General features: G+C 68.7%; 47 protein-coding genes and 3 tRNA genes. 36 read left to right on the top strand and 14 right to left on the bottom strand.

Going from position 1 to position 44489, the window contains the following annotated elements:
- Positions 1–278 precede the first annotated feature (278 nt).
- The 3 genes from AB7P10_RS18990 (at position 279) to argP (ending at position 2641) form a co-directional block, all read left to right on the top strand.
- Positions 279–764 (top strand): MarR family winged helix-turn-helix transcriptional regulator, encoded by a 486-nt coding sequence (locus AB7P10_RS18990; protein WP_428295406.1) that lies wholly within the window; start codon positions 279–281, stop codon positions 762–764.
- 76 nt (positions 765–840) lie between these two features.
- The gene (locus tag AB7P10_RS18985; protein ID WP_428295405.1) at positions 841–1641 is read left to right on the top strand and encodes a helix-turn-helix transcriptional regulator; all 801 of its coding nucleotides are present in this window, start codon (positions 841–843) and stop codon (positions 1639–1641) included.
- 91 nt (positions 1642–1732) lie between these two features.
- On the top strand, positions 1733–2641 hold the full coding sequence (gene argP, locus AB7P10_RS18980; protein ID WP_428295404.1) for an HTH-type transcriptional regulator ArgP: 909 nt from the start codon (positions 1733–1735) through the stop codon (positions 2639–2641).
- Positions 2642–2660: 19 nt separating this feature from the next.
- Here argP and AB7P10_RS18975 read toward each other — a convergent pair whose 3' ends face one another.
- The gene (locus AB7P10_RS18975; RefSeq protein ID WP_428295403.1) at positions 2661–3041 is read right to left on the bottom strand and encodes a tautomerase family protein; all 381 of its coding nucleotides are present in this window, start codon (positions 3039–3041) and stop codon (positions 2661–2663) included.
- A gap of 13 nt (positions 3042–3054) precedes the next feature.
- Positions 3055–3267, bottom strand: coding sequence for a hypothetical protein (locus AB7P10_RS18970; RefSeq protein WP_428295402.1), 213 nt, complete (start codon positions 3265–3267; stop codon positions 3055–3057).
- A 114-nt stretch (positions 3268–3381) separates the two neighbouring features.
- Here AB7P10_RS18970 and AB7P10_RS18965 point away from each other — a divergent pair, with 114 nt between their 5' ends.
- From AB7P10_RS18965 to AB7P10_RS18910, 12 genes are all read left to right on the top strand, one after another.
- The gene (locus tag AB7P10_RS18965; RefSeq protein ID WP_428295401.1) at positions 3382–4290 is read left to right on the top strand and encodes a LysR family transcriptional regulator; all 909 of its coding nucleotides are present in this window, start codon (positions 3382–3384) and stop codon (positions 4288–4290) included.
- 12 nt (positions 4291–4302) lie between these two features.
- Positions 4303–5976 (top strand): arginine--tRNA ligase, encoded by a 1674-nt coding sequence (gene argS / locus AB7P10_RS18960; RefSeq protein ID WP_428295400.1) that lies wholly within the window; start codon positions 4303–4305, stop codon positions 5974–5976.
- A 14-nt stretch (positions 5977–5990) separates the two neighbouring features.
- Positions 5991–6638: an SPOR domain-containing protein gene (locus tag AB7P10_RS18955; protein WP_428295399.1), complete on the top strand. Its 648-nt coding sequence runs from the start codon at positions 5991–5993 to the stop codon at positions 6636–6638.
- A 90-nt stretch (positions 6639–6728) separates the two neighbouring features.
- Positions 6729–7379, top strand: coding sequence for a thiol:disulfide interchange protein DsbA/DsbL (locus AB7P10_RS18950; protein WP_428295398.1), 651 nt, complete (start codon positions 6729–6731; stop codon positions 7377–7379).
- 106 nt (positions 7380–7485) lie between these two features.
- Entirely contained in the window at positions 7486–8124 is a 639-nt protein-coding gene (gene lptA, locus AB7P10_RS18945; protein WP_428295397.1) for a lipopolysaccharide transport periplasmic protein LptA, read from the top strand.
- A 5-nt stretch (positions 8125–8129) separates the two neighbouring features.
- The gene (gene lptB / locus AB7P10_RS18940) at positions 8130–8921 is read left to right on the top strand and encodes an LPS export ABC transporter ATP-binding protein (RefSeq protein ID WP_428295396.1); all 792 of its coding nucleotides are present in this window, start codon (positions 8130–8132) and stop codon (positions 8919–8921) included.
- Positions 8922–8925: 4 nt separating this feature from the next.
- Positions 8926–10554: an RNA polymerase factor sigma-54 gene (locus tag AB7P10_RS18935; protein ID WP_428295395.1), complete on the top strand. Its 1629-nt coding sequence runs from the start codon at positions 8926–8928 to the stop codon at positions 10552–10554.
- On the top strand, positions 10551–11918 hold the full coding sequence (locus tag AB7P10_RS18930; protein ID WP_428295394.1) for a THUMP domain-containing class I SAM-dependent RNA methyltransferase: 1368 nt from the start codon (positions 10551–10553) through the stop codon (positions 11916–11918). The genes AB7P10_RS18935 and AB7P10_RS18930 overlap by 4 nt, the downstream gene beginning before the upstream one ends.
- A 49-nt stretch (positions 11919–11967) precedes the next feature.
- Entirely contained in the window at positions 11968–12381 is a 414-nt protein-coding gene (locus tag AB7P10_RS18925) for a PIN domain-containing protein (protein WP_428295393.1), read from the top strand.
- Complete coding sequence (locus tag AB7P10_RS18920; RefSeq protein WP_428295392.1) at positions 12374–13495, top strand: toxin-antitoxin system YwqK family antitoxin; 1122 nt, start codon at positions 12374–12376, stop codon at positions 13493–13495. Before AB7P10_RS18925 ends, AB7P10_RS18920 begins: the two co-directional genes overlap by 8 nt.
- A 38-nt stretch (positions 13496–13533) precedes the next feature.
- Complete coding sequence (locus AB7P10_RS18915) at positions 13534–13923, top strand: DUF488 domain-containing protein (RefSeq protein WP_428295391.1); 390 nt, start codon at positions 13534–13536, stop codon at positions 13921–13923.
- Entirely contained in the window at positions 13920–14384 is a 465-nt protein-coding gene (locus AB7P10_RS18910; RefSeq protein ID WP_428295390.1) for a DUF1772 domain-containing protein, read from the top strand. Before AB7P10_RS18915 ends, AB7P10_RS18910 begins: the two co-directional genes overlap by 4 nt.
- 43 nt (positions 14385–14427) lie before the next feature.
- Here the strand turns inward: AB7P10_RS18910 and AB7P10_RS18905 are convergent, their stop codons facing one another.
- Entirely contained in the window at positions 14428–16047 is a 1620-nt protein-coding gene (locus AB7P10_RS18905) for an FMN-binding glutamate synthase family protein (RefSeq protein ID WP_428295389.1), read from the bottom strand.
- 67 nt (positions 16048–16114) lie between these two features.
- Between AB7P10_RS18905 and AB7P10_RS18900 the strand changes: the two genes are divergently transcribed.
- The 6 genes from AB7P10_RS18900 (at position 16115) to AB7P10_RS18875 (ending at position 22091) form a co-directional block, all read left to right on the top strand.
- Positions 16115–16921: a UPF0149 family protein gene (locus AB7P10_RS18900; RefSeq protein ID WP_428295388.1), complete on the top strand. Its 807-nt coding sequence runs from the start codon at positions 16115–16117 to the stop codon at positions 16919–16921.
- Positions 16922–17543: 622 nt separating this feature from the next.
- Positions 17544–17969, top strand: coding sequence for a hypothetical protein (locus tag AB7P10_RS18895; RefSeq protein ID WP_428295387.1), 426 nt, complete (start codon positions 17544–17546; stop codon positions 17967–17969).
- Positions 17970–18087: 118 nt separating this feature from the next.
- On the top strand, positions 18088–18609 hold the full coding sequence (locus AB7P10_RS18890) for a GNAT family N-acetyltransferase (protein ID WP_428295386.1): 522 nt from the start codon (positions 18088–18090) through the stop codon (positions 18607–18609).
- 61 nt (positions 18610–18670) lie between these two features.
- Positions 18671–19243 (top strand): TetR/AcrR family transcriptional regulator, encoded by a 573-nt coding sequence (locus AB7P10_RS18885; RefSeq protein WP_428295385.1) that lies wholly within the window; start codon positions 18671–18673, stop codon positions 19241–19243.
- Between the two features lie 95 nt (positions 19244–19338).
- Positions 19339–19800, top strand: coding sequence for a (2Fe-2S)-binding protein (locus AB7P10_RS18880; protein WP_428295384.1), 462 nt, complete (start codon positions 19339–19341; stop codon positions 19798–19800).
- An 11-nt stretch (positions 19801–19811) separates the two neighbouring features.
- Positions 19812–22091 carry a molybdopterin cofactor-binding domain-containing protein gene (locus tag AB7P10_RS18875; RefSeq protein ID WP_428295383.1) on the top strand — a complete coding sequence of 760 codons (2280 nt, stop codon included), beginning with the start codon at positions 19812–19814 and terminating at the stop codon, positions 22089–22091.
- Positions 22092–22095: 4 nt separating this feature from the next.
- Here AB7P10_RS18875 and AB7P10_RS18870 read toward each other — a convergent pair whose 3' ends face one another.
- On the bottom strand, positions 22096–22767 hold the full coding sequence (locus AB7P10_RS18870; RefSeq protein WP_428295382.1) for a glutathione S-transferase family protein: 672 nt from the start codon (positions 22765–22767) through the stop codon (positions 22096–22098).
- A gap of 66 nt (positions 22768–22833) precedes the next feature.
- Positions 22834–23724, bottom strand: coding sequence for a LysR family transcriptional regulator (locus AB7P10_RS18865; RefSeq protein WP_428295381.1), 891 nt, complete (start codon positions 23722–23724; stop codon positions 22834–22836).
- A gap of 103 nt (positions 23725–23827) precedes the next feature.
- On the opposite strand from AB7P10_RS18865, the gene AB7P10_RS18860 reads away from it, so the two are divergent.
- A complete protein-coding gene (locus AB7P10_RS18860; RefSeq protein ID WP_428295380.1) occupies positions 23828–25009 on the top strand; it encodes an Acg family FMN-binding oxidoreductase in 1182 nt (393 codons plus the stop codon).
- On the opposite strand, the gene AB7P10_RS18855 is transcribed toward AB7P10_RS18860, so the two are convergent.
- From AB7P10_RS18855 to AB7P10_RS18840, 4 genes are all read right to left on the bottom strand, one after another.
- Positions 25010–26161 carry a DNA alkylation repair protein gene (locus tag AB7P10_RS18855; RefSeq protein ID WP_428295379.1) on the bottom strand — a complete coding sequence of 384 codons (1152 nt, stop codon included), beginning with the start codon at positions 26159–26161 and terminating at the stop codon, positions 25010–25012. It lies immediately after the preceding gene.
- A 59-nt stretch (positions 26162–26220) separates the two neighbouring features.
- Positions 26221–27408: a Fic family protein gene (locus tag AB7P10_RS18850; RefSeq protein WP_428295378.1), complete on the bottom strand. Its 1188-nt coding sequence runs from the start codon at positions 27406–27408 to the stop codon at positions 26221–26223.
- Between the two features lie 121 nt (positions 27409–27529).
- The gene (locus AB7P10_RS18845; RefSeq protein ID WP_428295377.1) at positions 27530–28009 is read right to left on the bottom strand and encodes a CinA family protein; all 480 of its coding nucleotides are present in this window, start codon (positions 28007–28009) and stop codon (positions 27530–27532) included.
- 3 nt (positions 28010–28012) lie between these two features.
- Positions 28013–28546 carry a phosphatidylglycerophosphatase A family protein gene (locus AB7P10_RS18840; RefSeq protein ID WP_428295376.1) on the bottom strand — a complete coding sequence of 178 codons (534 nt, stop codon included), beginning with the start codon at positions 28544–28546 and terminating at the stop codon, positions 28013–28015.
- Positions 28547–28640: 94 nt separating this feature from the next.
- Between AB7P10_RS18840 and AB7P10_RS18835 the strand changes: the two genes are divergently transcribed.
- Positions 28641–30188 carry a hypothetical protein gene (locus AB7P10_RS18835; RefSeq protein WP_428295375.1) on the top strand — a complete coding sequence of 516 codons (1548 nt, stop codon included), beginning with the start codon at positions 28641–28643 and terminating at the stop codon, positions 30186–30188.
- Here AB7P10_RS18835 and thiL read toward each other — a convergent pair.
- The 3 genes from thiL to apaG are packed head-to-tail and all read right to left on the bottom strand — an operon-like array spanning position 30185 to position 33654.
- Positions 30185–31177, bottom strand: coding sequence for a thiamine-phosphate kinase (thiL, locus tag AB7P10_RS18830; RefSeq protein WP_428295374.1), 993 nt, complete (start codon positions 31175–31177; stop codon positions 30185–30187). The genes AB7P10_RS18835 and thiL overlap by 4 nt on opposite strands.
- Positions 31170–33233 carry a site-specific recombinase gene (locus AB7P10_RS18825; RefSeq protein WP_428295373.1) on the bottom strand — a complete coding sequence of 688 codons (2064 nt, stop codon included), beginning with the start codon at positions 33231–33233 and terminating at the stop codon, positions 31170–31172. The genes thiL and AB7P10_RS18825 overlap by 8 nt, the downstream gene beginning before the upstream one ends.
- 25 nt (positions 33234–33258) lie before the next feature.
- Positions 33259–33654, bottom strand: a complete 396-nt coding sequence (gene apaG, locus AB7P10_RS18820; protein WP_428295372.1) for a Co2+/Mg2+ efflux protein ApaG — start codon at positions 33652–33654, stop codon at positions 33259–33261.
- 96 nt (positions 33655–33750) lie between these two features.
- Here apaG and rpe point away from each other — a divergent pair, with 96 nt between their 5' ends.
- Together rpe and gph are read left to right on the top strand one after the other, a co-directional pair.
- Entirely contained in the window at positions 33751–34440 is a 690-nt protein-coding gene (rpe, locus tag AB7P10_RS18815) for a ribulose-phosphate 3-epimerase (protein WP_428295371.1), read from the top strand.
- Between the two features lie 122 nt (positions 34441–34562).
- Complete coding sequence (gph, locus tag AB7P10_RS18810; RefSeq protein ID WP_428295407.1) at positions 34563–35204, top strand: phosphoglycolate phosphatase; 642 nt, start codon at positions 34563–34565, stop codon at positions 35202–35204.
- Here the strand turns inward: gph and AB7P10_RS18805 are convergent.
- Together AB7P10_RS18805 and AB7P10_RS18800 are read right to left on the bottom strand one after the other, a co-directional pair.
- On the bottom strand, positions 35198–36334 hold the full coding sequence (locus AB7P10_RS18805; RefSeq protein WP_428295370.1) for an ABC transporter substrate-binding protein: 1137 nt from the start codon (positions 36332–36334) through the stop codon (positions 35198–35200). The genes gph and AB7P10_RS18805 overlap by 7 nt on opposite strands.
- 91 nt (positions 36335–36425) lie before the next feature.
- Positions 36426–37037, bottom strand: coding sequence for a chalcone isomerase family protein (locus AB7P10_RS18800; protein WP_428295369.1), 612 nt, complete (start codon positions 37035–37037; stop codon positions 36426–36428).
- A gap of 425 nt (positions 37038–37462) precedes the next feature.
- Between AB7P10_RS18800 and trpE the strand changes: the two genes are divergently transcribed.
- The 11 genes from trpE to AB7P10_RS18745 all read left to right on the top strand — a co-directional run.
- The gene (trpE, locus tag AB7P10_RS18795; protein WP_428295368.1) at positions 37463–38962 is read left to right on the top strand and encodes an anthranilate synthase component I; all 1500 of its coding nucleotides are present in this window, start codon (positions 37463–37465) and stop codon (positions 38960–38962) included.
- Positions 38959–39549, top strand: coding sequence for an anthranilate synthase component II (locus AB7P10_RS18790; protein ID WP_428295367.1), 591 nt, complete (start codon positions 38959–38961; stop codon positions 39547–39549). The genes trpE and AB7P10_RS18790 overlap by 4 nt, the downstream gene beginning before the upstream one ends.
- Positions 39546–40613: a low-specificity L-threonine aldolase gene (ltaE, locus tag AB7P10_RS18785; RefSeq protein ID WP_428295366.1), complete on the top strand. Its 1068-nt coding sequence runs from the start codon at positions 39546–39548 to the stop codon at positions 40611–40613. Before AB7P10_RS18790 ends, ltaE begins: the two co-directional genes overlap by 4 nt.
- Before the next feature lie 13 nt (positions 40614–40626).
- On the top strand, positions 40627–41265 hold the full coding sequence (locus AB7P10_RS18780) for a LysE family translocator (RefSeq protein ID WP_428295365.1): 639 nt from the start codon (positions 40627–40629) through the stop codon (positions 41263–41265).
- A gap of 21 nt (positions 41266–41286) precedes the next feature.
- The gene (trpD, locus tag AB7P10_RS18775; RefSeq protein ID WP_428295364.1) at positions 41287–42336 is read left to right on the top strand and encodes an anthranilate phosphoribosyltransferase; all 1050 of its coding nucleotides are present in this window, start codon (positions 41287–41289) and stop codon (positions 42334–42336) included.
- Between the two features lie 14 nt (positions 42337–42350).
- The gene (trpC, locus tag AB7P10_RS18770; protein WP_428295363.1) at positions 42351–43151 is read left to right on the top strand and encodes an indole-3-glycerol phosphate synthase TrpC; all 801 of its coding nucleotides are present in this window, start codon (positions 42351–42353) and stop codon (positions 43149–43151) included.
- Between the two features lies 1 nt (position 43152).
- Positions 43153–43878, top strand: a complete 726-nt coding sequence (locus tag AB7P10_RS18765; protein ID WP_428295362.1) for a uracil-DNA glycosylase — start codon at positions 43153–43155, stop codon at positions 43876–43878.
- Positions 43879–43948: 70 nt separating this feature from the next.
- Positions 43949–44034, top strand: a tRNA-Tyr gene (locus tag AB7P10_RS18760).
- Positions 44035–44109: 75 nt separating this feature from the next.
- A tRNA-Gly gene (locus tag AB7P10_RS18755) sits at positions 44110–44183 on the top strand.
- Between the two features lie 55 nt (positions 44184–44238).
- Positions 44239–44313, top strand: a tRNA-Thr gene (locus tag AB7P10_RS18750).
- Positions 44314–44366: 53 nt separating this feature from the next.
- The coding region (locus tag AB7P10_RS18745) for a GTP-binding protein (protein WP_428295181.1) at positions 44367–44489 on the top strand (123 nt) is incomplete at its 3' end.

Genomic DNA, 44489 nt, shown 5'->3' with positions numbered 1-44489 from the left:
AGCAGCTGGCCGCGCGCTTCGAATCGTGGCGCGCCTTCACCGGCAACACCCAAAGTCCGTCCTTAGGATTCTGAACACCGATACCTCTACCGACTTTGCACGCTATTTCCGCCAACGTGACAACGCCGTTGCCACGTACCAGCGGGCGGGAGCCATTCAGACCGGGTCCTTTGCACTCGATACACCCGCCGACGCAGAGGCTTGAAAGCGCTAGAGATCCAGCGTGCCGAAGAAACAACTGCTTGCATAATGCAGTTATTTCCTGAGAGCCACGCTTCATGCCGACACCACAGCGCGCCAAAGCCCTTCAACTGGAGCGCAGCCTGCTCTACCACTGCGCGGGGATCACCAACCGCGTGGGCGGCAGCGTGCACGCGCTGTGCCGCGAGCGCTACGGCATGTCGCCGGCGGCCTGGCGCGTGATGGCGCATGTCGGCGAGCTCCAGCCGATCACGGCGAAGGAAATCGGACTGCGGGCGGCCATGGACAGTGTGAACCTCTCGCGGGCGCTGGGGCAGCTCGATGGGCTGGGCTTCGTCCAGCGTCACATCGACACGACGGACCGCCGCCGCATCATCCTCCAGCTGAGCCCGGCGGGGCAGGCGGTGTACGACACCGTGGCACCGCTCACCGTGAAGGCCGAACAGACCCTGCTGGCCGAACTGAACGCGCAGGAACGCGCCACGCTGCGCGAGCTCATACGCCGCGTCTGGGAGCGTTCGCGCGAGCTCTTTGACAGCGACGAAAGCGAAACTACCTACTGATCGTAATAGTTGCAGTTTGCAGCTAAATGGCGATAATGAACCGCCAGGCGATGGTGCATCGCCTGGTGGAGGTGGTGTGGCTTCGGAACTTTCGGGACTGCTGCGAACGGTGCGGCTCAACGCAGGTTGTTCGCAACTTGAACTTGCGCTGCGGCTGGATGTGTCGCAGCGGCATGTCAATTTCATCGAGCGCGACCGCGCGCGTCCGAGCCGGGCATTGCTGCTGGCCTGGCTGCGGGAAATGGGTGGCGGCACGTCGCTGGCCAACGCGGCCCTGCTCAACGCGGGCTATGCGCCGCTGCGTCCCTCCCCCCGCCTACCCGCCAGTCCGACGCGCTGCGACGAAGTGGCGCTGCGCACGATTGCACTGCACTACCCGAACCCGGGCCACGTCTTCAACGCCGACTGGCACATCGTGCAGGCCAACCCGGCCGGCCGATGGTTGTGCGATGTCGTGATGCCGGGCGTCTGGGCGGGCGAACGGCTCGACATGCTGGCCGCACTGGCCGATCCGCGCGGCTGGCTGTCCTGTGCGCGGTCCCCCAAAAGGATCGCTGCCGCCCTGCTGGGCCAATTGCGCGCGGAGCAATGGGTCCGGCCAGGCTTGCGGCCGCGTGTCGATGCACTGGAGGCGGTGCTGGTGGCGCGCTATGGCTGCCTGGTGCCGCCCGCGCAGCGCGATGCCATGGCGACCAGTTTCGACGTCACGCTGGACACGCGACTGGGCGCTCTGAGCTTTTGCGCTGTCCAGACGGTATGCGGCTTGCCACATGACGCATCGGGCGCCCGGCTGCGTGCGGAGTTGTGGTATCCCACGGACATGCGCACGGCCAGCCTGATGCGCCAACAGGCCGAGCGCGCGGATCAGACGGCGTGAACATCGGGCGCCTCGCACCCGCGTCCGCCCGTGTCGGCGGCTTAAACTGAACCCATTCAAACCCCATGGGGTCAAGTTTTCCTCAAGCACCATGCTCGACGCCCGCCAACTCGAAGCCCTCAACGCCGTCATCGAACACGGCGGCTTCGGCCCGGCCGCCAAGGCCCTCTCCCTCACGCTGGCTGCCGTGTCGCTGCGCATCAAGTCGCTCGAGGACACGCTGGGCCAGCGCCTGCTGGTGCGCGGCAAGCAGGTGCGTGCCACGCCCGCCGGCCAGGCGCTGCTGGGTCACGTGAAGCAGGTGCGCTCGATGGAGGCCGACCTGCTGGCCGGCCTGCAGGGCGGTGGCGCGGGCAAGGCGGGTGCGCGCTGGCAGAGCCTGTCGGTGGCGATCAACGCCGACTCGGTGGCCGGCTGGTTCCTGCCCGGTGTGGCGGCCATGGTGCAGCGCCACCGCCTGCTGCTCGACATCATGATCGACGACCAGGACCACACGCACGCCGCGCTCAAGAGTGGCGACGTGATGGGCTGCGTGACCGCGCTGGCCACGGCCATGCGCGGCTGCGTGGCCGAGCCGCTGGGGGTGATGCGCTACCGCTGCGTGGCGGCACCGGCCGTGGCGCAGCGCTGCCGCACGCCCGGCGGCGCGGTCTCACCGCACCGGCTGCTGGCCCAGCCCGCGATCATCTTCAACCGCAAGGACGCCTTGCAGGACAGCTTTCTCGAACAACACTTCGGTCTGCGCCAGCCGAACTACCCGCGCCACTTCGCGCCCGCCGTGGAGGCGTTCGAGACCGCGATCGAGCTCGGCCTGGGCTGGGGCATGGTGCCCGAGCAGCACCTGCGGGCGCGCCCTGGCCTGCAGGAGATCCTGCCCGGGGCGACGGTGGACGTGATGCTGTACTGGCAGCACTGGGCGCACGAGTCGCTCTCGGCGCAGCGGCTCACGGCGGCGGTGAAGGCCGCGGCCCGCGAAAGGCTGAGGCCGGTACCGGGCTAGCGGCGAAGGCGTCAGGCGCTCAGACGTGGGGCTGGCGCCCGCCGCCGAACGACCAGTTCTCCCACGCCGTTTCCTGGAACACCACCATCACGTGCTCGGGGTTCAGGCCCAGGCGCGAGAGCGCGGCCATGAGCCGCTCCAGCAGCGCGCGCTTGACCCGCACGCTGCGGCCCACCGACCAGAGGATCTCGATCAGCAGGAAGTCCTGCGTGCGGGGTGCCGTGAGGTCGGGGTAGTGGGGGTCGATGTGCGCGTCGGCTTCCTCGAGCGTGAAGACGCGCTGGAAGCGGTCGGTCTCGGGCACGCCGGCCGCCACCAGCGCGGCGTGCACCGCGTCGAGGACCGAGGTCTTGAAGGCCGGTGGCCGGGGCTGTCGCAGGGTGAGGGTGACCAGGGGCATGTCGGGGCTCCTTTCAGGCGTGGGCGCTTCGCTGCCGGTGCATCTGCAGGCGGGCCTGCAGGCGTTGCGTGCTGCGCGCCAGGCGGGCGCGGGCGTCCAGGCACACGCGGGCCAGCGCGGCATCGGCGCCCCGCCAGACGTCGTCGGTGCTTTCCTGGCGCAGGTGTTCGGCGTGGCGCCGGTTGCCAGCGAAGTCGTGCGGATCGGGGCATGCGGTGGGGGTCATGGCGGGCTCCTGGGTTGCGGTAGGTGCCGAATGTAGTGATATGACCAGGTGCCGGAAACGGCTTGAAACGTCAAAAGGCTTTGCATTTTTTGCAAAGCAAGCACAATGCCGGCCATGAAACTCGATCTGGACGACGCGGCCCTGTTCCTGCGCGTGGCCGAACTGGGCTCGCTCTCGGCTGCCGCGCGCGAACGCCACGCGCCGGTGAGCCAGGTTTCGCGCGCGCTGGTGCGGCTGGAAGAGCGCTGCGGCGCGCGCCTGATGCACCGCAGCACCCACGGCCTGAGCCTGACCGACGAGGGCGACACCTTCGCCGCCCACGCGCGCCGGCTGCTGGACACGCGCGACGAGCTCGCCGCCGCGTTCCAGCACAAGCGCGCCGGCCCCAGCGGCTGGGTGCGCGTGAGCGTGAGCCCGGTGCTGGCGCAGACCGCCATCGTGCCCAGCCTGCCGTCGCTGTACGAGGCCTATCCCCACCTGCAGGTGGACGTGCTGGCCGACGACCGCATCAGCGACATGGCGCGCGACGGTGTGGACATCGCCATCCGCACCGGCGCGATCACCGGCGACAACCTGGTGGCGCGCCAGATCGCCGAGCACGGCCGCCGCCTGTGCGCCGCGCCCGCCTACCTGGCGCGCTTCGGCACGCCGCAACACCCCGACGAACTGGCCGCACACCGCCTCATCGCCAACAGCGCCAGCCCCGTGCTCAACCGCTGGCCCTGGAGCGAGCGCGCCGGCCAGCGCAAGGGGGAGGCCTACCTGGTGCAAGGCCACACGCGCAGCGACAACTCGGTCGTCCTGCTGGAACTGGCCCTGCGCGGCGTGGGCATTGCGCGCGTCAACGACCTGCTGTCGCAGCCGCACATCGCCCGGGGCGACCTCGTGCCCGTGCTCGACGACTGGTTCGACCGCAGCCGCATCCCCATCTACGCCGTGATGCTGCAGGAGCGCCACCGCCTGCCCAAGCTGCGCGCCTGCATCGAGCACTGGGCGCGCTGGCTGGCAGGGCCCGCCGCCTAAAATCCCGTCCCTATGCTCAAGATCAAACAGGAACTGCTCGACGGCCTGGCCGTCGCGCTTGAAGGCCTTTCCCCGGGCGCCGGCGCCAAGGCGGCGTTCGAATCGCCCAAGGTGGCGGCCCATGGCGACTTCGCCAGCACCGCCGCCATGCAGCTGGCCAAACCCCTCAAGCTCAACCCGCGCCAGCTCGGCGAAAACCTGCGCGCGGCGCTGCTGGCGCAGCCGGTTTACCAGCGCTGGGTGTCCGACATCGACCTGGCCGGTCCGGGCTTTCTCAACATCCGTCTCAAACCCGAGGCCAAGCAGCAGATCGTGCGCGAGGTGCTGCAGGCCGCCGATGGCTTCGGCACGCAGCCGGCCAACGGTCAGCGCCTCATGGTGGAGTTCGTCTCGGCCAATCCCACCGGCCCGCTGCACGTGGGCCATGGCCGCCAGGCCGCGCTGGGCGACGCGATCTGCAATCTCTACGCCACCCAGGGCTGGGACGTGCACCGCGAGTTCTATTACAACGACGCGGGCGTGCAGATCGGCACCCTGGCCACCTCGACGCAGCTGCGCGCGCAAGGCGTGAAGCCGGGCGACGCGGGCTGGCCCGAAGCGGCCTACAACGGCGACTACATCCAGGACATCGCCGACGATTTCCTGGCGAAGAAGACCGTGCAGGCCGACGACCGCGCGTTCAGCGCCAGCGGCGACGTCAACGACCTCGATGGCATCCGCCAGTTCGCCGTGGCCTACCTGCGCCACGAGCAGGATCTGGACCTGCAGGCCTTCGCGGTGAAGTTCGACCACTACTACCTCGAATCCAGCCTGTACACCAGCGGGCGCGTGGCCGCCACGGTGCAGAAACTGGTCGACGCCGGCAAGACCTACGAACAGGACGGGGCGCTCTGGCTCAAGTCGACGGACTACGGCGACGACAAGGACCGCGTGATGCGCAAGTCCGACGGCTCCTTCACCTACTTCGTGCCCGACGTGGCCTACCACATCGCCAAGTGGGAGCGCGGCTTCAGCAAGGTCATCAACATCCAGGGCACGGACCACCACGGCACCATCGCGCGCGTGCGCGCCGGGCTGCAGGCCGCTGGCGTGGGCATCCCCGCCGGCTACCCCGACTACGTGCTGCACACCATGGTGCGCGTGGTGCGCGGCGGCCAGGAGGTCAAGATCAGCAAGCGCGCCGGCAGCTACGTCACGCTGCGCGACCTGATCGAATGGACCAGCAAGGACGCGGTGCGCTTCTTCCTGCTCAGCCGCAAGCCCGACACCGAATACACCTTCGACGTCGACCTGGCGGTGCAGAAGAACAACGACAACCCGGTGTACTACGTGCAGTACGCGCACGCGCGCATCTGCTCGGTGCTGGCCTCGTGGGGCGGCGACGTGGCCACGCTGGCCGACGCCGACCTCGCCGCGCTCGACAGCGCGCCGGCCCAGGCCCTGATGCTGCTGCTGGCGAAGTACCCCGCGATGCTGGGTGACGCCGCGCGCGACTTCGCGCCGCACGACGTCACCTTCTACCTGCGCGAACTGGCGGCCAGTTACCACAGTTACTACGACGCCGAGCGCATCCTGGTGGACGATGAAACGGTGAAAAAGGCGCGCCTGGCGCTGGTCGCCGCGACCGCGCAGGTGTTGCACAATGGCCTGGCAGTGCTGGGCGTCAGTGCCCCGCAGAAGATGTGATGGTGAAACCAGCAATGAAAAAGAAACCGGCTTCGTCCCGAAGCACTTTCGGCGGCACCCTCGTGGGCTTCGTCATCGGCGTGCTCGTCGGCCTGGGCGTGGCACTCGCCGTGGCGGTGTACGTCACGCGCGTGCCGATCCCGTTCGTGGACCGCAACCTCTCGCGCAACGCCGACCAGGACGCCCTGGAGGCCGAGCGCAACAAGGGCTGGAACCCGAACCGCTCGCTCAGCGGCGCGCCCGCCGCCCCCGCGACGCCAGCCGCGCCCGCCGCGCAGACGCCCGGGGCCATCGTCGTGCCACCGGATGCCAGCGCTTCCCGGCCCGCCGCCGATCCGCTGGGCGACCTGGTGCAGTCGCGCCTGGCGCAGCAGCCCGCTGCGGCGGCACCGGCCGCTGCCGCTGCTCCCGCGCCCGGCGCCGACCCGTTCACCTATTTCGTGCAGGCCGGTGCGTTTCGCACGCCGCAGGATGCCGAGACCCAGCGCGCCAAGCTGGCCATGCTGGGCATCGATGCCCAGGTCACCGAGCGCGAGCAGAGTGGCCGCACGGTGTTCCGCGTGCGCGTGGGCCCGTTCAACCAGAAGGCCCTGGCCGACCTGACGCAGGAACAGCTGCAGGTCAATGGCGTGGACGCGGCGCTGGTGCGCGTGCAGAAATAACCCCCCTGCGTCGCCTACGCCGCCCCCGGGCGAGGGAACTTTTGCCCCTGCCCATGGCCCCAACCGGGCCATCCACAGGAGTCTCATTCCATGCAACGTCGCGTTTTTTCCCGGTCCCTGCTGGCCGCCGGCACCACCGCCATTGCCGCCACCAGCGGCCTGACCCTGACGCCTGCGCTTGCCCAGCGCGTGGGCCCCAAGGAAGGCGTGGACTTCGTGCGGCTGCCCAAGCCCGCACCGGTGGAGAGCCCGGCAGGCCAGATCGAGGTGGTGGAGTTCTTTGCCTACTCCTGCATCCACTGCTTCAACTTTGAACCGGCGTTCGAGCAGTGGATCCAGCAGAAGCCGTCCCATGTCACCGTGCGGCGCATGCCGGTGGCCTTCAGCCCGGCCTTTGTGCCCATGCAGCGCCTGTACTTCGCGCTGGAGTCCATGAACCTGGTCGACCGGCTGCACGCCAAGGTGTTCCAAGCCATCCATGTGGACCGCCTCCCGCTGACCACGCCGCCGGCGATCGTCGACTGGGTGGCGAAGCAGGGCGTGGACCGCGCGGCCTTCACCGAGGCCTACAACAGCGGGCCGACCGGTGACAAGGCCCAGAGCGCCGTGCAGTTGCAGGACGCTTACGGGGTGGAAGGCACGCCGGCGCTGGGCATCGCCGGGCGCTACTACCTCCCGGGCCAGGGCCCTCGCACCCTGGTGGTGGCCAACGCCCTGATCGCGGAGCTGCGCAAGGGCTGATACAGCTTGCCGTCTGCTGACGCCCAGGCCCGCCGCGTGCGGGCCTCGTCGTTCATGGGCCTGGGTGGCCGCTACAATGAATGCAAGTTTCGTGCCCTCACATTCCATGCCTGCCACCCCCTTTTTCCGCCGCGCGCTGCCCCAGGCCTTCTGCCTGAGCGCCGTCCTGTGGTGCACCGGCGCCGCCCTGGCGGAACAAGCCGACCGCAACCAGCCGCTCAATGCCGAAGCCGACGCCCTGCGCTACGACGACGCGCGCCAGACCAGCGTCTTCACTGGCAATGTGGTCATCACCAAGGGCAGCATCCTGATCCGGGGCGCCCAGGTCGAGGTGCGGCAGGACGCGCAGGGCAACCAGTTCGGCATCGTCAACGGCAGCCCGGGCTTCTTCCGCCAGAAGCGCGAGGGCGTCGATGAATTCATCGAAGGCACGGCCCAGCGCATCGAATACGACAGCAAGGCCGACACCGTGCGCTTCATCGGAAAAGCCGTGCTCAAGCGCTTCAAGGGCACCGAGCTCAACGACGAGACCACTGGCAACGTGATCGTCTACAACAACACCACCGACGTGTTCACCGTCGACGGCGGTGGCGCCGCCGGCGGTACGCCGCTCAACCCCTCGGGCCGGGTGCGCGCCATGCTCACGCCAGTGCCCAAGGAAGGGGAGGCGGCGGCCGCACCCGTGGCTCCACCGCCGCCGGCCGCGCTCAAGCCCAGTTCACAGCTGCAAGAGGGTCGCCAGTGACGGCCATGCCCTCCCGCCCGGCGACCGGCCCTGACGGTCGCCCCGCCAACCCTGCCGTCAGCCGCCTGGAGGCGCGTGGCCTGCAGAAGGCCTACGGCAGTCGCAAGGTGGTCAAGGACGTCTCGCTCGCCGTGTTCAAGGGGGAGGTGGTGGGCCTGCTCGGCCCCAATGGCGCGGGCAAGACCACCTCCTTCTACATGCTCGTGGGACTCCTGCGGTCGGACGCCGGCCAGATCCTGCTCGACGAGCAGTCCATCGAGCGGCTGCCGATCCACCGCCGCGCGCGCCTCGGCCTGGGCTACCTGCCGCAGGAAGCGTCGATCTTCCGCAAGCTCAGCGTGGCCGACAACGTGCGCGCCGTGCTGGAACTGCAGGTGGACGAGCAAGGCCGGTCTCTGAGCGCGGCCACCATCGAGAACCGGCTCGACGCCCTGCTGCAGGACTTGCATGTGGACCACCTGCGCGACTCGCCCGCGCCCGCGCTCTCGGGCGGCGAACGCCGCCGCGTGGAGATCGCGCGCGCCCTGGCCACCGACCCGCGCTTCATCCTGCTCGACGAGCCCTTCGCCGGCATCGACCCGATCGCCGTGATCGAGATCCAGCGCATCATCGGCTTCCTCAAATCCCGTGGCATCGGCGTGCTCATCACCGACCACAACGTGCGCGAGACCCTGGGCATCTGCGACCGCGCCTACATCATCAACGACGGCCACGTGCTCACCAGCGGCACGCCGGCCGAGATCGTGGAAAACGCCGACGTGCGCCGGGTCTACCTCGGCGAACATTTCCGGATGTGAGGCCGTGAAACAAGGCCTGTCACTGCGCGTCTCGCAGCACCTGGCGCTCACGCCCCAGTTGCAGCAATCCATTCGCCTGCTGCAGCTCTCCACGCTGGAGATGGCGCAGGAGGTCGAGCAGATGCTCGACGAGAACCCGTTCCTCGAACGGGCCGAGGAAATGGCCGAGCGAGAGACCTTCGGTCTGGATCAGACCGACGTGCCGGTGAGCGCGGGCGAGCAGATCGCCGACGTTTCCGCGCCCGAAGTCGCCAGCCCCGCGCCGTCTTCCCCCGAAACCAGCAGCGCCAGCGCCGACGCGGGCGAGGCCGACAGCCTGGAAGGCAAGCTCGACGGCGCCGCGCCCGTGGAGGAAAGCTGGGAGGGCGACGGCACGGTGGAGATCGCCCCCGACGACAGCGAATGGGGCGGCGACGCGCCCGCGCGCAACAGCGGCACCAGCGACGGCGACGACACGGCCACCGCGGCCGACCTGGCGCGCGCGCCAGTCAGCCTGCAGGACCACCTGCACGAACAGGCGCGCTGTCTGCGCCTGTCCGACGAAGACCGTGCCGCGCTGTACTTCCTGATCGAATCCCTCAACGACGATGGTTATCTGGAAGAGTCCCTGGCCGAGCTTGCCGACGCCTGGTTGCAACTCTCGGGCACGCCCCAGCTCGTGGGCGATCCGCTGAACAGTCTGGAGGAACGCGAGGCGCTGACACAGCGCCTGGGCGTGGCCCTGCAGCTGCTGCAGCACATGGAGCCCTCGGGCGTGGGCGCGCGCGACCTCGCTGAATGCCTGCGCTTGCAAATCCTCGAACTGCGCAACACGGCCGAGGCGCGCGCGGCGCTGGCCATCTGCGAACAACCGCTGGAACTCATCGCCAAGCGCGACGTGAAGAGGCTGTGCAACCTCTGCGGCGTCGACGACGAAACCGTGCGCGCCGCGCTCGGCCTGATCGCGCGCCTGGAGCCCAAGCCCGGACGGCGCTTCGTCGACGTGGAGCGCAATGTGGTCGTGCCCGACGTGATCGTCACGCACGCCGGGCGCGGCTTCAAGGTCACGCTCAACCCGGACGTGATGCCACGCCTGCGCGTGCACGACGTGTACGCCAACGCCATGCGGCAGAACCGCGGCGGACGCGACAACGGCGGCGAGGCCGGGCACGCCGCGATGCAGCAGCGCCTGCAGGAAGCGCGGTGGTTCATCAAGAACATCCAGCAGCGCTTCGACACCATCCTGCGCGTCTCCAGCGCCATCGTCGAGCGCCAGCGCAACTTCTTCATGCACGGCGAACTCGCCATGCGCCCGCTGGTGCTGCGCGAGATTGCCGACGAACTCGGCCTGCACGAATCCACCATCAGCCGCGTGACCACCGCCAAGTACATGGCCACGCCCTTCGGCACCTACGAACTCAAGTACTTCTTCGGCTCGTCGCTGGGCACCGAAACTGGCGGCAATGCGTCGAGCACCGCGGTGCGCGCGCTGCTCAAGCAGTTCATCGCCGCCGAGGAACCGGCCAAGCCGCTGTCGGACAACCAGCTCTCCGACCTGTTGCGCGAGCAGGGCATCGAGTGCGCGCGCCGCACCGTGGCCAAATACCGCGAGGCGCTGCGCATCGCGCCCGCCAACCTGCGCAAATCACTTTGAACCAGTTGCAAATCTTTCTGCCCTGCGCCGCCGGCGTGGAGGACATGCTCGCCACCGAGGTGCAGCGCATCACCGGCGAAGCCGCACCGCACAAGGCGCGCGGCGGCGTGGCGCTCAACGCTTCGTGGCGCGACGCCCTGCGCCTGAACCTGCACAGCCGCCTGGCACAGCGGGTGCTGGTGCAGCTCTGGCACGGCGGCTACCGCAGCGAGCAGGATCTGTACGCCGCCGCCGGCGAAGTGGCCTGGGAAATCTGGTTCACGCCCGCCCAGACCATCAAGGTCGAAATCACCGCGCAGCACAGCCCGCTGACCTCGCTGAACTTCGCCGCGCTCAAGGTCAAGGACGCTGTGTGCGACCGCTTCCGCGCAAAGCGCGGCGAACGGCCCAGCGTGAACACCACCTGGCCGGACGTGCGCATCTACGTGCACCTCACCACCGACACCGTGAGCCTGTACATCGACACCTCGGGCGAGCCGCTGTTCAAGCGCGGCTGGCGCGAGGACAAGGGCGATGCGCCACTGAAGGAAACCCTGGCCGCAGCCATGATCGCCGCCACCGGCTGGCCCGGCCCGGGCGAGGTGGCGCTCGACGACATCCCTCCGCTGTATGACCCCTGCTGCGGCAGCGGCACGGTGGTGATCGAGGCGGCGCAGATCGCTTTGAACATCGCGCCGGGCCAGTTGCGCCGCTTCGCGTTCGAGAAGCTGCTGCCGTTCCAGCCGCACGTGTGGCAGGCCATCCAGGCCGACGCGCTGAAGCAGCAGCGCGAATGGCCGGCCGGGCACGCGCCCATCGTCTTCGGCAGCGACGTGTCGTTCCGCATGGTCGACTTCGCGCAGCGCAATGCCGAGCGCGCGGGCGTGGCGCATGCCATCGAGTTGCGTGGCGGTGACGCGCTGCAGCGCACCCCGCCCACCAGCCGCCCGGGCGTGATGCTGCTCAACCCGCCGTACGGCGAGCGCATCGCCGCCGCCGGCGTGGCGGGTCAGAGTTCGGAGGACCGCGCGAGCGCGCGCGCCCAGCGCATGGCGCCGCGCGCACCGCGCACCTTCACCGTGGGCCGGGCCGCGCCGCCCGCGCCGGGCCAGGGCCGCGAGAGCGCGCAGATGGCCGATGGCGGCGATGGCAGCGATTTCTTCAACCAGCTCGCCGCGCACTGGAAAACCCACTACGCCGGCTGGAGCGCCTGGCTGCTCACGCCCGACCTCAAGCTGCCGGGCAAGATGCGCTTCAAGGAGTCGCGCCGCGTGCCGCTGTGGAACGGACCGATCGAATGCCGCTTGTTCCGCTTCGACCTGACCGCAAGGCGGGAGGCTCCCCCGCCGCGTTCCGCGCGACCCCCTCAGGGGGGCGATGTCTAGGACCGGCTGAGCCGGAACCGCGACATCTCCGGACCGAGAGGCCTCGCCCATGAATCCGCTCGTGCTCGACACCAACATCGCGCTCGACCTGTTTGTTTTCGAAGACCCGGCCACCGGGCCGCTGCGTGCGGCACTGGCCGGTGGCGAATGGATTGCCACCGCCGCCATGCGCGAGGAACTGGCACGCGTGCTCACCTACCCGCAGATCGCGCGCCGCCTGGATGCACAGGGCCGGCCCGCCCGGCAGGTGCTCGACGCCTTCGACCGGCACGCCCGCCTCGTGCCCGAGGCACCCAAGGCGCCCTACACCTGCAAGGACGCGGACGACCAGAAGTTCGTCGACCTGGCGGCCGCGCACCGCGCCATCCTGATCAGCAAGGACGACGCCGTGCTCTGCATGGCCCGACGGCTGGCGCGCGTGGGTGTGAGCGTGCGCCGACAATGGGACGCTGCCCATGTCTAGATTCACCCTTCCGCTGGCGCTGTGGCTCGCCCTGCTGAGCCTGGGCGCTCACGCCGTGCCAAGTTGCGAACTCAATGGCGAACGCGTGAGCCCCTACAACGGCCACACCACTGCGGGCAAGAGTGGCGTGATGCGCTGCACCGACGAAGACGGCGCGGTGCGCCTGCGCGAGCAGACCCTGCGCGACGGGCGCTTCGTCGGCCCGGTGGTGATGGTGTTGCGCGACGGCGAACGGCGCGAGTACAGCGTCAACGAACGCGGCAACCGCGACGGCCTGGCGCGCACCTACGACCCCAGGGGCACGCTGCGCAAGGAAGAGAACCTGGAAGACGGCAGCGCGGTCGGCGTGCAGAAGACCTTTGCCGAAGCCGGCCACCTGCAGCGCCTGGACTTCGCCCTCGGGCGCCGCACCCTGCTCAGCATCGGCTACCTGGCAGACGGCGCGCTGAGCGAACTGCGTTGCGCCGACGTGAGCCTGCTGCCGCAGGACCGCGAGGTGTGCGGCCACCACGGCCGCGCCAGCCAGGTCACGCTCTACGGCGCGCCCGGCACAGCGTCGGGCACGGTGAGCTACCTCCGGGGTGAGCTGCAGCGTCTGGTGGTGCTGGGCGAGCAGGGCCGCACCGTGCGCAGCGAGGAACTGAAAGACGGTCGGCGCATCAAGCGCGTGTTCTACCCGTCGGGGGCGCTGCGCTCCGAGGCCGACTTCATCGAGCGCGACCCCAACAGCGCCGAAGGCCGCGAAGGCGTGTCGCGCGAGTGGGCGCAGAGCGGCCAGCTCACGCAGGAGACCACCTGGGCCGACGGGTACGAGCAGCGCATCGAGCAGTGGTACCTCAACGGCAAGCAGAAGATGCGCCAGCAGATCCGCCGCGAGGGCCGCAACCGGGAACGCACCACCGAAAGCTTCTGGGACAACGGCCAGCCCGCCTCGGTCAACACCGAGCGCAACGGCCGCCTGTGGGGCTGGCAGAAGTACTTCAGTGAAGACGGCGTGCTGCTGCGCGAGGACGAACACGGCGAGCGCGGCCTGCTCCTGCGGCGCAAGCGCTACAACGCGCAAGGCGTGCTGGAGCGCGAGGAACGTTTTCTGGAAGACGGCTCCCGCATCTGAGACCATCGCGTTTCGGGAAACAAAGCAAGGAGACGGCCATGGCCATACGGGTGGTGCGACTGGGCAGCGACAGGGCGGCGGGCGAAGGCCTGCGCATCGGCACGGTGCGGCGGCCACCGCGCGGCGTGCCCAAGGCGCAATTCGCCTCCGGCAACTGGTACGACGTCTGGTACCCCAACCTCGCGCCCAGCGTGGACGTCATGAAACTCGGCCAGGAAGCGCGCACGCCTGCGCAGTGGCTCGGCTTCACGCGCAAGTACCGTGCTGAGATGGCCACGCCCGAGAACAGCCGCAGCATCGAACTGCTTGCGCGGCTGTCGCACCAGACCGACTTTTCCGTGGGTTGTTATTGCGAACACGAATCGCACTGCCACCGCTCGGTGCTGCGCGAACTGCTGCTGGAGAAAGGTGCGAAGGTGGTGCCATGAGCATGGTCGACCTTCTGATGCTCTTCACCGCGCTGGGCGCGGCCACGGTGGGCGGCGCGTTCTTCGCCTTCTCCACCTTCGTGATGAAGGCGCTCGCGCAACTGCCTGCCGCGCAGGGCGTGGCGGCGATGCAGCGCATCAACGTGGTCGTGATCAACCCGTGGTTCATGGGCCTGTTCATGGGCACGTTGCTGTTGTCCATCGCATGCGTGGTGGTGGCGCTGATGTCCTGGCAACCGTTGCTGCTCGCGGCAGGCCTGCTCTACGCCCTGGGCAACTTCGGCGTCACCGCGGCCTTCAACGTGCCGCGCAACAACCACCTGGCGCGCCTGGACGCCACATCCGCCGAGGCCGCAGCCTACTGGCCGGTCTACGTGCGCGAATGGACCTTCTGGAACCATGTGCGCACCGTCGCCGGGCTGGCGGCAGCGGCGTGCGCGGTTCTGGTTGGTGTCGTGTGACGTTCTTCTGGTCCAGGGGCTCAACGGCCGCGACAAGTGACCGTCACGCCAGCCCGAACCGCTCCGCGCTCGCGCGCTCCCAGTACAGCGTGAACACCGCATGCTGCGCGGCCAGGTCGGTCAGCAGCGCGCCGGGGGGCGTGTTGGGCAGCAGGTTGGCGAGCAGGCGCACCTCGTTCTCGCTCACGCGGCGCACCAGGTGGTGCGAGGTGATCTGGCGCGGGTGCTGCAGGCCAGCGGCCTGCACCAGTTCCTGAAGGGCCTTGAGCGTTTGCTGGTGGAAGTTGAACACGCGCTCGGCCTTGTCGGGCACCACCAGTGCCTGCTGGCGCACCGGGTCCTGCGTGGTCACGCCGGTGGGGCACTGGCCGGTGTGGCAGCTCTGCGCCTGGATGCAGCCCAGCGCGAACATGAAGCCGCGCGCGCTGTTGCACCAGTCCGCGCCGATGGCCATGGCGCGCACGATGTCGAAGGCACTCACCACCTTGCCCGCGCAGCCAATCTTGATGTGTTCGCGCAGGTTCACGCCCACCAGCGTGTTGTGCACCAGGCGCAGGCCCTCCTGCAGCGGCGCGCCCACGTGGTCGGTGAATTCCAGCGGTGCCGCGCCCGTGCCACCTTCGGCGCCATCGACCACGATGAAGTCCGGCCGCACACCGGTTTCCAGCATGGCCTTGACGATGGCGAACCACTCCCAGGGGTGGCCGATGCAGTGCTTGAAACCCACCGGCTTGCCGCCCGAGAGCTCGCGCAGCTGGGCGATGAAGTGCATGAGTTCCAGTGGCGTGGAGAACGCGCTGTGCGATGAGGGCGAGATGCAGTCCACCCCCACCGGCACCCCGCGCGCCGCGGCGATCTCGGGCGTCACCTTCGGCCCCGGCAGCACGCCGCCGTGCCCCGGCTTGGCGCCCTGGCTGAGCTTGATCTCGATCATTTTCACCTGCGGGTCCCGCGCATTGGCCTGGAAGCGCTCGGGGCTGAAGCGGCCCGTCTCGTCGCGGCAGCCGAAGTAGCCGGAGCCGATTTCCCAGATCAGGTCGCCCCCGTGCAGCCTGTGCCAGTCAGAAATCGAGCCCTCGCCCGTGTCGTGCGCGAAGCCGCCGCGCTTCGCCCCCGCGTTGAGCGCCTGGACGGCGTTGGCCGAGAGCGCGCCGAAGCTCATGGCCGAGATGTTGAAGATGCTCGCGTCGTAAGGCTGGGTGCAGGCGTCACCGCCGATGCGCACCCGGAAGTCGTGCGTGGCCAGCACGCTGGGCTGCATCGAGTGGTTCAGCCACTCGTGGCCGTCGGCGCCCATGTTGACCTGCGAACCGAAGGGCCGCTTGTCGGTCTCGCCCTTGGCGCGCGCATACACCAGGCTGCGCTGGCTGCGCGAGAACGGCGTGGCCTCGGTGTCGCTTTCCAGAAAGTACTGGCGAATCTCCGGGCGGATCTTCTCCAGCATGAAGCGCAGGTGGCCGATGACGGGATAGTTGCGCAGCACCGAACTCTTGGTCTGCCGCAGGTCCCACAGGCCCAGCAGCGAGAGGCCCGCGAACAGCAGGAACATGAACCCGCTTTCCCCGCCGATCACCCAGGTGAACAGGCTCAGCAGCGCGATCAGCACACACAGCGCGAACGCGGTGTAGCGCACGGGGTAGAGGGCGTTGAGTCGGTCGAGCATGCGGGCTTTCAGGGCAGGGGGCGGGAATACACTGCGGGGCATCATAGAACTCCGGCCCCTGCAGACCATGACAACGACACCCACCCCCGCCGACGCCGCCACGCTGGACCACGAAGACTACGACGCGCTCGACGCCATCCTGGACGACCTGCGCACGCGCGGCGAAGACGTGCCCCAATGGGAATTCTGCGAAGGCGCCATGGCCGCGCTGCTGTGCACGCGCCGCCCCATCGAGCCTGCCGAATGGCTGCCCGTGCTGCTGGGCACCGGCCCGCTGCCCACCGCGCCGCAGGAAGACGGCACGCACTTCGCCAACACCGCGCAGTACGAACGCTTCATGGCCCTGTGGGCGCGCCGCCAGGCCGAGGTAGCCGCCTCACTGGCCGCTTCGGTGGACACGCTGGAAGACGAACGCAGCTACCACCCCGAGCTGATGGACGTGCGCGGCGCCGTGGCCGCGCTGCCCGAAGCAGAACGCGCCGACTTCAAGGACCAGGAGTTGCCCGCCTACGCCCAGGTGTGGGCGCTGGGCTTCATGTTCGTGGTGGAGAACTGGGGTGAAGACTGGGAACCCCCGCGCGACAAGGACACCGCCGCCTGGCTGGACGAGGCGCTGGACCATGTGGTGGCCCTGACCGAAGACGACACCGGCAAGCCCACGGTCAACATGCACGCCGAAGACGGCCCGCCCAGCGTGAGCGACGAACGCCTCAACGCCTTCGGCGCCGCCATCTGGGCGGTGTACGACCTGCACCAGATCGGCCGCAGCCTCGGCCCGCGCACCGAACCCCTGCGCAAGGAAGCCACGCCGGGGCGCAACGACCCTTGCCCTTGCGGGAGCGGGAAGAAGTACAAGAAGTGCCATGGGGGTTGATGGACAGGAAACCTCCCAACGGGCCGCCCGGAACACAAGCGCTTTGGCTTGGTAGACGTAGACCTTTTCGGGCTGTAGGCTGTATTGGCCGTGGCGAACCCGCTTTCACACCTGATCCAGCAGCTTGACGGGCCGGGGAGGGACACAGGCAGGTTTTTCGAATCTGGATCCGGCAAGCCTGTTTCTTGTAGCCAGCATGATGCGTTGCAGAGCGCTATTTCAATCACTTTCTGGAGAGGTCATGCGCTTTGTTTCACTGCCATGACTGTGGGTATCCGGCGTTTTGCCGTTTAAATCAAAGTTGGGCGCTGTTGTGCGCTTAAGGGAGCGGCGGATGCCCCTAGATGACAAGCCTAAGAGCCGGACATTCCTCGACGGGAAGTTGGCTGCCGCGAATGGCATTGATCGAATGTGTAACCCGCATATGGTCATAGATGCGGGGTTGGTAGCCGAGTGGGATGCCGGCTGGGTAGCCCACATGCGAGCGCGCGCTCAGCATTTATCGCGAACTGATACAAGAAGCTTATTGCCGATTCAACTGAGCCTTGACCCGACTAGCAAGGGATATCGTGAAGGTCGGCTGGCTCGCGCCAACGGCTCCGAGAGAACGGAGAATCCCTACATGGCGTCTGACCTTGGAATGGCCTATCAGTGGCTTGCTGGTTGGCAAGCACACGAAATCGCCCAGATCATGCGCGACGGTCCCCGAGATATCGGGCTGCTTGCCAATCCACCCTCATGGCCTTTCGAGGTGTTTCAAACGCTTAATGGCGAACTTCTAACACGCATCCGCTCTTCCGTGTTTCTCTGGGGAGGCTTTCTGTCCTTAGTTGCAGGGATCGCGCTTATTTCCTCTGGTTCAAGCGTCGGTGGCGCTCTTGCAGTCACTGTCGCCCCATGCCTTTTTCTGTATCCGCCAGTTCGATTTCTTTTCGGTGGCAAGGGAGGCGTGTTACCTGCCATTACTACCATCGTTGTTGAAGAAGTGCTGAAGCGCCGAGTGTTCAATGCCTTGGATGGACGTGAGAAGGGAAGAAAAAGAAGGTGAGGATGTCGTGACGCGAATGGGTGCAGCGCTTGACACGGGGCAGGCCGGGGATGGCTCAGAGCGTCGTGCGACTTGTATTCGCTGATTCCTCGCTATATTGTTTCGCCGCTGATGCGCGATGTTCAAACGGATGACCAATGTTCGCGTACGCTCCGCAACCGCCGAAGACATCAGGCTTCTCCCCGCCATCGAGCAGAGCGCGGCCGAGCGATTCCCTCCGAGCGATCTGCCCGCCCACCACGCGCAGACCACCCCGCTCGAAGAGCTTCGACAGGGGCTTGCCGCGAAGACGCTTTGGGTCGCTGAGGGCGAAGGCGCCCAGGTGATCGGCTTCATGCTGTGCCGTGTGGAGGGGAGCAGCCTCCACATTGCGGAGATGGACGTGCTGCCGGACCGCGCCGGTCGCGGTGCCGGGAGCCGGCTTCTCGAGGCGGCTTTTGTGGCGGCCATCGGGATGGGGCTTCGCTCGGTGACGCTGACCACGTTCGAACACCTGCCATGGAACGCGCCCTTCTATGCCCGGCGCGGCTTTCAGCCCGTGGCCGATCTGTCCGACTTTCCCCACCTCGGCGCGGCGCTGCAGGCGGAGGCGGTGATGGGCCTGCGGCGGCGGGTGGCCATGGTGTGGCATCCGGCCTGAGCCCTTTTTGCTCGAAAACCGTTTGACGGATGAATATTCATTCGCTTAAGATCGCGCCCTCATGAAGCCCAAGGACGACGACAAGCAGCAGGCGATTGCCCGCGCCACGCTGGCGCTGGTGGAGCGCGTGGGCCTGAGCGGGCTGACCATGGCCGGCATTGCGCGCGAGGCGGGCATTGCCACCGGCACGCTGTACGTGTACCACCGCTCCAAGGAAGACCTGCTCAATGCGCTGTACGAGCAGGTCAAGGGGGCGCTGGTGGCGCTCATTGACACCGGGATCGACCCCGCCACGCCGTTTCGCACGCGGTTCCAGATGAACTGGACGCGGCTGCTGCGCCACCGGCTGGCCCATGGCCCCGAGGCGGTGTTCATGGACCAGTACTACAACTCCCCATGGTTTAGCGAGGCGTCGCGCCAGTTCTCGGCGCGGTTCGCGGCGGGCTGCCTGGGGTTTTTCGACGAGGCGCGGGCGCAGCAGATCGTGAAGGACGTGCCGACCATGATGCTGGCCGCCCACTTTTTCGGCTCGGTGCGCGACACCGCGAGCCTGATGCGCAGCGGCGACCTGCCCGACACCGAGGCGGCGCTGGCGCAGGCTTTTGGACTTTGTTGGGACGGCCTGAAAGCGTAGGCTGAGGTCGTTCAGGCCAAAAGTTCCCCCAGATAACGAATGAATGTTCATTCATAAAGCGATTTCTCACCACCCCACGACAGGAGAACCACCCCATGCCCACCACGCTGAACATCAACGGCAAGGACGTGCGCGTCGACGCCGACGAATCCACCCCCATTCTCTGGGCCCTGCGCGACACGCTGGGCATGACCGGCACCAAGTTCGGTTGCGGCGCGGCCCTGTGCGGCGCCTGCACCGTGCACCTCAACGGCGCGGCCATCCGCTCCTGCGTCACGCCGATCTCGGCCGCGGCCGGCCAGAAGCTCACCACCATCGAGGCACTGGAGACCGACCGTGTCGGCAAGGCCGTGCACCAGGCCTGGATGAAGGCCGACGTGGCGCAGTGCGGCTACTGCCAGAGCGGCCAGATCATGAGCGCGACCGCGCTGCTCAAGGCGAACCCCAAGCCCACCGACGCCGACATCGACGCCGCCATGGCCGGCAACATCTGCCGCTGCGGCACCTACGCACGCGTGCGCACCGCGATCCACAACGCGGCCCGCACGCTGGCCTGAAGGAGCACACCATGCATCTGCAACACCTCTCTCCCGAACAAGTCCGCTCCCTGCCGCCTGCGCTGGCGCATCGCTTGCGCGATGACGACACCGGCGACACCCACAACGACGGCGCCGCCGTGCTCGCCCGCCGCAGCTTTCTCAAGCTCGCCACCGCGTCTGGCTTCGCGCTCGGCGCCTACCCACTGCTCGCCGAGGCGCAGGAGAAGGCCGCCGCAGACGCCGGACTCAAACCCTTCCAGCAACCCGCCGCCTTCGTGAAGATCGCGCGCGACGGCGTGGTCACCGTCACCGTGAACCGGCTGGAGTTCGGCCAGGGCGTGCACACCGGCCTGGCCATGGTGCTGGCCGAGGAGCTCGATGCCGACTGGAGCCGCGTGCGCGCGGTGCACGGCGACGCCAACATGGCTTATGCCGATCCGGCCTTCGGCATGCACATCACCGGCGGCTCCACGTCGATGAAGCATTCCTACACGCAGTACCGCGAGCTCGGCGCGCGCACGCGCGCCATGCTGGTGGCGGCCGCCGCGAAGAAGTGGGGCGTTCCCGAGTCGTCGCTGAGCACCGCGCGCAGCGTGGTCATCGGCCCCGGCGGCCGGCGCCTGGGCTACGGCGCACTGGCCGACGCCGCCATGCAACTGCCGGTGCCGGAACAGGTGGCGCTGAAGGACCCCAAGCGCTTCAAGCTCATCGGCCAGCCCGTGACGCGGCTGGACGCGCAGGCGAAGTCCAGCGGCAAACAGAACTTCGGCATCGACGTGCGCCTGCCCGGCCTGCTCACGGCGGTGCTGGCGCACCCGCCGGTGTTCGGCAGCCAGCTGGCCGCGCTGGACGACACCGCCGCGCGCGCCGTGCCTGGCGTGAAAGCGGTGCTGCGCGTGCCGCTGCACGACGGTGGCCAGGGCGTTGCCGTCATCGCAGACGGCTACTGGGCTGCGAAACAGGGCCGCGACGCGCTCAAGCCGCAGTGGGACGACACCGGCCGCGAGAAGGTGGACAGCGCGAAACAGCTCGCCAGCTACCGCGAACTCGCGCGCAAGACCGGCAACATCAAGCACGACGCGGACATGGCGCCGCTGGCGGGCGCGCCGAACAGGATCAGTGCCGAGTTCGTCTTCCCCTACCTCGCGCACGCACCCATGGAGCCGCTGAACTGCACGGTGCAGATCACTGGCGAGGGTGCCGACGCGAAGGCGAAGCTCTGGGTCGGCACGCAGATGCCCGGCACCGACGCCGGCGCCGCCGCGCGCGTGCTGGGCATCAAGCCCGAGAACGTCTCGATGGAGGTGCAGATGGCCGGCGGTGGCTTCGGCCGGCGCGCCATCCTCAGCAGCGACTACGTGGTCGAGGCCTGCAGCGTGGCCAAGGCGGCGCGCGCCGCCGGCCTGAACGCACCGGTGCGCACGCTCTGGAGCCGCGAGGACGACGTGCGCGGCGGCTACTACCGGCCCATGCATGTGCACCGAGCCGAGATCGGCTTCGACGCACAAGGCAATGTGCTCGCGTGGGACCACGTCATCGTCGGCCAGTCCATCATGGCCGGCACCTTCTTCGAATCCATGATGGTGAAGAACGGTGTCGACGAGACCGCTGTCGAAGGCATGGGCGAGCCCTACAAGGTGCCAATGCGCCTCTCAGCCCACCACCCGAAGCACAACGTGCCGGTGCTGTGGTGGCGCAGCGTGGGGTCCACGCACACGGGCTACGTGATGGAGACGCTGATCGACGAGATCGCGCGCGCCACGCAGCAGGACCCGGTGGCCTACCGCATGAAGCTCATGGACGACAAGGCCATGCGCCACCGCGCCGCGCTGCAGCTGGCGGTGGACAAGAGCGGCTACGGCAAGAAGACCCTGGAGGCCGGGCGCGCCTGGGGCGTGGCGGTGCACGAATCGTTCGACACCGTGGTGGCCTACGTGGTCGAAGCCTCGGTGGAGAACGGTACGCCGAAACTGCACCAGGTCACGGCCGGCGTGCACTGCAACCTGGCGGTGAACCCCAGGAGCGTGGAGGCGCAGATGCAGGGCGCGGCGCTGATGGGCCTGTCCATGTGCCTGCCGGGTGCGGCCATCACGCTGAAGGACGGCGTGGTCGAGCAGGGCAACTTCAACGACTTCGTGGTGCCCCGCATCACCGACATGCCGGCCATTGCCGTGCACATCGTGCCCAGCGCGGACGCCCCCACCGGCGTGGGCGAACCCGGCGTGCCACCGCTGGCACCGGCGTTCGCCAACGCCATCGCGCGCCTGACGGGCAAGCCGCTGCGCGAGCTGCCGTTCAAGCTGGGGTGAGGCCCTAGAACGACGAGAGGTCGTACGGCCCGCCCTGTTCCAGCGCGCGCTGGTAGGCGGGCCGCTCGTGGATGCGGCGCAGCCAGTCGGCGAGCTTGGGGCGGTTCTTGAGCAGGCCGCGCGCGGCGGCGGCTTCGATGCCGAAGCTCATCTGCACGTCGGCCGCGCTGAACGAGCGGCCCGCGAACCACGGGCCGTGTTCCGCCAGCTCGGCCTCGAGGTAGTCGAAGTGCCGCTTCAGGTTGGGCGTGACCAGCAGGCCTTTGACCTGGGACGAGATCGCCTTGGCCACGGGCCGCACGATCAGCGGGCTCTTGCGCTCGATCTGGTCGAACACCAGCTGCAGCAGCAGCGGCGTGGCCAGCGAGCCTTCGGCGTAGTGCATCCAGTAGCGGTAGCGCAGGAATGAGGGCGTGCCCGCCTGGGGCGCGAACCGGCCTTCGCCATATTGCTCGACCAGGTACTCCAGGATCGCGCCCGATTCGGCCACCGTGGTCTTGCCATCGGTCACCACCGGTGACTTGCCCAGCGGGTGCACTTGCAGCAACTCGGGCGGGGCCAGCATGGTCTTGCGGTCGCGTTCGTAGCGGCGGATCTCGTAGGGCGTGCCCATTTCTTCGAGCAACCAGAGCACGCGCTGCGAACGCGAGTTGTTGAGGTGGTGAACGGTGAGCATCGTGGTGGCGCCTTTCGGTGGGAAGAAGGCAAGTATGCGTGCGGACGGGGCCGGGTGACGAAGCGTTCAGGCCAGCGCGGGCGGCATCGCCTGCGCGAGAAAGTCCCACACCTGGCGGATGCGTGGATTGCTGCGGATCTCGCGGTGCACCGCCAGCCACACGGGCAGCGGAGGAATGGCCAGCATGGGCAGCAAGGACACCAGATCGGGGTTGCGCCGCGCCGCGTAGCGCGGCAGGAAACCCACGCCCAGACCCGCGCCGACAGCGGCCTGGTAGGCGTTGAGGTCGTCGGTGCGCACGGCGAACTGTTCGCGCCCGACCGCGTAGCCCATGGCGGCGAAGCCGCGCCGGATGTCGGTCTGGCGGTCGTCGCCCACCAGGTCGTGCTGGAACAGGTCCTCGGGCACGCGCGGCGTGCCGCGCCGGCGCAGGTAGTCGCGGTGCGCGTAGGCACCGATGGCCACCTGCCCCACGCGCTTGCACAGCAGCGAGGCCTGGTCGGGCCGCACCATGCGCAGGGCGATGTCGGCCTCGCGCTGCAACAGGTTGCTCACCGCGTTGCTCGACACCAGTTCGATCTGGATGTCCGGCAAGGCCTGGCGCATCTGCAGCAGCACCGGCGGCAGCAGCACGCAGGTCACGGGCTGGCTGGCGCTGATGCGGACGGTACCGCGCGCCGCCTGCTGCGCGCCCGAGGCCTGGCGCGCGAGCTGGTCGGCCGCGCCGGCCATGGCGCGCGCCGGGCCGGCCAGCCGCTGTGCGTGTTCGGTCGGCACCAGGCCGCGGCCGGTGCGCTCGAACAGCAACACGCCCAGTTGCGCCTCCAGCTCGGCGATGTGCCGGCCCACCGTCGGTTGCGTCGTGGCGAGCGCGCGCGCGGCCGCCATGAGGCTGCCCCGGTCCAGCGCGGCGAGGAAGGAGCGGATCAATGCCCAGTTGAAATCGCTGGTATGCATTTGTGCATGGCAGATGTTTGACGATCGTCAATTGTGTATGAGCGATCGGCCTTCCACAATCCGTCCCATGGCGCCGCGGTTCGGCGCGAACAGGAGATATCCCATGCACGTCAGGACGCACGAAGTGGACCGCCGGCGCTTCATCCGGCTGCTCGGCGGTGGCGCGATCGCGGCGGCCGCCACCGGCGCTCTGGGAGGCTGCAGCAGCGCCTTGCCGCCCGAGGCCATCGCCGCCTGGCAGGGTCCGGGCGAGCAGGCCGATGTGCGGCGCTGGCTGGTGGGCCATGCGCTGCTCGCGCCGCACTCGCACAACCTGCAGTCCTGGCTGGTGGACCTGCGCGTGCCCGACGAGATCACGCTGTTCATCGACCGCAACCGCCTGCTGCCGGAGACCGACCCGTTCTCGCGCCAGATGATGATGAGCCAGGGCACCTTCATCGAACTGCTGGACCTGGCCGCGCGCCAGAGGGGTCTGCGCGCGGAGGTCACGCTGTTCCCGCAGGGCGCCTTCGGCCCGACAACGCTGGATGCGCGGCCCACCGCGCGCATCCGCCTGGTGGCGGACGCGTCGGTGCGGCCCGACCCGCTGTTCGCGCAGATCTTCCAGCGCCGCACCAACCGCGAAGCCTACGAAGCGCGCGAGCCGGACGCCATGGCGCTGCAGGCCATCGCCGGCAGCGTGCAGCCCCATCCGTTCCGTGTGGGTTTTGTCGGCCACGCGCAGGCCGACGCGCTGCAGGCGCACCGCCGCATTGCCAAGGAGGCCTGGCGCATCGAGCTGACGACGCCGCGCACCATCCTGGAGTCGTTCCACGTGCTGCGCGTGGGGCCGAAGGAAATTGCGCGGCACCGCGACGGCCTGTCGCTCAACGACCCGATGGTGCGCGCGCTCAACGCCGTTGGCCTGTTCGACCGCAGCGTCGCACCCGCCCCCGACAGCTTCGCGACCACCAGCCAGATCGAGGACTTCAACGCGAAGATCGATGCCACGCCCGCCTTCTTCTGGCTAGTCACCGAGGGCAACGACCGCTTCACGCAGGTCAACGCCGGTCGCGCCTATGCGCGCGCCCAGCTCGCCGCCACCGCTGCTGGACTGTCGATGCAGCCCCTGTCGCAGGCGCTTCAGGAGTACCCGGAGCAGGCGGTGCCCTACACCGACATCCACCAGCTGCTGGCGGCGCCCGCGCCGCGCTTCACGGTGCAGATGTGGGCGCGGCTGGGCTACGCGCCGGCCGTCGAACCCTCGCCCCGGCGCGGGCTGGAAGCGCACATCCTGCCGGCGTGATCAGGCGACGAGCTCAAAAGCCGCCTCGGCCAGCGCCACGCCGTTGACCCGAAGTTCGATGCGGTGCGTGCCGGGGTAGAGCGTGCGCGTGGTCACGGGCTTCAGGCTGTGGCGCTTGTCCAGCGCGCGCGCCTCGCCCGCGCCGAGCGTGAGCTTCCAGCCCTTGAACACCTTGGGCGAGCTGCCGCCGTTGGCGCGCACGTGATGCACCGCGTAGTCCACCACCAGCTGCTGCGGCTGGCGCGCGCTGGACTGCAGCCGCACGCGCAGGCCGATCTCGCCACCAACGGCGGCGCGTTTCGCCGACAGCGCGAGCGCCGCCTGGCCCCGGAGCCCGCTGGCCAGGCCCCAGGCCGCGAGCGTGGGCGAGTGGCCCGCCTTGATGAGGCCGCGACTGGCGTGGCGCAGCAAGGCGCTGCGGGCGTCCGGCGCGCCGATCAGGTGCTCGCGCACCCAGGCCGCCACCAGGTCCGGGTGGTCCTTGGCGATGTCGTTGAGGTGATTGGCCACGCTGCGCCGCACGTAGCTGCTCGGGTCGTCCTGCAGCGCGCGCAGCAGCGGCAGCGTGGGCGAGGGGTCGGCCACCAGCGCCTGCAGCCGCAGGCCCCAAGGCAGGCGCGGGCGGCTGCCCTCGCTCACCAGGCGGCGCACGTGCGCGCTGGGGTCTTTCAGCCACTGGCCCAGCGTGTCGAGCGACAGGCCGGGGTGGCGCTGGATGAAGGGCCGGATCGCGAATTCCGCGGTGAAGCGCTGCGTGATCGCGTGCAGGCAGGCCAGGCCCCGCTGCGCGGACGCCGCGTCGCCCACGCCGCGCCGCGCGACGAATTCGCCCGCGGCCCACAGCGCCCAGCCGGCCACACCGCTGTCGGCCTGCGCCTCGCCCAGCTTGAGCGGCTCGCCCTGCGCATCCAGCGCCAGTGGCGGCGCAAGGCTGGCCTCCAGGGTCTCGCAGGCGGCGTGGAAATCGGCGGGCAGCGTGGCTTCGAGCGCATCGGCCAGCTGCATGGCGCGCGCCTTGAACTCCAGGTCGTCGAGCCCGGTCGCGGCCTGCGCCTCGAAGCGCTTGACATCGAAGCGCGGCCAGGCGCGCCGCAGGTGCCGGCCCGTGGTGGCGACGGTGTCCCGGTTGATGAGGTTCTTGAACGGTTCCATGATCTGGCTATGAAGGCAGCGGTGCGTGGAGGAAAAGCCTTAGAGAGAAGTGAAGTTGCTTATGCAGACCCCTCGGGCGGCGCGTCGTTGAACAGGGCGATATAGGGGGCGTACCGGAAGCGCCGGTTGCGGGCGTAGCCGGTCATTTCATGCAAGACGCCTTGCTCCACCAGCCTGGCCACCAGCGTGTTGGCCGCGGCGAAGGTGGTGCCCGTCAGCTGCTGCACATCGGCCACCGAGACAATGGGGCGGTCGAACAGCGATTCCAGCACCCGGTGGCCATTGCCTGCCGCACGGCCCAGGTGCTGAGTGATTGCGGCACGGTGCTGTTCGCGCAGTTGCAGGATGTTGCGCGCCGTGCCAGCGGCTTCCCCCGCCACAGCGATGACACCGCGCAGGAAAAACGTCAGCCACCCTTCCCAGTCACCGCGTTCACGCACGGCTTGCAGGTGGTCGTAGTAGGCTTGGCGGTGCTGCTTGAAATAGTGAGACAGGTACAGCACGGGCTTGTGCAGCACACCACACTCGGTCAGCAGGAAGGTGATGAGCAGCCGCCCCACCCGCCCGTTGCCGTCCAGAAAGGGGTGGATGGTCTCGAACTGCACATGGGCCAGCGCAATCTTGATGAGCGGCGGCAGGGTGTCGGGCGCGTGCAGGAACCGTTCAAGGTCGCCCAGCGCCTGCGGCACTTCGTGGTGTGGCGGGGGCACAAAGGTCGCGGTGGCCAGGGTGCACCCGGGCGGGCCTATCCAGTTCTGGCTGGTGCGCAGCTCACCCGGTTGCAGGCGGCCGCCACGCACCCCTTCCATGAGCTGCGCATGAATCTCACGGATCAGGCGCACCGACACTGGCAGTTCGGCCAGTCGGCCCAGGCCGTGGTTCATTGCCCGCACGTAGTTCAGCACCTCATCCACGTCACGGGGCAGGCCCAGGTCGAACAGTTGCGCCTCGGCTGACAACAGGTCCTGCAGGGAGCTCTGCGTGCCCTCGATCTGGCTCGACAGCACCGCCTCCTTGCGCACGTACATGAAGACGAAAAGGTCAGGGTTCGGCAGTGTGAGCACCGACCCGTCCAGGCGACCGAGGGCCCGGTCGGCCGTGGACAGCAAGGCCGCAATGTCCCCGCTGAGGTTCAGCGGAGGCCGGGGCGGCAACGGCGCCGGCACAAACGCACGGTAGCCGGTGGACTGCCGGATGTAGCGGCCCGCTCTTGCGACGGCCGTGGGGGGCGCTTCTTCTGCATTCATGTGCTTGCCTGTCTTGCATATGCGGGAAAATCGCCGCCATATGATAGCCAGCCTTTAGTACTGAGGTTGTCGCACGCCATGTTGTAGGCAGCGCTGCCGGCCGGACACGGGTGCCTGGCCGCTACGGCAACCGCTGCAACAGTCCCGCCAGCGCGTGGCGCACCGTGGCCTGGCGCACGGCGGCACGGTCGCCATCGAAGCGCTGGTGTTCGGTGAACACACCTTCGGGCGTGGCCCAGCCGAACCAGACCGTGCCCACGGGCTTGTCGGCACTGCCGCCGGTGGGCCCGGCCACGCCGGTGACGGCCACGGCGAGCTGCGCGGGCGAGTGCTCGAGTGCGCCTGCGGCCATGGCGCGCGCCACCGGTTCGCTCACCGCGCCGTGCTGTTCGATCAGCGCCACGGGCACGCCCAGCAGCTCGTGCTTGGCGGCGTTGGAGTAGGTGACGAAGCCGCGCTCGAACCAGTCGCTGGAGCCCGACAGGTCGGTGCAGGCGCCGGCGATCAGGCCACCGGTGCAGCTCTCGGCCGTGGCCATCATCAGGCCGCGCGCCTTGAGTTCGCGTGCGAGCGCGGTCACCAGATCAGCAATGTGTTTCATGGTTCAGACGCGCCACAGGGCGATGACGATGAGGGTGCAGAAGGCGGCGGCGAAGTCGTCGAGCAGGATGCCAAAGCCGCCGCGCGGGCCGAATCCCTTGAAGGTCTGGTCGGCCCAGGCCATGGGGCCGACCTTGACCATGTCGAACAGGCGGAAGATCAGGAACGCCGCCAACTGGCCCCAGAAGTCCGTGGGCGAGACCAGCCACAGTACGAGCCAGAAGGCCACCACCTCGTCCCACACGATGTGGCCCGAGTCGGCGATGTGCATGTGCCGCGCGGTGACGGTGCAGGCCCACCAGCCCACCAGCGTGGACGCGCCGATCAGCAGGGCCCAGCCCGGCGGCGTCAGCAGCGGCTCCAGCAGCAGGAAAGCGACCCAGGCCCACAGCGTGCCGGCGGTGCCCGGGGCGAAGCGGCTCAGGCCCGCACCCGCACCGAGCGCGATGAAGTGGGCCGGATGGGCCAGCAGGAAACGCCAGGTCGGGTGGGGCAGGGGGACGCCGGCAGTCGGGTCGGCGGCGGGGGTTTCGGGCATGGCGCGATTATCGGGGCGCCTGCTTGTGGCACCGTGCGCGCGGCGCGATACTGCGGCGTCGCCGGGCACGCATCCGGCGCAAGGAGGGCAGGGCATGGACACCGGCGCGATTCTCACCGCCTTGATGCTCGGTGTGCTGCTCACCGCCATCGCCTCCTGGGCGGTCTCGGGCCTGTACCGGCGCCGCATGCTGGCGCTGATGCGGCGCGCGCCCGCGCCCGATGTGGCGCAGGCCGCGCCCGTGCCGCCACCCCAGGTCGCCCAGCGCACGTCCGCTCGCCTCGATCCCGACGCCAACCGCCGCGCGGCCTGGCGTTACGCCCTTCTTCTGGGAGGGCTGAGCCTGCTGATCGGTATCACGCAATCGGTGCTGGCGCTGCTGTTCGTGTACGGCGATCCGACCTTGCTCAGCCCGGGCCGCGCGCTCACGCTGGGCACCGTCTACGCCTGGCCGATGGCCCTGTGCTGGGGCCTGCTGCGGCGCTGGTCATGGCTGCGCACGCTGGGCGCGATCGGCCTGTACCTGCTGGCGATGCTCGCTCTTGTCACCTGGCGCTCGATTTCGCCGCAGCCGCTGACCGACTCGCTCACCTGGCTGGGCGGGCTGGTGCTGATCCCGGTGGCGGTCACGCTGCTGATCGGCGCGAGCGGCCGCATCCGGGCCGTGGCGCCCTACCTGCTGCCGATCTTCTTGCTGCTGGCGGGCGCGTCGGTGCTGGCGCTGCAGATCCTGGCGAGCGGCGTGGACGACCCGCCGCGCTGGCTGATCGCGCTGGTGGGTGGCGTGGGCGCGGTCCCCGCCATCGTGCTGTTGGCGCTGGCGCCCTGGCTGCTGCTGGCCTGGCCGGCCTGGGCCATCGCGCGCGGGCTGGCCGGTGCCTACCGCGCCAAACGTTTCTCCGACCTCTGGTACCTCATGGCGGCCTACTGGTTCGTGGTGCTGGCCGCCACCGCGCTGCCCGCGCTGCAGGGCGCGGGGATGATCGGGCTCACGCAGTTGCTGCCCTGGTTGTGGATACCACTGGCGGGTTGGGCGCTGCAGGGCTGGCTCGCGCCCACGGGCGTGCCGGCGACCTTGCTCGTGCTGCGCGTGTTCCAGCAGGACGCGGGCGTGCAGGCCCTGTTCGACCGCGTGGTCGAGCGCTGGCGCCTCTCGGGCAACACGGTGCTGATCGCCGGTACCGACCTGCTCAGCCGCACGCTCGACCCCGACGACCTGTTCACCTTCCTCAACGGTCGGCTGGCGGACCGCTTCGTTGCCAGCGAGGCACAGCTCGGCGAGCGCCTGCGCGACTTCGACCTCGCGCCTGACCCCGACGGGCGCTACCGCGTCAACGAGTGTTACTGCTTCGACAGCACCTGGCAGGCGGCGCTGGCGGCGCTGGTGCGCCAGGCCGACGTGGTGCTGATGGACCTGCGCGGCTTCCAGGCGCGCAACCAGGGCTGCCGCCACGAACTCGGCGTGCTCGCGGCGGCGTCGCATCTGCGGCGCGTGGTGCTGCTGTGCGACGCGCGCACCGAGCGCGCGGTGGCCGAGGCCGACGTGGCGGCGGCGCCGCCCGGGCGTTTCGTGTGGGTGGATGCGCGGCGCCTGGACCAGCGGCGCGTGCGCGAGATCAGTGCCGCGCTGCTGGGGGCCTAGTCGCCCACGAAGTGATCGAAGCTGCGTGCGGTGAGTGACACCGTCTGGCCTGACGCGTCCAGCAACCGCAGGCCCGGGCGCTCCTTGATGCGGCCGATGCGCGTCACTGGCGTCTGGCTGGCCTGCGCGGCGGCCTGCACGGCGGCTTGCGCAGCGGGGGCGGCGGTGAACAGCAGTTCGTAGTCGTCGCCACCGGCCAGCAGGCATTCCAGCCGCTGTGCCTCGGGCAGGTCCCGCAAGGCCGGCGCCACCGGCAGCGCGGCGAGCTCGATCTCGGCGCCCATGCCGCTGGCCTGCAGGATGTGGTCGAGGTCGCCAGCGAGGCCGTCGCTCACATCGATCGTGGCGTGCGCGCCGTCCACCGCCGCCAGCGCCATGCCGAGCGCATTGCGCGGCGCAGGACGCTCCAGCCGCTCGCGCAGCCCCGCTTGGCGGGTCAGTGCTTCCTTGCCGCAGGCGGCGACGGCCCAGTCGGTGCCGCGCATCAACTCCAGCGCCAGCCGCGCCTCGCCGGTGCGGCCGCTCACGTACAAATCGTCGCCGGCTTGCGCGGCGTCGCGCCGCAGGGCCCGGCCCGGTTGCACTTCACCGAAGACCGTGACGCACAGGTTGAGCGGGCCGCGTGTGGTGTCGCCGCCCACCAGCGGGCAGGCGTGGGCGTCGGCCAGGGCAAACAGGCCTTGCGCGAAGGCGGCCAGCCAGGCGTCGTCGGCCTGCGGCAGGGCCAGCGCCAGCGTGAAGCCCAGCGGGCGGGCGCCCATGGCGGCGAGGTCGCTCAGGTTCACCGCCAGGGCCTTGTGGCCCAGCGCTTCGGGGGCCACGTTGGCGAAGAAGTGTCTGCCCTCGACCAGCATGTCGCTGGAGATCGCCAGCTGGTGGCCCGGGCTGGGTTCCAGCAGCGCGCAGTCGTCGCCGATGCCCAGCACCACCGCGCCCGCCGGGGACTGCGGGCGCTGGAAGTACCGCCGGATCAGCTCGAACTCACCCATTGGAGGCGGGCGCGTCGCGCGCCGGGTTGGCGTCGGGCGGTGGTGTCGCATCGTCCTCGTCGACGACCGCGTCGCGCGGCGGCAGCACGAAGCTCAGCGGCGCCGAGCGGATGCGGCGCTTGATCGCGGCGCGGATGAGCTGGCGGTTGACCTCGCTGATGTTCTGCGCCCGCAGCGCCAGGCGGAAGGCCAGGTAGAAGCTCACGCCCAGGTTGATCGGCCCGATGGCAAGCACACCGGCCACGGCCCACCAGAACGCGGGCAGGGTGAGCACCTCCCAGCCCAGGGCCATGGCCGCGGCGCTGACCTGGCCCGCCGAGAGGGTGACGTGGCGCACATCCAGTCCAAGCCCGAAGAACACGGCAAAGGCCGGCACCAGGCCCAGCATGAAGCCCAGCGAGACGTTGGCCGCCAGACCCGAGATGTTGCGGCGCATGAAGTCGGCCCAGCGCGCGGCGCGCTCGCGCCCCAGGGAGGCCGTGACGCGCGGGTTGTGCGTCATCGCCGAGTCGAGCTTGTGGAACACGTACCAGTTCTCCACCCAGCCCGCCACGATGCTGGAGGCGAACAGCAGCACACCGGTGAAGGCCGCGAACAGCACGGTGGGTCCGAGCAGGTGCACGTCGCGCAGCACATGGCGCGCCTTGTCCGCGTCCACCATGGTCTGGCCGGTCAGCGCTTGCAGCCCCAGGCTGATGAGCGCCACGACCGGGATGACCAGGCCGATGTTGCCCACGATGGCGGCGATCTGCGAGCGGAACAGGTTGGCCACCTCGTCGACGAAGCGGCGCACCGCGCCGGGCGCTTTGATGTCGCGCAGCTTGGCCACCATGGCCGGCGCGGTGACGGCGGGCTGCTTGGTGGCCACCGTGAGGTGCAGCAGCATGATGACCACGAACCAGAAGGCGTAGTTCAGGCCGTTGGCGAAGCCGCCCCAGAAGGCCGTGAGGCCCAGGCCATAGAGCGCGAACTTGATCCAGGTCGTCAGCCCCAGCAGGGCGCCGCCGCCGGCGGCCTTGCGCAGCATCGCGCGGTACTCGGTGCTGTCGCGCGTGATGTAGTGTTCGCCGCTTTCGGCGCTGCGCTCGGCCACCTTGGCCGCCGTCAGGTGCGAGCTGCTCGCGATCAGTGCGCGGATGCTGCGGTTGTCCAGGCCGACCTGGGCCAGGTCGGCCAGCAGCGCCGCGGTGGCGCGTTCGGGCCGGTCCGACTGCAGGCAGTCGAGCAGTTCCTTCACGCGCACGATGCGCTCGCGCAGCTGGCGCAGGCGGAACACGATGCCCACCGACACGCCGTGTTCCTCCAGGTGCGAGTACACGGTGTAGGCCGCGTGGCGGCAGGCGTCGAGCTGCTGGCGCAGCACGTCGGCAGCGGCCAGCGCCTGTTCGCTGCGCGCGCCGTGCGCCAGGATCTGGCGGCGCAGGGTCTCGAAGTGCGTCGGCAGTTCGTGGAAGGGGCGGCTGGCGCGCGCCTCGGGCGACATGCGGCCCCGGATCTCGTCGGCGAAGCCGGTGGCGGTGATCTGGCTCACACAGAAGATCAGCGCATCCATCAGCGCCGCGTGCCAGAAACCGTCGGGCGATGGCGCGGCCTCGTCACCATGGGCGGCACTCTCGGGCGGCGCGCCCAGCACGGCGCGCACACGCTGCAGCGTGGCGCTGTCGAGCGCCTTGAGCCAGCGCACGTCGAAGCGCGAAGGCAGCAGCAGGTCGAACAGCTCGGCCATGTTGGTGGTCTCGGGCGTGCCGGGAAGCACCTTCTTGCGCAGACGGTTGCCGAACTCGCTCAGGAAGGCGGTGCGTGGCGCGAAACCGTGGTCGGCCAGCAAGGGCGTGAGGTCCACCGTGCCGGTGAAGCGGGCCCACCAGCGGCGCCAGCGCGCGCGGCCAACAGGGTCGGCCTCGACGGCATCAAGGAAGTCCCGCACCCGCGCCACGCTGGCCTGAGTGTCCTTGCCTTCGCCACGCACCCACTGCAGCGCGTCCATCAGCCACAGGTGGCGGTGCGCCAGTGGCGCGTCCGGGTTCAGGCTGCCGAGCAGGGTGGCGGCGTCCATGGGGCGGGCGGGCGAGAACGCGCGCTCAGTGCAGCACGCGCGAGGGGGCCTGGCCCGCGCCGGGCGCGCGCAGGTCGAATTCGGGCACCGGGGCCTCGAAGCGTTCGCCGTCCTCGGCCACGCAGAAAAAACTGCCGCGCATGCTGCCGGTGGGCGTGGCCAGGCGCGTGCCGCTGGTGTACTGGAACGATTCGCCCGGCCGCAGCAGTGGCTGGTGGCCCACCACGCCCAGGCCCTTGACCTGCTCGGTGTGGCCGCGCGCGTCGTCGATGATCCAGTGCCGCGCGATCAGCTGTGCCGTCACCTCGCCCGTGTTGGTGATGGTGATGGTGTAGGCGAAGGCGTACTGGTCTTCCTCGGGCGACGACTGCTCGCTCAGGTACTGGGGTTCAACCTCGCAGGTGAACAGGTATTTCGGCATGGCAGGCATGTTACCGCGCCCCTGCGACGGTGCCGTGGCCCTGCGAGAATGTGGGCTTCCGCCCCGATCCCGACACCCCACGCCCGCCTTCTGCCCATGTCCGCGTCTCCCACCCCGTACCGCATCGCCCCGTCCATTCTGTCCGCCGACTTCGCCCGGCTGGGCGAGGAAGTGAAGAACGTCATCGCCGCCGGCGCCGACTGGATCCATTTCGACGTGATGGACAACCACTACGTGCCCAACCTGACCTTCGGGCCCATGATCTGCCAGGCGCTCAAGCCGCACGCGAAGAAGCCCGACGGCACGCCCGTGCCGATCGACGTGCACCTGATGATCCAGCCGGTGGACGCGCTGGCCGGCGCCTTCATCGACGCCGGTGCCGACCTGGTGAGCTTTCACCCCGATGCCAGCGCCCATGTCCACCGCAGTGTGCAGGCCATCAAGGCCAAAGGCTGCAAGGCGGGGCTGACCTTCAACCCCGGCGCGCCGCTGGACGTGCTGGACTGGCTGATCGACGACATCGACCTGATCCTGATCATGAGCGTCAACCCCGGCTTTGGCGGCCAGAGCTTCATCGATTCGGCGCTGCGCAAGATCGAAGACGCACGCCGGCGCATCGAGGCCAGCGGCAAGGACATCCGGCTCGAGGTGGACGGCGGCATCAAGACCGACAACATCCGCCGCGTGGCCGACGCGGGCGCGGACACGTTCGTGGCCGGCAGCGCGATCTTCGGCAAGCCGGACTACAAGACCGTGATCGACCAGATGCGCGCGGCCCTGAAGTGATGGAGAACGGCGGCGCGGGGTCGGGCGCCGGGCCGCTCCCAAGCCCGGCCAGCCCCCTCGGGGGGCAGCGACCCGCGAAGCGGTGGAGCGTGGGGGCCTTGATCGTGGATCTCGACGGCACGATGGTGGACACGCTGGGCGATTTCGATGTCGCCCTGAACGAGACGTTGAAGGATCTGGGCCGGCCCACCGTCACCCGCGCCGACATCGAACGCATGGTGGGCAAGGGATCGGCACACCTGATTCACTCGGCGCTGGTGCACGGCGGTCTGCGCGCCGATGAGGCGGCCCGCAGGCAGCCCGAGGCCTGGGCGCGTTACCAGGCGCACTACCTCGCCATCAATGGCCAGCACAGCGCGGTTTACCCTGGCGTGGTTGAAGGCCTCACCGCGCTGCGCGGGCTGGGTCTGCCGCTGGCCTGTCTGACCAACAAGCCGCTGGCGTTCGCGCGCCCGCTGCTGCAGGCCAAAGGCCTGGTCGGCTTCTTCGCCCATGTGTTTGGCGGCGACAGCTTCGCGCGCACCAAGCCCGACCCGCTGCCCTTGCGCAAGACCTGCGAGGCCCTGGGCAGCGCGCCGGCACGCACGCTGATGGTGGGGGACTCGCAGAACGACGCCATCGCCGCGCGCGCCGCCGGTTGCCCGGTGGTGCTGGTCACCTATGGCTACAACCACGGCGAGCCGGTGCGCGCCGTCGACGCCGACGCGTTTGTGGACCGCCTCGACAGTCTGCCCGGCCTGCTGTCGGGCGCCCTGGCTCAGTAGAGCAGCTTGCCGTCGCCGGACACCACGCCGATGTCCACCCAACTGCTGCCCAGATTGCCCTTGGCGAAGTTGACGCGGAAGCCGCCCAGGTCGACCTCGCCCATGCCCTGCAGTGCCTGTGCGATGCCGGCGGGCGTGAGGCCGCGGCTGCGGCGCGCGGCTTCGGCGAACACCCGCGCGGTCACATAGCCTTCCATGTGGAAGGTGGTGTAGGCCTGCAGGTTGGGGTGGGTCTTGCCCATGGCGGCGCGAAAATCGCGCTGCAGTGGCAGCGTGGCACCGCGCGGGTTCGGGTAGGTCTGGGCGATGCCCACGCCGCGCGCGCCGTCACCGGCGAACTTCATCAGCGCGGGCGCGGGCAGGTAGGACAGGGTGAAGATCTGCTGCGAAACACCCGCCTTGCGCAGCGCGGCAATGCTCTCGCCGACAAACTTGGGCGCGCCCACCACCAGGGCCGATTGCGGGTTGGCCGCCGCCAGGGTCTTGGCCGCCTGCGCGATCGCCGCGGCGTCGGTGGATGAAGCCGCGTCCACGATGTCGATGCCCCCGAGTTCGGCCGCGGCGGCGCGCGCGGATGCCAGGCCGGACGAGCCGATAGGGATGTTCTGGTACAGCACGCCCATGGAGCGGATGCTGAGCGTGCGGGCGTGGTTCACGATCTTGTGGATCTGCTGCTCGTCGCCCGCGCGGATGTGGAACAGCCTGGGGTGCCCCGGCGCGCGCAGCACGCTGGCGCCAGGCACCGCGTTGAGGATCACGATGTCGGTGCTGTCGAGCAGCTTGTTGTCGAGCACGCCCTTGAGCGTGGCCGAGCCCAGCGGCGTCAGCAGGGCCACGGGCTTTTTCTCCATGGCGACCGCGAGCTGCTGGCGGAATCCGTCGTAGGTGTAGGTGTCGTCGAGCGTGATCAGCGCGACCCGGCGGCCCTGGATGCCGCCGCGGGCGTTGATCTCGTCCAGTGCGGCCCGGATGCCCTCGTTGAGTTCCTTGGGGTCCGGCGCGGGCAGAACGGTAAAGGGGCCGATCTGCGCGACCACGATGTCACCGGGCTGGATGGCGTTCTGCGGCATGCCGGTGGCGGGCAGGAGAGCGGCGGCGGCCAATGCGGCCATCAGGGTTCGACGGATCATGGTGCTATGAATTTGAGGGCAAGGACCTCCATTCTGGCGCGCTCGATGGCCCGTTCGGCACCGCTGGGTGCCCGCGCGTCGCGGGGACGGTTCAACGCGCCTTGCCGAGCAGGGCGTCCTTGAGCTGCCAGTCGGCCGGTTTCGGCCCGAGCCAGATGCGCATGAGGGCGTCGAAGAACTCGGGTTCCTTGAAGGGCGCGCCCTCGACCTGGCCTTTGATGGTGAGCACCGTGCCGGTGCCGGGCACCCAGTCCACGAGGAAGCTGTCGCCCTCCTTGAGCTTCTTGTGGTCGCTGAACACCTGGCTCATGCGCAAAACGCCGGGGATCAGCTTGGAGAAGGCCGCGCGGTCCATGTTGTCTTCCATGCCGCGCGAGAACAGCTTGCCCAGTTCGGCCGAGTCGATGTCGCGCAGCATGGTGATGCTCATGCGCTTGGGGCCGCTGGCGGCCAGCACCGCCTCGGTGGTCGATGCCTTCTGGCCCAGGTACAGGCCTGCGGTGTAGACCTTGAACACCGCCTTGTAGCGAATGCCCGCGCCATTGAGCAGCAGCGGGCTGCCGGCCACGGTGATGCGCTCTTCGAGCCGGACCCCACCCAGTTCAACGGTGGCGGCCTGGCCGGGCGCGGCGCCCAGCAGCAGGGAAACGAGCGCCAGGGCGGGTGCGCGGCGCAACAGCGAAGACACAAAGGACATTTTCATGGTGGGAGTCGGAAGGGGCAGGGAAAGGAGAGTGGACACAAAAAAACGAACGTCCGTTCGCTTTTCTCGAATTGTCCCGGCAAGGCCGGCCCGCGGCATCAGGGTTTGGCCGTAAAACCAAAGCTTGGTGGCGTGACAAGGCGCACGCGCCTGCTGGCTTTGCTACACTGCGCGCTCCATGTTGAACCCACGCACATCCTCATCAGGTGATCTGCCGCGCCGCAATGGCCGGGGAGCCTGGCCCTGGCGCAAGCCAGCGTAAACGTGCACCTTCCCCCGGGGTCTGCACAGTCCGCGCGCGCCACACGCCGCCACTGTCGCCCCACCCAGAGCCCGGCAGTTGCCTGTCCGGATGACGAGGAACCCGGCGCCGAGCCCCCTGTGTCGATGAACGACGAGCGGCGAGGCCGATGGAAAGCATCAACATGATCACGGAACTGGAATTCAAGAGCCTGGCCCAGCAGGGCTACAACCGCATCCCGCTGATGGCCGAAGCCTTCGCGGACCTGGAAACCCCGCTCTCGCTCTACCTCAAGCTCGCGCACGGGCGCGGCGACGGCAAATACAGCTTCTTGCTGGAATCGGTGGTGGGCGGCGAGCGCTTCGGGCGCTACAGCTTCATCGGCCTGCCCGCGCGCACGCTGCTGCGCGCCACGGGCTTCGGGGCCGAGGCGAAGACCGAGGTGGTGCGCGACGGTGCGGTGATCGAAACCGCGCACGGCAATCCGCTGGATTTCATCGCTGCCTACCAGCAGCGTTTCAAGGTGGCGCTGCGCCCGGGTCTGCCGCGCTTCTGCGGCGGCCTGGCCGGCTATTTCGGCTACGACGCGGTGCGACACATCGAAAAGAAGCTGGAGCAAACCTGTGCGCCCGACACGCTGGGTTGCCCGGACATCCTGCTGCTGCAGTGCGAGGAGTTGGCGGTGATCGACAACCTCTCGGGCAAGCTCTACCTGATCGTCTACGCCGACCCGGCCCAGCCCGAAGCCTATGCCAGCGCCAAGAAGCGGCTGCGCGAACTGCGCGAGGCGCTGAAGTATTCGGTGAGCGCGCCGGTGGTCAAGCCCAGCCAGGGATACCCGGCCGAGCGCGACTTCGCCAAGGCCGACTACCTCGCTGCCGTGGAGCGCGCCAAGGAGCTCATCGCCGCGGGCGACTTTATGCAGGTGCAGGTGGGGCAGCGCATCAAGAAGCCGTACACCGAGTCGCCGCTGAGCCTGTACCGCGCGCTGCGCTCGCTCAACCCGTCGCCCTACATGTACTACTACCACTTCGGGGATTTCCACGTGGTGGGCGCGTCGCCCGAGATCCTGGTGCGGCAGGAAAACACGGTCGAGGGCACCAAGGTGACCATCCGCCCGCTGGCCGGCACGCGTCCGCGCGGCGCCACGCCCGAGCAGGACAAGGCCACCGAACTGGAGTTGATCAACGACCCCAAGGAACGCGCCGAGCACGTCATGCTCATCGACCTGGCGCGCAACGACATCGGGCGCATCGCGAAGATCGGCACCGTCAAGGTGACGGAGGCCTTTGCGGTGGAACGCTACAGCCACGTGATGCACATCGTCAGCAACGTCGAGGGCATGCTCAACGAGGGCATGACCAGCATGGATGTGCTCAAGGCCACGTTCCCGGCGGGCACGCTGACTGGCGCGCCCAAGGTGCATGCCATGGAACTGATCGACCAGCTCGAGCCGACCAAGCGCGGCATCTACGGTGGCGCCTGCGGTTACCTCAGCTATGCCGGCGACATGGACGTGGCCATCGCCATCCGCACCGGCATCATCAAGGAGCAGACGCTCTACGTGCAGGCGGCGGCCGGCGTGGTGGCCGATTCGGTACCCGAGATGGAATGGAGGGAAACCGAGCACAAGGCGCGCGCGCTGCTGCGAGCGGCCGAACTGGTCGAGGAGGGCCTGGAATGAAAACCGTGCGCCTGCTGATGGTCGACAACTACGACTCGTTCACCTACAACATCGTGCAGTACTTCGGTGAGCTGGGTGCCGAGGTGAGCGTGTTCCGCAACGACGAAATCACCGTGGAGGACATCCAAGCGCGGCTGGACGCTGGCCAGGTTGACCGGCTGGTGATCTCGCCCGGACCGTGCTCGCCGGCCGAGGCCGGCATCTCGGTCGCGGCCATCCAGCATTTCGCGGGCAAGCTGCCCATCCTGGGTGTGTGCCTCGGCCACCAGAGCATCGGCGCCGCGTTTGGCGGCAGGATCGTCCGCGCGCAGGAACTCATGCATGGCAAGACCTCGCAGATCACCACCACGCAACAGGGCGTGTTCGCGAACCTGCCCGCGCAGTTCACGGTGAACCGCTACCACTCGCTGGCCATCGAGCGCGCGAGCTGCCCCGATAGCCTCGACGTCACGGCCTGGACACCCGACGGCGAGATCATGGGCGTGAAGCACAAGACGCTGGCCATCGAAGGCGTGCAGTTCCACCCCGAGAGCATCCTCACCGAGCACGGGCACGCGATGCTGAAAAACTTCCTGGAGCAGGCATGAAGACCGTCGACCTTCGCAGCGACACCGTCACGCAGCCCACGGCCGCCATGCGCGAGGCCATGATGACCGCGCCGCTGGGCGACGACGTGTTTGGCGACGACCCGTCGGTGCAGGCGCTGCAGGAACGCGTCGCCGCGGTCACCGGCAAGGAGGCCGCGCTGTTCATGCCCAGTGGCACACAGAGCAACCTGTGCGCCATGCTGTCGCACTGCGAGCGCGGCGACGAGTACCTTGTCGGCCAGAACGCGCACACCTACCGCTACGAAGGCGGCGGCGCGGCGGTGCTGGGCAGCATCCAGCCGCAGCCGCTCGTGCAGGACGCCCGCGGGCAGATGCAGCTGGCCGATATCGCCGCCGCGATCAAACCCGACGACCCGCACTTTGCGCGCACGCGCCTGCTGTGCCTGGAGAACACCTGGAACGGCCATCCGATGTCGGCCGACTACCTGGACCAGGCCACGGCGCTGGCGCGCGAGCACGGCCTGGCGGTGCACCTGGACGGCGCGCGCGTGTTCAACGCAGCGGTGGCCACGGGCGGCGATCCCTACGCCGCCGTGCGCGGCATCGTGGACCGTTTCGACAGCGTCTCGGTGTGTTTCAGCAAGGGCCTGGGCGCGCCCGTGGGCTCGGCGCTGTGCGGCTCAAAAGACCTGATCCGCCGTGCGCTGCGGTGGCGCAAGATGCTGGGCGGCGGGCTGCGCCAGTCGGGCTTGCTCGCGGCCGCGGCGCACCATGCACTGGATCACCACGTGCGCCGGTTGGCCGACGACCACGCGCTGGCGCAGCGGCTGGCGCAGGGGTTGGCCGGCATCGATGGCCTGGCCGTGCGCTCTGCGCAAACCAACATCGTGTTCGTGGACGTGGCGAATGGGCGCGGCCCCGATCTGCTGGCGCACCTGGCGCGCGACGGCGTGCTCGCCACAGGCCTGATCGGCCTGCGTTTCGTCACCCATCTCGACGTGGACGCGGCCGGCATCGACCGCGCCATCGCCAGCGTCAAGACGTTCTTCGAACACGGCCCGGCCGCCGGGACGACCCGAGCGGCGGGAACGGCCGTCTACTGATAGGGAGGCGACCATGCCCGACCTGCCGCACCTCCTGCTCTTCATCGCGGCCGGTTGGCTGCTCAACCTCACACCTGGCCCGGACGTGCTCTATATCGTCACCAACGCGCTGCGCAGCGGCGTGCGCGCTGGCATCGTGGCGGCGTTGGGTATTGTCAGTGGCTGCTTTGTGCACGTGTTCGCGGCCGCCATCGGTGTGAGCGCGCTGCTGGCCACGTCGGCCACCGCGTTCACGGTGCTCAAGTGGATCGGCGCGGCCTACCTGCTATGGATGGGCGTGCGCTTGCTGCTGTCGAGGGCCGCGCCGCTGGATCTGGGCTCGGGCGCGACCGAAGTGGACCTATGGCGCGTGTTCCGCCGCGGCTTCCTCACCAATGTGCTCAATCCCAAGGTTGCGCTGTTCTTCCTGGCCTTCGTGCCCCAGTTCATCGCGCCCGATGCGCCGCACAAGGCGCTGACCTTCCTGCTGCTGGGGCTGATCTTCAACCTCAATTCGCTGCCGATCAACTTCGGCTACGCCTGGCTGGCCGCCTGGGCCGCGCGCCGCGTGCAGACTGTGCAGCGCGCCATGCACTGGATGGACCGCGCCGCCGGCCTGCTCTTCGTGGGCTTCGGCCTGAGGCTCGCCATGACCGACAATCCCGCCCCATAAAAGCGTTTCACTGGAGACCCCATGTCGCCCACCTCCGCCCACAAGATCACCCCGCAGGAAGCCCTGCAGCGCACCATCGAGCACCGCGAGATTTTTCACGACGAGATGCTGCACCTCATGCGCCTCATCATGAGCGGCGAGATGTCGCCGGTCATGATGGCGGCCTTCATCACCGGCCTGCGCGTAAAGAAAGAGACCATCGGCGAGATCACCGCCGCCGCGCAGGTGATGCGCGAGTTTTCCACCAAGGTGCACGTGGCCGACAAGACACACCTGGTCGACATCGTGGGCACCGGTGGAGACGGCTCGCACACCTTCAACATCTCCACCTGTGCCATGTTCGTGGCGGCCGCGGCGGGCGCGCGCGTGAGCAAGCACGGCGGGCGCAGCGTGTCGAGCAAGAGCGGCAGCGCCGACGTGCTGGAGAGCCTGGGCGTCAACATCAACCTGCCGCCCGAGGCGATCGCGCGCTGCATCGAGCAGGTCGGAGTGGGCTTCATGTTCGCGCCCAACCACCACCCGGCCATGAAGAACGTGGCCCCGGTGCGGCGCGAACTGGGCATCAAGACCATCTTCAACATCCTGGGTCCGCTGACCAATCCGGCGTCGGCGCCCAACATCCTCATGGGGGTGTTTCACCCCGACCTGGTGGGCATCCAGGTGCGCGCGCTGCAGCGCCTGGGCGCCGAGCACGCCGTGGTGGTCTATGGCCGCGACGGCATGGACGAGGTTTCGCTGGGAGCGGCCACGCTGGTGGGTGAGCTAAAGGACGGCGAGATCACGGAGTACGAGATCCACCCCGAGGACTTCGGCATGACCATGGCCAGCAGCCGCGCGCTGCGCGTGGAAACGCCCGAGGCCTCGCGCCAGATGCTGATGGGCGTGCTGGAGAACCGCGACGACCCGGCCTTCAAGGCGGCCAGCGAGATCGTCTCGCTCAACGCCGGCGTGGCGCTGTACGCCGCCAACGTGGTGGACGACATGAGCGAGGGCATCGCGCTGGCGCGCCGCACGCTCGCTTGTGGCGCGGCGCTGACCAAGCTCGAGCAGCTCAAGGCCTTTGTGGCCTGAACCGGGGCGGCGACATGAGTGACATCCTGCAGAAGATCGTGGCCGTCAAGCACGAGGAAATTGCCGCGGCGCAAAAAAGAAAGCCGCTCGACGTGGTGCGCTTCGACGCCGAGAGCCGTGTGCTCACGCGCGACTTCGAAGGCGCCCTGCGCGCCAGGATCGCCGCCGGCCTGGCTGCGGTGATCGCCGAAGTCAAGAAGGCCAGCCCCAGCAAGGGCGTGTTGCGTGAGGACTTCATCCCCGCCGACATCGCCCAGAGCTATGCCGAGGGCGACGGTGTTGTGAGCGCGGCCTGCCTGTCGGTGCTGACCGACCGCCAGTTTTTTCAGGGCAGTCCAGACTACCTCAAGCAGGCGCGCGCCAGCTGCGACCTTCCAGTGCTGCGCAAGGATTTCATGGTCGACCCCTATCAGGTCTACGAGGCGCGGGCCATGGGTGCCGACGCCATCCTCCTGATCGCGGCCTGCCTGGACGACGCCCGCATGGCCGAGCTGGAGGCGATCGCGTTCGACCTGAACATGGCGGTGCTGGTGGAAGTGCATGACCGCGACGAACTGCAACGGGCCCTCAAGCTCAGGACGCCGCTGCTGGGCATCAACAACCGCAACCTGCGCACTTTCGAGGTGACGCTGCAGACCACGCTGGACATGCTGCCGGACGTGCCCGCTGACCGCCTGCTGATCACGGAGTCCGGCATCCTGGCCCGCGACGATGTGCAAACAATGCGTGCCGCGGGCGTCAACGCCTTCCTGGTGGGCGAGGCCTTCATGCGCTCGCCCGAACCGGGGCTGGCCCTGGCCGAGCTGTTCGCCTGAGGTGACGGTGCAGGCAGGCTTTGACTGGCAGGCACCGCGTCTGACTTCGGTCGATCCGGCGAGCTGGCGGGTCCAGACCGGTTGGGCGGGTCTGGTGGCCGATTTCTGGGGGTCACCACATGGGCAGGGCCTGTGCCGGTTTCTGACCGAGCGGCTGGCCCATGGCGCCGTGATCTACCCGCCCCGGCCCTTGCGTGCCCTGGAACTTGCGGCGCCAGAGGATGTCCGGGTGGTGATCCTCGGCCAGGATCCCTACCACGGACCCGGCCAGGCCGAGGGCCTGGCGTTCTCCGTGGCACCAGGCACCAAGGTGCCACCCAGTCTGCGCAACATGCTGCTGGAATTGCAGCGCAACCTGGGCGCTCCCGCGCCGACCGATGGATCCCTGGTGCGCTGGGCGCGGCAAGGCGTCTTGCTGCTCAACACCTGTCTGACAGTGGAAGAGGGCCTACCCGCCAGCCATGCCGGCAGGGGCTGGGAAACCCTGACCGATTCGGTGATTCGCCGGTGCAGCGAGGGGGCCGGCCCCAAGGTGTTCATGCTCTGGGGCGCCCACGCCCAGAAAAAGGCGGCCTTCATTGACGCCGGTCGTCACAGGGTGCTCTGTGCCAATCACCCCTCGCCGCTGTCGGCGCGGCGCGGCCCGATACCGTTCATCGGCTGCGGCCATTTTGAGCAGGCCAACGCCTGGCTGGCCGGCCAGGGTTTGCCGCCGGTGGTGTGGTGACAGGGATGGCGACGGAGGGGGCGGCTGCGCGGCTGCCATGAAACCATGGCATAATCGCGGGCTGCGCTATGGAGGGGTGGCCGAGTGGTTAAAGGCAGCAGACTGTAAATCTGCCCGCTTACGCGTACGCTGGTTCGAATCCAGCCTCCTCCACCAGCGACCGATGTGATGTGCGTGCGAATGGGAAGTCGCGCCCTGTGTGCCGGCGCCATCTGGTGCCGGTTTGTTCGGGCGGGAGTAGTTCAATGGTAGAACCCCAGCCTTCCAAGCTGATGACGCGGGTTCGATTCCCGTCTCCCGCTCCACGTTCCGTCGGTGGTCAAGTTTGAATTTCAGGGTGGCTGGTTTCCGGCCGCCTTGGCCCTTGTGGCTCAGTGGTAGAGCACTCCCTTGGTAAGGGAGAGGTCGCGGGTCCGATTCCCGCCAAGGGCACCAGTTGTTGGCAGAAGTTCTGGTTGTTTCGGCAGTTTTGATTTGGAGCTGAAAAAATGGCAAAAGAGAAATTTGAGCGGACCAAGCCGCACGTGAACGTGGGCACGATCGGACACGTTGACCACGGCAAGACGACGCTGACGGCGGCGATCACGACGGTGCTGGCGTCCAAGTTCGGC

It is taken from the genome of Hydrogenophaga sp. (genome assembly GCF_050182545.1).
Taxonomy (GTDB): domain Bacteria; phylum Pseudomonadota; class Gammaproteobacteria; order Burkholderiales; family Burkholderiaceae_C; genus Hydrogenophaga.
The sequence above is the reverse complement of the archived record's forward strand: the minus strand, read 5'-3'. Positions and strand labels throughout refer to the sequence as shown.

Coding starts and splice junctions, on each gene's coding strand:
- AB7P10_RS18990 (WP_428295406.1), top strand. CDS start 279: ATGCCGACACCACAGCGCGCCAAAGCCCTTCAACTGGAGCGCAGCCTG.
- argP (WP_428295404.1), top strand. CDS start 1,733: ATGCTCGACGCCCGCCAACTCGAAGCCCTCAACGCCGTCATCGAACAC.
- AB7P10_RS18975 (WP_428295403.1), bottom strand. CDS start 3,041: ATGCCCCTGGTCACCCTCACCCTGCGACAGCCCCGGCCACCGGCCTTC.
- AB7P10_RS18970 (WP_428295402.1), bottom strand. CDS start 3,267: ATGACCCCCACCGCATGCCCCGATCCGCACGACTTCGCTGGCAACCGG.
- AB7P10_RS18965 (WP_428295401.1), top strand. CDS start 3,382: ATGAAACTCGATCTGGACGACGCGGCCCTGTTCCTGCGCGTGGCCGAA.
- argS (WP_428295400.1), top strand. CDS start 4,303: ATGCTCAAGATCAAACAGGAACTGCTCGACGGCCTGGCCGTCGCGCTT.
- AB7P10_RS18955 (WP_428295399.1), top strand. CDS start 5,991: ATGAAAAAGAAACCGGCTTCGTCCCGAAGCACTTTCGGCGGCACCCTC.
- AB7P10_RS18950 (WP_428295398.1), top strand. CDS start 6,729: ATGCAACGTCGCGTTTTTTCCCGGTCCCTGCTGGCCGCCGGCACCACC.
- lptA (WP_428295397.1), top strand. CDS start 7,486: ATGCCTGCCACCCCCTTTTTCCGCCGCGCGCTGCCCCAGGCCTTCTGC.
- lptB (WP_428295396.1), top strand. CDS start 8,130: ATGCCCTCCCGCCCGGCGACCGGCCCTGACGGTCGCCCCGCCAACCCT.
- AB7P10_RS18925 (WP_428295393.1), top strand. CDS start 11,968: ATGAATCCGCTCGTGCTCGACACCAACATCGCGCTCGACCTGTTTGTT.
- AB7P10_RS18920 (WP_428295392.1), top strand. CDS start 12,374: ATGTCTAGATTCACCCTTCCGCTGGCGCTGTGGCTCGCCCTGCTGAGC.
- AB7P10_RS18915 (WP_428295391.1), top strand. CDS start 13,534: ATGGCCATACGGGTGGTGCGACTGGGCAGCGACAGGGCGGCGGGCGAA.
- AB7P10_RS18910 (WP_428295390.1), top strand. CDS start 13,920: ATGAGCATGGTCGACCTTCTGATGCTCTTCACCGCGCTGGGCGCGGCC.
- AB7P10_RS18905 (WP_428295389.1), bottom strand. CDS start 16,047: ATGCTCGACCGACTCAACGCCCTCTACCCCGTGCGCTACACCGCGTTC.
- AB7P10_RS18900 (WP_428295388.1), top strand. CDS start 16,115: ATGACAACGACACCCACCCCCGCCGACGCCGCCACGCTGGACCACGAA.
- AB7P10_RS18895 (WP_428295387.1), top strand. CDS start 17,544: ATGGCGTCTGACCTTGGAATGGCCTATCAGTGGCTTGCTGGTTGGCAA.
- AB7P10_RS18890 (WP_428295386.1), top strand. CDS start 18,088: ATGTTCAAACGGATGACCAATGTTCGCGTACGCTCCGCAACCGCCGAA.
- AB7P10_RS18885 (WP_428295385.1), top strand. CDS start 18,671: ATGAAGCCCAAGGACGACGACAAGCAGCAGGCGATTGCCCGCGCCACG.
- AB7P10_RS18880 (WP_428295384.1), top strand. CDS start 19,339: ATGCCCACCACGCTGAACATCAACGGCAAGGACGTGCGCGTCGACGCC.
- AB7P10_RS18875 (WP_428295383.1), top strand. CDS start 19,812: ATGCATCTGCAACACCTCTCTCCCGAACAAGTCCGCTCCCTGCCGCCT.
- AB7P10_RS18870 (WP_428295382.1), bottom strand. CDS start 22,767: ATGCTCACCGTTCACCACCTCAACAACTCGCGTTCGCAGCGCGTGCTC.
- AB7P10_RS18865 (WP_428295381.1), bottom strand. CDS start 23,724: ATGCATACCAGCGATTTCAACTGGGCATTGATCCGCTCCTTCCTCGCC.
- AB7P10_RS18860 (WP_428295380.1), top strand. CDS start 23,828: ATGCACGTCAGGACGCACGAAGTGGACCGCCGGCGCTTCATCCGGCTG.
- AB7P10_RS18855 (WP_428295379.1), bottom strand. CDS start 26,161: ATGGAACCGTTCAAGAACCTCATCAACCGGGACACCGTCGCCACCACG.
- AB7P10_RS18850 (WP_428295378.1), bottom strand. CDS start 27,408: ATGAATGCAGAAGAAGCGCCCCCCACGGCCGTCGCAAGAGCGGGCCGC.
- AB7P10_RS18845 (WP_428295377.1), bottom strand. CDS start 28,009: ATGAAACACATTGCTGATCTGGTGACCGCGCTCGCACGCGAACTCAAG.
- AB7P10_RS18840 (WP_428295376.1), bottom strand. CDS start 28,546: ATGCCCGAAACCCCCGCCGCCGACCCGACTGCCGGCGTCCCCCTGCCC.
- AB7P10_RS18835 (WP_428295375.1), top strand. CDS start 28,641: ATGGACACCGGCGCGATTCTCACCGCCTTGATGCTCGGTGTGCTGCTC.
- thiL (WP_428295374.1), bottom strand. CDS start 31,177: ATGGGTGAGTTCGAGCTGATCCGGCGGTACTTCCAGCGCCCGCAGTCC.
- AB7P10_RS18825 (WP_428295373.1), bottom strand. CDS start 33,233: ATGGACGCCGCCACCCTGCTCGGCAGCCTGAACCCGGACGCGCCACTG.
- apaG (WP_428295372.1), bottom strand. CDS start 33,654: ATGCCGAAATACCTGTTCACCTGCGAGGTTGAACCCCAGTACCTGAGC.
- rpe (WP_428295371.1), top strand. CDS start 33,751: ATGTCCGCGTCTCCCACCCCGTACCGCATCGCCCCGTCCATTCTGTCC.
- gph (WP_428295407.1), top strand. CDS start 34,563: ATGGTGGACACGCTGGGCGATTTCGATGTCGCCCTGAACGAGACGTTG.
- AB7P10_RS18805 (WP_428295370.1), bottom strand. CDS start 36,334: ATGATCCGTCGAACCCTGATGGCCGCATTGGCCGCCGCCGCTCTCCTG.
- AB7P10_RS18800 (WP_428295369.1), bottom strand. CDS start 37,037: ATGAAAATGTCCTTTGTGTCTTCGCTGTTGCGCCGCGCACCCGCCCTG.
- trpE (WP_428295368.1), top strand. CDS start 37,463: ATGATCACGGAACTGGAATTCAAGAGCCTGGCCCAGCAGGGCTACAAC.
- AB7P10_RS18790 (WP_428295367.1), top strand. CDS start 38,959: ATGAAAACCGTGCGCCTGCTGATGGTCGACAACTACGACTCGTTCACC.
- ltaE (WP_428295366.1), top strand. CDS start 39,546: ATGAAGACCGTCGACCTTCGCAGCGACACCGTCACGCAGCCCACGGCC.
- AB7P10_RS18780 (WP_428295365.1), top strand. CDS start 40,627: ATGCCCGACCTGCCGCACCTCCTGCTCTTCATCGCGGCCGGTTGGCTG.
- trpD (WP_428295364.1), top strand. CDS start 41,287: ATGTCGCCCACCTCCGCCCACAAGATCACCCCGCAGGAAGCCCTGCAG.
- trpC (WP_428295363.1), top strand. CDS start 42,351: ATGAGTGACATCCTGCAGAAGATCGTGGCCGTCAAGCACGAGGAAATT.